At 64.9% G+C, this 47,558-nt stretch carries 37 protein-coding genes, 1 tRNA gene and 11 pseudogenes; 9 read left to right on the forward strand and 40 right to left on the reverse strand.

The genetic code is table 11. The features are described 5' to 3' along the window. Positions 1–124: 124 nt before the first annotated feature. From rplR to rpsJ, 17 genes and pseudogenes are all read right to left on the reverse strand, one after another. Positions 125–507 (reverse strand): annotated as a pseudogene (gene rplR, locus G205_RS12525) (50S ribosomal protein L18). Between the two features lie 2 nt (positions 508–509). Beyond that, the gene (gene rplF / locus G205_RS12530) at positions 510–1,046 is read right to left on the reverse strand and encodes a 50S ribosomal protein L6 (RefSeq protein WP_009358294.1); all 537 of its coding nucleotides are present in this window, start codon (positions 1,044–1,046) and stop codon (positions 510–512) included. A gap of 18 nt (positions 1,047–1,064) precedes the next feature. Continuing rightward, a pseudogene (rpsH, locus tag G205_RS12535) lies at positions 1,065–1,462 on the reverse strand (30S ribosomal protein S8). Positions 1,463–1,542: 80 nt separating this feature from the next. Further along, positions 1,543–2,124, reverse strand: coding sequence for a 50S ribosomal protein L5 (gene rplE / locus G205_RS12540; RefSeq protein WP_009358297.1), 582 nt, complete (start codon positions 2,122–2,124; stop codon positions 1,543–1,545). After that, the gene (gene rplX / locus G205_RS12545) at positions 2,124–2,486 is read right to left on the reverse strand and encodes a 50S ribosomal protein L24 (RefSeq protein ID WP_009358298.1); all 363 of its coding nucleotides are present in this window, start codon (positions 2,484–2,486) and stop codon (positions 2,124–2,126) included. Before rplX ends, rplE begins: the two co-directional genes overlap by 1 nt. A gap of 3 nt (positions 2,487–2,489) precedes the next feature. After that, positions 2,490–2,858, reverse strand: coding sequence for a 50S ribosomal protein L14 (gene rplN / locus G205_RS12550; protein WP_009358299.1), 369 nt, complete (start codon positions 2,856–2,858; stop codon positions 2,490–2,492). A 567-nt stretch (positions 2,859–3,425) separates the two neighbouring features. Next, a complete protein-coding gene (rpsQ, locus tag G205_RS12555; RefSeq protein ID WP_009358300.1) occupies positions 3,426–3,731 on the reverse strand; it encodes a 30S ribosomal protein S17 in 306 nt (101 codons plus the stop codon). After that, on the reverse strand, positions 3,728–4,057 hold the full coding sequence (gene rpmC / locus G205_RS23590; protein ID WP_009358301.1) for a 50S ribosomal protein L29: 330 nt from the start codon (positions 4,055–4,057) through the stop codon (positions 3,728–3,730). Before rpmC ends, rpsQ begins: the two co-directional genes overlap by 4 nt. Before the next feature lie 2 nt (positions 4,058–4,059). After that, complete coding sequence (gene rplP / locus G205_RS12565; RefSeq protein ID WP_009358302.1) at positions 4,060–4,476, reverse strand: 50S ribosomal protein L16; 417 nt, start codon at positions 4,474–4,476, stop codon at positions 4,060–4,062. Continuing rightward, positions 4,477–5,310 carry a 30S ribosomal protein S3 gene (rpsC, locus tag G205_RS12570; protein WP_009358303.1) on the reverse strand — a complete coding sequence of 278 codons (834 nt, stop codon included), beginning with the start codon at positions 5,308–5,310 and terminating at the stop codon, positions 4,477–4,479. Then, positions 5,311–5,676, reverse strand: coding sequence for a 50S ribosomal protein L22 (gene rplV / locus G205_RS12575; protein ID WP_009358304.1), 366 nt, complete (start codon positions 5,674–5,676; stop codon positions 5,311–5,313). Between the two features lie 38 nt (positions 5,677–5,714). After that, complete coding sequence (rpsS, locus tag G205_RS12580; protein ID WP_003803803.1) at positions 5,715–5,996, reverse strand: 30S ribosomal protein S19; 282 nt, start codon at positions 5,994–5,996, stop codon at positions 5,715–5,717. A gap of 12 nt (positions 5,997–6,008) precedes the next feature. Then, complete coding sequence (gene rplB / locus G205_RS12585; RefSeq protein ID WP_009358305.1) at positions 6,009–6,848, reverse strand: 50S ribosomal protein L2; 840 nt, start codon at positions 6,846–6,848, stop codon at positions 6,009–6,011. A 29-nt stretch (positions 6,849–6,877) separates the two neighbouring features. After that, positions 6,878–7,183 carry a 50S ribosomal protein L23 gene (gene rplW, locus G205_RS12590; RefSeq protein ID WP_009358306.1) on the reverse strand — a complete coding sequence of 102 codons (306 nt, stop codon included), beginning with the start codon at positions 7,181–7,183 and terminating at the stop codon, positions 6,878–6,880. Beyond that, positions 7,180–7,799: pseudogene (gene rplD / locus G205_RS12595) on the reverse strand (50S ribosomal protein L4). The gene rplW and the pseudogene rplD overlap by 4 nt, the downstream one beginning before the upstream one ends. Positions 7,800–7,803: 4 nt before the next feature. After that, a pseudogene (gene rplC, locus G205_RS12600) lies at positions 7,804–8,453 on the reverse strand (50S ribosomal protein L3). 17 nt (positions 8,454–8,470) lie between these two features. Next, positions 8,471–8,779, reverse strand: coding sequence for a 30S ribosomal protein S10 (gene rpsJ, locus G205_RS12605; protein ID WP_003803825.1), 309 nt, complete (start codon positions 8,777–8,779; stop codon positions 8,471–8,473). 401 nt (positions 8,780–9,180) lie between these two features. On the opposite strand from rpsJ, the gene G205_RS12610 reads away from it, so the two are divergent. After that, the gene (locus G205_RS12610) at positions 9,181–10,620 is read left to right on the forward strand and encodes a GH1 family beta-glucosidase (protein WP_009358307.1); all 1,440 of its coding nucleotides are present in this window, start codon (positions 9,181–9,183) and stop codon (positions 10,618–10,620) included. Between the two features lie 46 nt (positions 10,621–10,666). Here G205_RS12610 and G205_RS23495 read toward each other — a convergent pair whose 3' ends face one another. From G205_RS23495 to G205_RS12650, 9 genes and pseudogenes are all read right to left on the reverse strand, one after another. Next, positions 10,667–10,792, reverse strand: a complete 126-nt coding sequence (locus tag G205_RS23495; RefSeq protein ID WP_009358308.1) for a hypothetical protein — start codon at positions 10,790–10,792, stop codon at positions 10,667–10,669. A 29-nt stretch (positions 10,793–10,821) separates the two neighbouring features. Then, positions 10,822–14,865, reverse strand: coding sequence for a hypothetical protein (locus G205_RS12615; protein ID WP_009358309.1), 4,044 nt, complete (start codon positions 14,863–14,865; stop codon positions 10,822–10,824). 151 nt (positions 14,866–15,016) lie between these two features. Next, positions 15,017–16,207, reverse strand: coding sequence for an elongation factor Tu (gene tuf / locus G205_RS12620; RefSeq protein WP_009358310.1), 1,191 nt, complete (start codon positions 16,205–16,207; stop codon positions 15,017–15,019). Between the two features lie 247 nt (positions 16,208–16,454). Next, entirely contained in the window at positions 16,455–18,569 is a 2,115-nt protein-coding gene (fusA, locus tag G205_RS12625; protein ID WP_009358311.1) for an elongation factor G, read from the reverse strand. 69 nt (positions 18,570–18,638) lie between these two features. Further along, positions 18,639–19,108 (reverse strand): annotated as a pseudogene (gene rpsG, locus G205_RS12630) (30S ribosomal protein S7). Between the two features lies 1 nt (position 19,109). Beyond that, a complete protein-coding gene (rpsL, locus tag G205_RS12635) occupies positions 19,110–19,484 on the reverse strand; it encodes a 30S ribosomal protein S12 (RefSeq protein WP_009358312.1) in 375 nt (124 codons plus the stop codon). A 375-nt stretch (positions 19,485–19,859) separates the two neighbouring features. After that, a pseudogene (locus G205_RS12640) lies at positions 19,860–23,758 on the reverse strand (DNA-directed RNA polymerase subunit beta'). 159 nt (positions 23,759–23,917) lie between these two features. Then, positions 23,918–27,425 (reverse strand): annotated as a pseudogene (gene rpoB / locus G205_RS12645) (DNA-directed RNA polymerase subunit beta). Between the two features lie 308 nt (positions 27,426–27,733). Continuing rightward, positions 27,734–28,198, reverse strand: a complete 465-nt coding sequence (locus G205_RS12650; RefSeq protein WP_009358313.1) for a hypothetical protein — start codon at positions 28,196–28,198, stop codon at positions 27,734–27,736. A gap of 229 nt (positions 28,199–28,427) precedes the next feature. On the opposite strand from G205_RS12650, the gene G205_RS12655 reads away from it, so the two are divergent. Both G205_RS12655 and G205_RS12660 read left to right on the forward strand, forming a co-directional pair. Next, the gene (locus G205_RS12655) at positions 28,428–29,627 is read left to right on the forward strand and encodes an acetyl-CoA C-acetyltransferase (protein ID WP_009358314.1); all 1,200 of its coding nucleotides are present in this window, start codon (positions 28,428–28,430) and stop codon (positions 29,625–29,627) included. Further along, a complete protein-coding gene (locus G205_RS12660; protein WP_009358315.1) occupies positions 29,627–30,124 on the forward strand; it encodes an aminoacyl-tRNA deacylase in 498 nt (165 codons plus the stop codon). Before G205_RS12655 ends, G205_RS12660 begins: the two co-directional genes overlap by 1 nt. A gap of 67 nt (positions 30,125–30,191) precedes the next feature. Here G205_RS12660 and rplL read toward each other — a convergent pair whose 3' ends face one another. The 9 genes and pseudogenes from rplL to G205_RS12705 all read right to left on the reverse strand — a co-directional run bounded on the left by rplL (position 30,192) and on the right by G205_RS12705 (position 36,720). Then, entirely contained in the window at positions 30,192–30,569 is a 378-nt protein-coding gene (rplL, locus tag G205_RS12665) for a 50S ribosomal protein L7/L12 (protein ID WP_009358316.1), read from the reverse strand. A 78-nt stretch (positions 30,570–30,647) separates the two neighbouring features. Beyond that, positions 30,648–31,192: pseudogene (gene rplJ / locus G205_RS21165) on the reverse strand (50S ribosomal protein L10). 361 nt (positions 31,193–31,553) lie between these two features. After that, positions 31,554–32,672 (reverse strand): GNAT family N-acetyltransferase, encoded by a 1,119-nt coding sequence (locus G205_RS12675; RefSeq protein WP_009358318.1) that lies wholly within the window; start codon positions 32,670–32,672, stop codon positions 31,554–31,556. An 8-nt stretch (positions 32,673–32,680) separates the two neighbouring features. After that, positions 32,681–33,538, reverse strand: a complete 858-nt coding sequence (locus tag G205_RS12680; RefSeq protein ID WP_009358319.1) for a GNAT family N-acetyltransferase — start codon at positions 33,536–33,538, stop codon at positions 32,681–32,683. Between the two features lie 376 nt (positions 33,539–33,914). After that, positions 33,915–34,622: a 50S ribosomal protein L1 gene (gene rplA / locus G205_RS12685; RefSeq protein WP_009358320.1), complete on the reverse strand. Its 708-nt coding sequence runs from the start codon at positions 34,620–34,622 to the stop codon at positions 33,915–33,917. Positions 34,623–34,802: 180 nt separating this feature from the next. Then, a complete protein-coding gene (gene rplK / locus G205_RS12690; RefSeq protein ID WP_003803853.1) occupies positions 34,803–35,234 on the reverse strand; it encodes a 50S ribosomal protein L11 in 432 nt (143 codons plus the stop codon). Positions 35,235–35,362: 128 nt separating this feature from the next. Then, the gene (gene nusG, locus G205_RS12695; RefSeq protein ID WP_009358321.1) at positions 35,363–36,166 is read right to left on the reverse strand and encodes a transcription termination/antitermination protein NusG; all 804 of its coding nucleotides are present in this window, start codon (positions 36,164–36,166) and stop codon (positions 35,363–35,365) included. Between the two features lie 113 nt (positions 36,167–36,279). Beyond that, positions 36,280–36,564 (reverse strand): preprotein translocase subunit SecE, encoded by a 285-nt coding sequence (secE, locus tag G205_RS12700; protein ID WP_009358322.1) that lies wholly within the window; start codon positions 36,562–36,564, stop codon positions 36,280–36,282. 83 nt (positions 36,565–36,647) lie between these two features. After that, positions 36,648–36,720: transfer RNA gene (locus G205_RS12705), tRNA-Trp, on the reverse strand. 274 nt (positions 36,721–36,994) lie between these two features. Between G205_RS12705 and G205_RS12710 the strand changes: the two genes are divergently transcribed. Further along, a complete protein-coding gene (locus G205_RS12710; RefSeq protein WP_009358323.1) occupies positions 36,995–38,212 on the forward strand; it encodes a pyridoxal phosphate-dependent aminotransferase in 1,218 nt (405 codons plus the stop codon). 78 nt (positions 38,213–38,290) lie between these two features. On the opposite strand, the gene G205_RS12715 is transcribed toward G205_RS12710, so the two are convergent. Together G205_RS12715 and G205_RS12720 are read right to left on the reverse strand one after the other, a co-directional pair. Continuing rightward, positions 38,291–38,971: a LuxR C-terminal-related transcriptional regulator gene (locus G205_RS12715; RefSeq protein WP_009358324.1), complete on the reverse strand. Its 681-nt coding sequence runs from the start codon at positions 38,969–38,971 to the stop codon at positions 38,291–38,293. Next, positions 38,968–40,381 (reverse strand): annotated as a pseudogene (locus G205_RS12720) (ATP-binding protein). Before G205_RS12720 ends, G205_RS12715 begins: the two are co-directional and overlap by 4 nt. A gap of 125 nt (positions 40,382–40,506) precedes the next feature. Here G205_RS12720 and G205_RS12725 point away from each other — a divergent pair. The 5 genes and pseudogenes from G205_RS12725 to G205_RS12745 all read left to right on the forward strand — a co-directional run bounded on the left by G205_RS12725 (position 40,507) and on the right by G205_RS12745 (position 44,606). Next, the gene (locus G205_RS12725; RefSeq protein ID WP_009358326.1) at positions 40,507–42,081 is read left to right on the forward strand and encodes a PspC domain-containing protein; all 1,575 of its coding nucleotides are present in this window, start codon (positions 40,507–40,509) and stop codon (positions 42,079–42,081) included. A gap of 1 nt (position 42,082) precedes the next feature. Continuing rightward, positions 42,083–42,394, forward strand: coding sequence for a hypothetical protein (locus G205_RS22890; RefSeq protein WP_009358327.1), 312 nt, complete (start codon positions 42,083–42,085; stop codon positions 42,392–42,394). 3 nt (positions 42,395–42,397) lie between these two features. After that, the gene (locus G205_RS12735) at positions 42,398–42,655 is read left to right on the forward strand and encodes a PspC domain-containing protein (protein WP_009358328.1); all 258 of its coding nucleotides are present in this window, start codon (positions 42,398–42,400) and stop codon (positions 42,653–42,655) included. A gap of 167 nt (positions 42,656–42,822) precedes the next feature. Continuing rightward, on the forward strand, positions 42,823–43,848 hold the full coding sequence (locus G205_RS12740; protein WP_009358329.1) for an ATP-dependent 6-phosphofructokinase: 1,026 nt from the start codon (positions 42,823–42,825) through the stop codon (positions 43,846–43,848). 44 nt (positions 43,849–43,892) lie between these two features. Then, a pseudogene (locus G205_RS12745) lies at positions 43,893–44,606 on the forward strand (GNAT family N-acetyltransferase). Here the strand turns inward: G205_RS12745 and G205_RS12750 are convergent. The 3 genes and pseudogenes from G205_RS12750 to ygfZ all read right to left on the reverse strand — a co-directional run. Beyond that, positions 44,568–46,085 carry a DHA2 family efflux MFS transporter permease subunit gene (locus tag G205_RS12750; protein WP_009358331.1) on the reverse strand — a complete coding sequence of 506 codons (1,518 nt, stop codon included), beginning with the start codon at positions 46,083–46,085 and terminating at the stop codon, positions 44,568–44,570. The pseudogene G205_RS12745 and the gene G205_RS12750 overlap by 39 nt on opposite strands. 56 nt (positions 46,086–46,141) lie before the next feature. Beyond that, entirely contained in the window at positions 46,142–46,546 is a 405-nt protein-coding gene (locus G205_RS12755) for an ankyrin repeat domain-containing protein (RefSeq protein ID WP_009358332.1), read from the reverse strand. Then, positions 46,546–47,558, reverse strand: a pseudogene (ygfZ, locus tag G205_RS12760) (CAF17-like 4Fe-4S cluster assembly/insertion protein YgfZ); the annotation flags it as partial. The pseudogene ygfZ and the gene G205_RS12755, both read right to left, overlap by 1 nt.

The following is a 47,558-nucleotide window of genomic DNA, read 5'->3' on the forward strand; positions in this document are numbered from 1 at the left end:
CCACGCTCGCCACGACGGGCGCCACCACGGCGGTCGTCGGCAGCGGGGGCAGTGGTCTCAGCAGCTGCGGCTTCGGGAGCCTTCTGATCTGCAGACACAGTGTCCTTTTCCTTGTTTGCTTCGGTCACAGTGACAGCCCACCTTCGCGTGCACCGTCAGCGACGGCGGCAATCCGGCCGTGGTACTTGTTACCACCGCGGTCGAAGACAACTGCCTCGACACCGGCAGCCTTGCACGCTCGGCAACGAGCTCGCCAACGCGCTTGGCCTTGGCGGTCTTGTCACCGTCGAATGCACGGAGGTCGGCTTCCAGAGTGGACGCGCTTGCTACGGTCTGGCCAATGCTGTCATCGACAACCTGGACAAATACGTGGCGGGCGGACCGGTTAACCACCAGGCGGGGGCGAACGGCCGTTCCTGCAATGCGCTTGCGGATACGAAGCTGGCGGCGGCTGCGGGCAGCAGCCTTGCTCTTGTTCGTGCGCTTCTTGTTAATGGCGATGGCCATGGTTACTTACCAGCCTTTCCGACCTTGCGGCGGATAACTTCGCCGGCGTAACGGATGCCCTTGCCCTTATACGGGTCAGGCTTCCGCAGCTTGCGGATGTTGGCAGCAACTTCGCCGACCTGCTGCTTGTTGATGCCTGAGACAGAGAGCTTGGTCGGTCCCTCTACTGCAAAGGTGATGCCGGCAGGAGCCGACACGTTGACCGGGTGGCTGAAGCCCAGAGCGAACTCCAGGTCAGATCCCTTGGCCTGAACACGGTAACCGGTACCGACGATTTCAAGCTTCTTCTCGTAGCCTGCGGTGACGCCCTGGATCATGTTGGCGATCAGGGTGCGGGTCAGGCCGTGGAGCGAACGGGAGGCGCGCTCGTCGTTCGGGCGGGTGACGGTCAGGGTGTTGTCTTCCAGGGCAACCTCGATGGGGCTGGCCACAGTGTGGCTCAGTTCGCCCTTGGAACCCTTGACGCTGACGACAGAGCCGTCAACCTTGACCTCAACGCCGGCAGGAACGGTGATGGGGAGACGTCCAATACGTGACATTATTCTCTTCCTTTCCCGTTACCAGACGTACGCGAGGACTTCGCCGCCCACGCCCTTCTTGCCGGCCTGCTTGTCAGTCAGGAGGCCGGAAGAGGTGGACAGGATTGCGATACCCAGGCCACCCAGCACGTGCGGCAGGTTGGTGGACTTCGCGTAAACGCGGAGACCCGGCTTGGAGATGCGGCGAACACCGGCGATGGAACGCTCGCGGTTCGGACCGAACTTGAGCTCGAGGGTCAGCTTCTTGCCGACCTCTGCGTCCTCTTCCTTCCAGCCGGCGATGAAGCTTCGGCCTTGAGGATGTCGGCAACGCGAGCCTTGAGCTTGCTGTAAGGCATAGACACGGTGTCGTGGTATGCCGAGTTTGCGTTACGCAGGCGCGTAAGCATGTCTGCGACAGGATCTGTCATTGTCATGGTGGGCTCTTGCCCTTCCTCGTAACGGTTTCCGCCGTCTGCTTCCGATGAAGCCGGCGGCCGGACCTTTTACGTAGTAATTAAGCTTCGGTCTTGAACGGGAAACCAAGCGCCTTGAGCAGCGCGCGGCCTTCGTCGTCGGTCTTGGCAGTGGTCACAACCGTGATGTCCATACCGCGGACGCGGTCGATCTTGTCCTGGTCGATTTCGTGGAACATAACCTGCTCGGTCAGACCGAAGGTGTAGTTGCCGTTGCCATCGAACTGCTTGCCGCTGAGGCCGCGGAAGTCGCGGATACGGGGCAGGGCCAGGGTGACCAGACGGTCCACGAATTCCCACATGCGGTCGCCACGCAGGGTAGCGTGTGCGCCGATGGGCATGCCTTCGCGCAGCTTGAACTGTGCGATCGACTTGCGGGCCTTGGTAACCTGCGGCTTCTGGCCGGTGATCTGGGTGAGGTCGCGGACAGCGCCGTCGATCAGCTTGGAGTCCTTGGCGGCATCTCCAACACCCATGTTCACAACAACCTTGACGAGGCGGGGAACCTGGTTCACGTTCGCGTACTTGAATTCATCCTGGAGCTGGGCCTTGATGGATTCTGCGTACTTGGTCTTCAGACGAGGAACGATCTTCGTTGCCGGAGTCTCGAGAGTCTCAGTCATTAGATGTCCTTCCCGGTGCTCTTGGACACGCGGATGCGGACGGTCTTCTTGACGCCGTCCTTCTCTACGGTGTCGAGGCGGAAGCCCACGCGGGTCGGCTTCTTGGTCGACGGGTCAACCAGCGCCACGTTGGAGATGTGGATCGGGGCTTCAACAACCTCGATGCCACCGGTCTTGGTGCCGCGCTGCGACTGACCGACCTTGGTGTGCTTGGTGACGCGGTTGATGCCTTCAACCAACACGCGGTTGGTGTCGGTGAACACGCGCAGGACCTTGCCCTGCTTGCCGCGGTCGCCGCCGCGCTCAGCCTTGGCGCCAGTGATGACCTGGACCAGGTCACCCTTCTTGATCTTTGCAGCCATGGACTAGAGCACCTCCGGAGCCAGAGAAACGATCTTCATGAACTTCTTGTCACGGAGTTCACGACCAACCGGTCCGAAGATACGGGTACCGCGGGGGTCACCGTCGCCCTTCAGGATCACAGCTGCGTTCTCGTCAAACTTGATGTAGGAACCATCCGCACGGCGGCGTTCCTTCTTGGTACGGACGATGACTGCCTTGACAACATCGCCCTTCTTTACGTTGCCGCCCGGGATTGCGTCCTTGACGGTGGCGACAATGACGTCACCGATGCCTGCGTAGCGACGGCCGGATCCACCGAGAACGCGAATGGTAAGGATTTCCTTAGCACCCGTGTTGTCGGCGACCTTGAGTCGCGACTCCTGCTGAATCACTATTTACTCCTTGCGTCGCGCCGGTTCTCAGACCGAAAATCTTCCTACGGAATGAGCCTTGCGGAACGGTTGATCGGGGTGTCTCTTGACCTGCCTGGATTTTGCCAGACCAGGCCTAAACGCCCGTGCCAGAAGCAGTTGCTCCCATCTGTCCGGGACGGATCCCGGGCGCACAGGAGCACTATGCTGTGGCACGCTTGTTTACGAGTTTGGTGAACGGCGCACGAAAGGCGCCATACAAACTCAAAATCTTAGCACAGATCGGCCGGTTCCCCATATCACCACAGGCCGCTCCCCCGCAAGCAACACGGCGCCACCAACGCTCCCCCACTTACAGCGCGCCCTCTTCCAACGGGTTCTAGGCGCCGTTAGTCAGCGGGCGTCGGGGTACGACGGCGTCACGCCCGGCAGCCTTTCGGGCCGCCGAAGGTGCCGCTCCCCCGGAAAGCCGCGGCACCGCCGTCGTAAGCCCACCGGAAGCGTGCACCGCGTGACGCAGGGTTGAGTTAAACGAGGCAGCCCCCGCTCCCGATGGGAGCAGGGGCTACAACAGCGAAGCAGCAGGTGCTACTTGGCCTTCTCGAGGATTTCCACGAGCCGCCAGTTCTTGGTGGCGGACAGCGGACGGGTCTCGGCGATGACAACCAGGTCGCCGATGCCGGCGGTGTTGTTCTCGTCGTGGGCCTTGACCTTGGAGGTACGGCGGATGACCTTGCCGTACAGTGCGTGCTTCACGCGGTCCTCAACCTGGACAACGATGGTCTTTTCCATCTTGTCCGAGACCACGTAGCCGCGACGCGTCTTGCGGTAACCGCGCTGCTCAGCCGTGGCTGCGGTAGCAGTTTCCGTCACGTTCTGGTCCTTTTCACTCACTTGGCATCCTCCTCGGTCTCAACCGTTTCAGCCTTTTCGGCCTTCTTGGTTGCAGCCTTCTTGGACTTCTTCTCTTCCTTGGCTTCCACAACCGGTGCGGCAACCTCGGCACGGATGCCCAGCTCGCGCTCACGGAGAACGGTGTAGATGCGGGCGATGTCCTTCTTTACCGCGCGCAGGCGACCGTGGTTCTCCAGCTGACCGGTGGCGGACTGGAAACGCAGGTTGAACAGCTCTTCCTTGGCCTTGCGGAGTTCTTCAACGAGACGCTCGTTGTCGAAACCGTCCAGCTTTGCGGGAGCCAGATCCTTGGATCCTACTGCCATTTCTATTCACCACCCTCGCGACGCACGATGCGTGCCTTCAACGGCAGCTTGTGGATTGCCAGGCGCAGGGCCTCGCGAGCTACCTCTTCATTGACACCGGCGAGTTCGAAGAGAACCCGGCCCGGCTTGACGTTGGCGACCCACCATTCCGGCGAACCCTTACCGGAACCCATGCGGGTTTCGGCAGGCTTCTTGGTCAGGGGACGGTCCGGGTAGATGTTGATCCAGACCTTACCGCCACGCTTGATGTGGCGGGTCATCGCGATACGAGCGGACTCGATCTGACGGTTGGTGACGTATGCCGGGCTCAGGGCCTGGATGCCGTACTCACCGAACGAGACCTTGGTGCCGCCCGTAGCAGCGCCGGAACGACCCGGGTGGTGCTGCTTACGGTGCTTGACTCGACGTGGGATAAGCATTTAAGCCTGTCCTCCTTCTACTGCTGCAGCGGGTGCAGCCTCACCTGCCGGCGCTTCGGCAGCAGGAGCTGCGTCAGCGGCCGGACGGTCGTTGCGACGGCGGCGATCGCCACGGTCAGCGCCACCCGGGCGGCCCGGACGGTCGCCGGAGCGGCCGCGGGACGGGGCGGAAGCGGCCTGGGCGGCCAGTTCCTTGGCGGTGACGTCACCCTTGTAGATCCAGACCTTCACACCGATGCGGCCGAAGGTGGTCTTGGCTTCGTAGAAGCCGTAGTCGATGTTCGCGCGGAGGGTGTGCAGGGGCACACGGCCTTCGCGGTAGAACTCCGAGCGGGACATTTCAGCGCCACCCAGTCGACCCGAGCAGGCGATACGGATGCCCTTGGCACCGGCACGCTGCGCGGACTGCATGGCCTTCTTCATGGCGCGGCGGAATGCCACACGGGAAGTCAGCTGCTCAGCAACGCCCTGGGCAACAAGCTGGGCTTCCATCTCGGGGTTCTTGACCTCGAGGATGTTCAGCTGGACCTGCTTGCCAGTGAGCTTTTCGAGCTCGCCGCGGATGCGGTCTGCTTCTGCTCCACGGCGGCCGATGACGATGCCGGGACGGGCCGTGTGGATGTCCACGCGGACACGGTCACGGGTGCGCTCGATCTCGACCTTCGCGATACCGGCGCGCTCCATGCCCGTGGACATGAGCTGGCGGATGCGGATGTCTTCGCGAACGAAGTCCTTGTACCGCTGGCCGGCCTTGGTGCTGTCAGCGAACCAGTGCGATACGTGATCGGTGGTGATGCCGAGTCGGAACCCGTGCGGGTTTACTTTCTGTCCCACTTAGCGAGCCTCCTCTTTCTCCGGGGTAGCGACTACCACGGTGATGTGGCTGGTGCGCTTCTTGATCTGAAATGCACGACCCTGGGCGCGCGGCTGGAACCGCTTCATGGTCGGGCCTTCATCAACAAACGCTTCGCTGATGATGAGGTCACCTTCGTCAAACGCAACGCCGTCGCGGTCCGCGAGGACCCGGGCGTTGGAGATTGCCGACTGTACTACCTTGAATACCGGCTCCGAAGCTGCCTGCGGGGCAAACTTCAGAATTGCCAGAGCCTCATTCGCTTGCAATCCACGAACAAGGTTGACGACGCGCCGGGCCTTCATAGGCGTTACGCGGATGTGGCGCGCAATTGCCTTGGCTTCCATTGCTTTCCTTCTCTCGTCTATGACGTAAGCGCAGGCGCCTAGCGGCGCTTGCCCTTACGGTCGTCCTTGACATGGCCGCGGAATGTCCGCGTGGGAGCGAATTCGCCGAGCTTGTGCCCGACCATCGACTCAGTGACAAACACCGGGATGTGCTTGCGTCCGTCGTGTACGGCGATCGTGTGTCCGAGCATGTCGGGGATGATCATCGAACGGCGGGACCAGGTCTTGATGACGTTCTTGGTGCCCTTTTCGTTTTCCCTGGCTACCTTCACAAAGAGGTGCTGGTCAACGAAAGGACCTTTTTTCAGGCTGCGTGGCATGTGTCCAGGCTCCTATCGCTTGTTCTTGCCAGTACGACGGCGACGCACAATAAGCTTGTCGCTCTCTTTGTTGGGGCGCCGGGTGCGGCCTTCCCGCTGACCGTTCGGGTTGACGGGGTTACGACCACCGGAGGTCTTACCTTCACCACCACCGTGCGGGTGGTCAACCGGGTTCATGGCGACACCACGGACGGTCGGGCGGACGCCCTTCCACCGCATACGGCCGGCCTTGCCCCAGTTGATGTTCGACTGCTCGGCGTTGCCGACCTCGCCGACGGTTGCGCGGCAGCGCACGTCAACGTTGCGGATTTCGCCGGAAGGCAGGCGCAGCTGGGCGAAGCGGCCTTCCTTGGCAACGAGCTGGATGGATGCACCGGCGGAGCGGCCCATCTTGGCGCCGCCACCCGGACGCAGTTCAACTGCGTGGATAACGGTACCCACGGGGATGTTGCGCAGGGGCAGGTTGTTGCCAGGCTTGATGTCAGCGTTGGCACCTGCTTCCACGAAGTCACCCTGGGACAGCTTGTTCGGGGCGATGATGTAACGCTTGGTGCCATCAACGTAGTGCAGGAGCGCGATGCGGGCCGTACGGTTCGGATCGTACTCAATTTCGGCTACGCGGGCGTCAACGCCGTCCTTGTCGTGGCGACGGAAGTCGATCAGACGGTACTGGCGCTTGTGTCCGCCACCCTTGTGACGGGTGGTGATCTTACCGGTGTTGTTACGGCCGCCCTTCTTGGGCAGCGGACGTACCAACGACTTTTCCGGCGTCGACCGCGTGATTTCGATGAAGTCCGCTACGCTCGAGCCACGACGGCCCGGGGTAGTCGGCTTGTATTTACGGATTCCCATAATTTATTTCCTCGTTAAAGTGGTCTCCGCTACGAGAGCGGACCGCCGAAGATGTCGATGGTGCCTTCTTTGAGGGTGACAATCGCACGCTTGGTGTTCTTGCGGGTACCCCATCCGAATTTGGTGCGCTTGCGCTTACCGGCACGGTTGATGGTGTTGATCGATTCGACCTTGACGGAGAAGATCTTCTCCACGGCCAGCTTGATCTCGGTCTTGTTCGACCGGGGGTCCACCAGGAAGGTGTACTTGCCCTCGTCGATCAGGCCGTAGCTCTTTTCCGACACGACGGGTGCAAGCACGACGTCGCGGGGATCCTTGATGGTGGCTGCGCTCACTTGGCATCCTCCTCGTTCTTAGCTGCCTTGGCGGCAACGAATGCGTCGTAGGCAGCCTTGGTGAAGACAACGTCATCAGACACGAGAACGTCGTAGGTGTTCAGCTGGTCTGCGTACAGAACGTGAACACCGGCAAGGTTGCGCACGGACAGTGCAGCAACGTCGTTGGCGCGCTCGATGACAACCAGCAGGTTCTTGCGGTCGGAAACACCGCGGAGCGTTGCCAGTGCGGTCTTGGCCGAAGGCTTGTCGCCTGCAACCAGCTCGGAGACAACGTGGATGCGTCCGTTGCGGGCCCGGTCAGACAGTGCGCCGCGCAGGGCAGCAGCAATCATCTTCTTGGGGGTGCGCTGGCTGTAGTCACGCGGGGTGGGACCGTGGACAATGCCACCGCCGGTCATGTGCGGAGCACGGATCGAACCCTGGCGGGCGCGGCCGGTACCTTCTGCTTGAACGGCTTGCGTCCTGCACCGGAAACTTCAGCGCGGGTCTTGGTCTTGTGGGTACCCTGGCGAGCAGCAGCGAGCTGGGCAACGACAACCTGGTGCAGCAGCGGCACGTTGGTCTGAACGTCGAAGATCTCTGCAGGCAGGTCAACCTGGACAGTGTTAGCCATTGAACTAGGCTCCCTTCACGGCGGTGCGTACGAGTACGACCTGGCCGCGGGCGCCGGGAACGGCACCCTTGATCAGGAGCAGCGACTTCTCGACGTCAACCGCGTGAACCGTCAGGTTCAGCGTGGTGTGACGAACGGCGCCCATGCGGCCGGCCATTTTCATGCCCTTGAAGACGCGGCTCGGGGTGGATGCACCACCGATGGAACCGGGCTTACGGTGGTTCTTGTGGGCACCGTGGGAAGCTCCAACGCCGTGGAAGCCGTGACGCTTCATAACACCGGCGAAGCCCTTACCTTGGTGGTGCCAACGACGTCGATCTTCTGGCCGGCTTCGAAGAGCTCCACGGAGAGCTCCTGGCCCAGCTTGTACTCGGCAGCATCTGCGGTACGAAGTTCGACGACGTGACGGCGAGGCGTAACGCCTGCCTTTTCAAAGTGACCAGCCAGCGGCTTGGTGACCTTGCGGGGATCGATCTGGCCGTAGCCGATCTGAACGGCGACGTAGCCATCAGCTTCTGCGTTGCGCAGCTGGGTGATGACGTTCGAGTCTGCCTGGACCACAGTGACGGGGATGAGCTTGTTGTTCTCGTCCCAGACCTGGGTCATGCCGAGCTTCGTGCCCAGCAGGCCCTTTACGTTACGGGTTGCGGTCATAGTTTCTCAGCACCTCCCTACAGCTTGATTTCGATGTTCACGTCAGCCGGCAGGTCGAGACGCATGAGCGAGTCAACAGCCTTCGGCGTGGGATCGATGATGTCGATAAGACGCTTGTGCGTGCGCATTTCGAAGTGCTCGCGGCTGTCCTTGTACTTGTGCGGAGAGCGGATAACGCAGTAAACGTTCTTCTCCGTCGGCAGCGGCACGGGGCCAACTACCGTTGCGCCTGCGCGCGTGACCGTCTCAACGATCTTCCGTGCTGAAACGTCAATGACCTCGTGGTCGTATGACTTCAGCCGGATGCGGATTTTTTGTCCCGCCATGTCGCCTGACTCTCTTTCAGTCTGTGCTTCCCCGGTTTAGGGCTGCCCTGTTCACTTTCCTGTTGTATGTGGCTGCCGAAGCATTTGAAGTCGTAACTACCACCCGCCGCACAAACTGAATCCGGATGAATCCGGGTTCCTCACCTTGCCGGCGTAACCGACCCCCGCGGTCGGGCGTGTCGCGCTCAACACGCATACAAATCCGCAATTCCATTGGGGTGGGTTATGTTTGGTCTTCAACCTGGACCCTGCATCCGGCATTATCCGGATCGGGACGCGAAGAAGCGCTTGAACAACTCATCTAGTATGTCGGAAATCCCCGGCAGATGCGAATCGTCCCTCGTGGGGCCGGGCCTGGCCGGGCCATTGCCCTTGGTTGCCTCCGAATGGATGATAAGGACATGACGCTGGAAAGCACTGAATCGGTGACGGAACTGGCCGGCCGGATGCCGCCGTCGTTCACTCTTGGCGTGGCGGCCGCCGCCTTCCAGATTGAGGGCGCCCTCGGTGAAGGCGGTCGCGGCCCCTCGGGCTGGGACGCGTTCGCGGAGAAACCCGGCGCCATCATGGACGGCCACTCCCCCGCCGTTGCCTGCGACCACTACAACAGGCTGCCGGAGGATGTGGCGCTGCTGCAGGAACTGGGCGTGGATTCCTACCGGTTCTCGCTGTCGTGGCCGCGGATCCAGCCTGACGGCCGGGGCAGCTTCAACCCGGAGGGCCTGGACTTCTACGACCGGCTGATCGACCAGCTGCTGGAGGCCGGCGTCTCCCCCATGGCCACGCTGTACCACTGGGACACGCCCCTGCCCCTCGAGCACCGCGGCGGCTGGCTGAACCGCGAGACCGCCGAACGCTTTGGCGAGTACGCCGCCGCAGCCGCGGCGCGCTACGGCGACCGCGTGGCCCAGTGGGTCACGCTCAACGAGCCCCTCTCGGTAACCCTGAACGGCTATGCCCTGGGCGTCCACGCCCCCGGCCACGCGCTGATGTTCGATGCCCTCCCCTCCATCCACCACCAGTTGCTGGCGCACGGGCTGGGCGTACAGGCACTCCGGGCTGCCGGCGTGACGGGCAGCGTGGGCGTGACCAACCTCCATGCGCCCGTCCGGCCCGGCAGCCGGAGCATCGGCGACCGGATGGTGGCCCGGATGTATGACCTGCTGATGAACCGGATCTACGCCGACCCCGTCCTGCTGGGCCGGTACCCCACGCTTCCGGTGTACGCCCGGCCGTGGCTGCGCTCCATCGGCAGGATCTCCGACGCAGACCTGCGCACCATCCACCAGCCACTGGATTTCTACGGCCTGAACTACTACTTCCCGGTGAAGGTGGCCGTCGGCCGGGGCGTCACCCCCATCCCGGCCAACACTCACAAAGCTGTGGCCCGGCTGCCCTTCCACGAGGTGGGGTACCCAGAGCTCAGCAGCACCGGATTCGGCTGGCCCGTGGCCCCCGAACATTTGGCCATCCTGCTCAAGGAACTCCAGGACCGGTACGGGGACGCCCTCCCGCCCGTCTACATCACCGAAGGCGGTGCCAGTTTTCCCGAGCCCGACAAGGTTGAAGGCACCCTGCAGGATGAGGAGCGGGTGCAATACCTGGCCACGCACCTGCGCGCAGCGCTGGACGCCACATCCCCGGGCGGCATGGCGGCAGGCGTCGACCTGCGGGGCTATTACGTGTGGACGCTGATGGACAACTTCGAGTGGGCTGCCGGCTACTCCCAAAGATTCGGGTTGGTCCACGTTGACTTCGAGACGCAGGCCAGGACCCCGAAACAGTCCTTCTACTGGTACCGGGCCCTTTCGCGGGCGCGGAAGAACCGGGCGGGCCAGTAGCCGGGCCCAGGTATTCCTTATCCGCGGAAGCCGGCAGAGCGGCCAGCTACTGGTTCTTGTTGGCCCGGTTGATCCGCTTGGCGCGGTCGATCTCGTGGCGGAAGTGCTTCTTGGCCCAGAACACGCCTGCCACCACCACGGCCACGATGATCAGGAAAATAAGCCATCCCATAATGATCTCCTCTCGATGCTGCCACAGTATCAGGGGAGCTTCCGCGCGGGGCCGTCCTTCCCGCCGGCAGCTTCAGCGCCCGTGCTGCGGTTGAGGCGCCACACGGCAAAGGCAATCAGTCCGACGGCGACAATCGCCAGCAGCGCGAAGGTGTACTCCCGCATTGCCCACAGGATGCAGGCAGCAACCCCGCCGGCGCCCCAACGAACAAAGAACCGGTCCCCAAGTACCAGGCCCGCCACCAGCAGCCCGGCCAGAAGGAGCAGGAGCCACAACTGCTGGCCGCCAGTCCCGCCCGCGACAACTCCGGCGCCGGACAGCGTGAGCAGGGCAGCCGACGCCGTTGCAAGAGCCCGGCCAGGCGCGTTCTGGCCGGCAAGGTACCGCAAGGCTGCGAGCAAGGTTCCCAGCACCACGTACCACTGGACTGCCCAGAAGGGGTCCGGCAGGTCCGCTGTATCGAATCTGAAGAGGGCCGCCCGCTGGGCCGCCGCAACCACTGCCAGTGCCCCGATTTCCGCCGCTACGCGGCGCAGTGCTGCAGGGGCTTCAAGCACGGCGACTCCGGCAGCACAAGCCAGCAGTGCAGCAGCACACCACGCTGTTGAATCGACCGGAAGCCCGGCCAGCGCAGCTGTGCCGAAGCCCAGGAAGGATGCGCCCGCCAGTGACCAGCGGCGCAGCGGCTCCTGGACCAGGCGGGAGGCCCTGGCCCGGCGCAGCGCATACAGGGCTGCGGCCGCAAGTCCGGGGCCGGCCAGCCACGGAAGATAGCGGCCCCAGTCCCCACCGAGCCCGTCAAATACTGGGCCTGCGAGCATGAACGCGCCGGTGGGCAGTGCTGCCGCCGCGGGCGGGTACAGCGCCGGGATCCGTTCAACGTCTGAGGCAATGAACAGGACAGCGGCCAGGGCAAGGACGGCGGTGCCGGAAACCCAGCCCGCCGCCTGCGGTGCAACCAGCAGGGCTGTGCCTGTGAAAGATACTGCTGCAACAAGCCACAGCCAACGCTCCACCCCGGCAGGCGTAGTGTGCCGACGGTTCCCCAGCACGCCTGCCCCTGCTGCGAGGAGGCCCAGGAGCATGAGGACCGCTGAGGTTTCCGTGTATCCCAACAGCGGCCCGGCCCCGAAAGTAGCGAACGGACCGAGCACCAGCACCCCGAACAACACGGCGTAGAGGCCGAAGTACAGGGCACCGCGGGCAACAAACAGACGGCGGGCCAGCACAGCGGATACGAGCAGCAGCGCCAGCTCCAGGAACAGGACGCCGCGGCCCCCGCTTTCACCCGCCTGGCCGTAGCGGAGGGCGTATCCCAGGGGCAGCAGGGCCTGTCCGGCCAGCGTAATCCAGACGGCTGCCTGCTGGAACGGCACCGACTGCAGGCTGGACCGCAGCAACCAGCGCACCGCATGCTGGGCCGCAAGGACCAAGGCGAACGTCAGGGACACCGCGGCCGGCGAAGCAGTGATGTCGTAGCTGAGGACCACCGCCAGTGCAGCCGTCAACACACGGGCCGCGACGAAGTACCACCCTTTCTGCAGGGAGGAGGAAGCAGCCGGCACCATGACTGCGGCGAACAGTGCGAAAATGCCGAGCAGCACCTCTACGAGGAGCAGGTTGCCGGACGAGAGGTACACCAGGACAACGAACGCCCCCGGCGCAAACCATTCGGCGCCACCCTCACGCCGCAGTACGTACCCGGCCAGCACGGCCGATCCGGCCGCCACGGCCGGAACAAAGACGGCCTGCCAGCTTCCTTCACCCAGCGGGGCCGTCAGGGCGGCGATCAGCTGCACCACGAGGACCAGGCCGATATCAACTGTCACACCGCGCGGCGTGCGCTGCCGGAGATACGCACCCAGGACAAGGACCAGCTGGAGTCCCAGGGCCACGGCCAGCATGGTGGCCGGCCGGACCTGCTCCCTGGCCAGGACGGGCACGGCCCCACCCTGCACAAGCTGCCCGAACGCCGTCAGCACCAGGATTGTTCCCGTAACCCTCGCCAGCCACCAGTAGCTCCAGCGGTGGAGGCGGGCAGGCAGCGTCAATGCGACACCAGCCACATATGCCAGCAGCAGCACAAGCGCCACGTTTCCTGCGCCGGTGGAAACCAGCCGAAAGGCGAATTCCACCATGACGGCGGAAACCACAAGCGGCAGCAGTTCGCCAACGGTGGGACGCCAGGTGCCTGGATCGGCAGGACGCCGGAGCAGCATCAGGCCGGTGGACAGAGCTGCCAGCAACTGCAGCAGGATCGCGACCATTGTCAGGAGATTTCCACGGGTGGCGTCGACTGACGCCAGGACGGCGACTCCCACAACACCAAGGCCTGAAAAAGCGGCCAGTGTGGCTTGCGAAGCAAGAGCGGCGTGCCCCAGGCGCTGCAATGCTGCGGACAACAACTGCTGGCTGACTGCCACCGCAACAACGCCGAACCACACCGCGTGGTTCTGCAGAACCCCCTGCGTGAGGGCCGCTGCCGCCGCGGGAACCGCCAAGGTAGCGGCAACCCGGGCGTTCAGCACCAGCAGCCCCGGCCGTTCCTCCCCCTTCCGGAGCGCCCTCGCCAGCCAGATGAGCGACGCCAGCAGCGGCAAGGCCGCAAACGCCCACTCCCCCAGCACCGGACTGAAGAACCAGGCCAGCCCCAAGGCCGCGAACGGTGCCAGTTCAGCGCCGCCCTGGAGCCTTGCAGCCAGCACGAAGCCGGCGAGCAGCAGGATCAAGGCCGGCAGCCAGAGCGGTACCAGGCTGTCGCCCTGCAGGGAGGCAACCGCCGTTCCCGGCAGCGCGGTGACGGCGGCCAACGCCGCCGTCACCGCGAAGTGCGCCGCATGTGTCAGGAGCGCGTCAAGGCGCCACCACCCGGCACTCCGCAAAGTGCCGCCGTCGGGCGCCTGTGGTTGCCTGGCCAGCCACCCTGCCGCGGCGGCGTCACCTGGAAACCAGCCGGCCAGGACGCGACCGCCAAAGGCGGTTGCGGTGGACTGCAGCGCCAGGAACAGCCCGGCAGCGAACAACGCATCCGCCCCGTGGCCCGTGACTTCCCACACCGCTACACTGCCGGACACAGTCAGCGCCAGCCGCGCAGCATAGAAATTCAACAGCCTGAACGGGGCGCCCCGGACGGCGGTCATCACGCCGAAGTACACCCCGCAGATGCCCAGGACCAGGGCATACTCCCACCTGGCCAGCAGCAGCGGGAAGAAGGTCGATACCAAGGCAACCGCCGGCACCACCAGAGGGTGGAGGGTGGCCAAGGGCCTGGTGAAGACAGGAGGAAGCCATCCCGGCCGCAGCAGGGACACCACCGTAAACAGCACCGCCACGCCTGCGAGAGCAACGAAGTACCACACGAGGGCGCCACCCAGCACGGCAACGCCGGACCATGCTGTTGAAACGACGAACGTTAACGACAGGTACACCAGGACCCTGCTCTCGAGCCGAAGGGCGGCGGCGATGTAAGCGAAGGTTCCGGCGAGGGACGTCAGCAGCCAGACTGCTGGTCCGTGGAACAACACGAAGTTATACAGGGCAAGGCCGATCACCGGTATCAGCGCGAGGCCCGTACCGGTGAACGCCACGGCGGCAGGCCTGAGCCGGTGGACCCTCCGGTGAAGGACCAGTCCCGAGGCGTAGAACAGGGCAGCGACTGCGCAGACGCCGGCGAAGCGGAACATCGGCGCCAACCCGGTCCCCACGAACAGCGCCGCTGCCGCAACAAGGAGGAGGCTGGCAACGTACAGCGTGACGTTGATGTTCTGCCGGTCCCGGCGCTCCCGGCGGGCCTTGCGTTCTTCGTCGGATTCGGCGAGACGTGCCGGCCTGGCAGGATACGTTTGCTGCCTGGCCGGCGGGAGCACTTTCGCGGCAGGCTGCTGCCGGGCAGGGGGCCGGGCTGGGGGCTGGGGCGGCGGCGTCCTTCCAATAACAGGCGCGGCTATCCCGGGCACGGACTGCAGCGGCGGCATGGACTTCGGCTGCCGCTCCTGGGCGACCTTCGCCATCGCGTCCAGCCACCCCTGGAGGTGGCCGTCCCGGTACCCCGCCTCGTAGGATGCATCCCTCATGCCGCTTCCTCTCGCTAGGCAGTACTGTACGACTGCAATTTATCCAATGACTGGATTAACGGTAGCAAAAGAAAGCCCCGCTGCACATGGCAGCGGGGCTTTCTGTGGATTATGCGGGTCTATTCCCCCATGATCCGGTGATCAGCAAGGACTACTTGATGATCTTGGTAACGCGTCCCGAACCCACGGTGCGGCCGCCTTCGCGGATAGCGAAGCCGAGGCCCTCTTCCATAGCGATCGGCTGGATGAGCGCAACGGTCATCTCAGTGTTGTCGCCGGGCATAACCATTTCCGTGCCCTCGGGCAGGGTGATAACGCCGGTAACGTCCGTCGTGCGGAAGTAGAACTGCGGGCGGTAGTTCGAGTAGAACGGGTTGTGGCGTCCGCCTTCGTCCTTGGACAGGATGTAGACGTTGGCCTCGAAGTCGGTGTGCGGGGTGATGGAACCCGGCTTGACGACAACCTGGCCACGCTCGACGTCGTCGCGCTTCAGACCGCGGAGCAGGAGGCCACAGTTCTCGCCGGCCCATGCTTCGTCGAGCTGCTTGTGGAACATCTCGATACCGGTAACCGTGGTCTTCTGGACCGGGCGGATGCCGACGATCTCAACCTCGGAGTTGATGGCGAGGGTTCCACGCTCGGCGCGGCCCGTAACAACGGTGCCACGACCGGTGATGGTAAAGACGTCTTCGATCGGCATCAGGAACGGCTTGTCGCGGTCACGAACGGGGTCCGGAACGGACTCGTCCACAGCAGCCATCAGGTCCTCAACGGACTTGACCCACTCGGGGTCGCCTTCCAGGGCCTTCAGGCCGGAAACGCGGACAACCGGAGCGTCGTCGCCATCGAAGCCCTGCGAGCTCAGGAGCTCACGAACTTCCATTTCAACGAGGTCGAGGAGTTCCTCGTCCTCAACCATGTCAGCCTTGTTCAGCGCGACCAGCAGGTAGGGAACACCAACCTGGCGGGCGAGCAAAACGTGCTCGCGGGTCTGTGCCATGGGGCCGTCGGTAGCAGCAACCACGAGGATTGCGCCGTCCATCTGGGCAGCACCGGTGATCATGTTCTTGATGTAGTCAGCGTGACCGGGGGCGTCAACGTGTGCGTAGTGACGCTTCTCGGTCTGGTACTCCACGTGGGAGATGTTGATGGTAATACCGCGCTGACGCTCTTCGGGAGCAGAGTCGATCGACGCGAAGTCGCGCTTCTCGTTGAGATCCGGGTACTTGTCGTACAGCACCTTGGAAATGGCGGCCGTCAGCGTCGTCTTACCGTGGTCAACGTGACCGATGGTGCCGATGTTGACGTGCGGCTTAGTCCGCTCGAACTTTGCCTTTGCCACAGGTTCCTCCTAGAACGTTTTCAAATGGCTTGCCCTCTAACCGCGCTTCTCGCGGCAGAAACTCAGGCAAGTCTACTTGGGGGCTTTGGATTGGTGAAATTGCAGATTCAGGAACTAATACTAGTCCCTTGAGCCTGTTCGTACAGGTGGCCGGATCCGGCCGGGACCAGGCCCGGCCACCTGTACTGGCTGCGCTTTCCGTTTCCGGCGGGCGCACCCGAGGTGTTCGCTTTGAAAGTCCGAAGGACTACTCGCCGCGGCTCTTCTGGATGATCTCGTCGGCAACTGCCTTCGGGACCTCGGCGTAGCTGTTGAACGTCATGGAGTAGACAGCACGGCCCTGGGTCTTCGAACGCAGGTCGCCGATGTAACCGAACATGCCGGACAGCGGAACGTGTGCACGAACAACCTTGACGCCTGCTGCGTCCTCCATGGACTGCATCTGGCCACGACGGGAGTTGAGGTCACCGATAACGTCACCCATGTATTCCTCAGGGGTGCGGACCTCGACATCCATCAGCGGTTCGAGCAGAACCGGGTTTGCCTTCCGCGCAGCTTCCTTGAAAGCCATGCGGCCGGCGATCTTGAACGCCATTTCCGAGGAGTCAACATCGTGGTAGGCGCCGTCAATCAGCGTTGCCTTGATGCCGACAACCGGGTAACCGGCCAGCACACCGTCATTCAGGGCGTCCTGGATACCGGCGTCCACAGACGGGATGTACTCGCGCGGAACGCGGCCACCGGTGACCTTGTTCTCGAACTCGTACAGCTCGCCCTCGGCCGTGTCCAGCGGCTCGATCGCGATCTGGACCTTTGCGAACTGGCCGGAACCACCGGTCTGCTTCTTGTGCGTGTAGTCGTGGCGCTCCACGGCACGCTTGATGGTTTCGCGGTAAGCAACCTGCGGCTTGCCCACGTTGGCCTCGACCTTGAATTCGCGGCGCATGCGGTCCACCAGGATGTCCAGGTGGAGTTCGCCCATGCCGGCGATGATGGTCTGGCCGGTGTCTTCGTTGAGGGACACCTGGAAGGTGGGGTCCTCAGCGGAGAGCTTCTGGATGGCCGTGGAGAGCTTCTCCTGGTCACCCTTGGTGTTCGGCTCGATGGCCACGGAGATCACGGGCTCCGGGAAGCTCATGGACTCGAGGACGATCTGGTTGTTGGCATCACACAGGGTGTCGCCCGTGGTGGTGTCCTTCAGGCCGATCGCTGCGTAGATGTGGCCGGCGGTGGCTGCCTCAACGGGCATTTCCTTGTTGGCGTGCATCTGGAACAGCTTGCCGATGCGCTCCTTCTTGCCCTTGGTGGAGTTGACCACCTGGGCTCCGGATTCAACGTGGCCGGAGTACACGCGGATGAAGGTGAGCTGGCCGAAGAACGGGTGTGCCGCAATCTTGAACGCCAGGGCCGAGAACGGCTCGTCGGCGGAAGGCTTGCGGGTCAGTTCCTTCTCTTCGTCCTTCGGATCGTGACCGATCATCGGAGGAACGTCGAGCGGGTTAGGCAGGTAGTCCACCACTGCGTCGAGCATGGGCTGCACGCCGCGGTTCTTGAAGGCGGAGCCACAGAAGACCGGGTACAGCTCGGAGTTGATGGTCATCTTGCGGATGCCGGCCTTGAGCTCGTCGATGGTGAGCTCTTCGCCTTCGAGGTACTTCTCCATGAGTTCCTCGGAGGCCTCGGCAACGGTCTCAACCAGCTGCGCGCGGTACTCTTCAGCCTTCTCCTGGAGGTCAGCCGGGATCTCCTGGATCTCGTACTTCGCACCCATGGTGACGTCACCCTTGGCATCGCCGGGCCACACCAGTGCGCGCATGTAGAGCAGGTCCACGACGCCGATGAAGTCGTTCTCGGCACCGATGGGCAGCTGCATGACCAGCGGCTTGGCACCGAGGCGGCTGATGATGGTGTCTACGGTGAAGTAGAAGTCAGCACCCAGCTTGTCCATCTTGTTGACGAAGCAGATACGCGGGACGTTGTACTTGTCAGCCTGGCGCCACACGGTCTCGGACTGCGGCTCAACGCCTTCCTTGCCATCGAAGACGGCAACGGCGCCGTCGAGGACGCGCAGGGAGCGCTCTACCTCAACGGTGAAGTCAACGTGGCCGGGGGTGTCGATGATGTTGATCTGGTTGTTTTCCCAGAAGCAGGTCACGGCGGCAGACGTGATGGTGATGCCGCGTTCCTTTTCCTGTTCCATCCAGTCAGTGGTCGAAGCGCCGTCGTGCGTTTCGCCGATCTTGTGGTTCACACCCGTGTAGAACAGGATGCGCTCGGTTGTGGTGGTCTTGCCGGCATCAATGTGGGCCATGATGCCGATGTTGCGGACCTTACTAAGGTCGGTAAGCACGTCCTGTGCCACGGGGTCTCCTTTTGGGATGGACTACGCGTTCGCCGCCGGCTCTTTTGAGCCGGCGGCGTCCGGGGAGTATTACCAGCGGTAGTGTGCGAAGGCCTTGTTGGACTCGGCCATCTTGTGGGTGTCTTCGCGACGCTTCACAGCGGCACCGAGACCGTTGGAGGCATCCAGGATTTCGTTCTGGAGGCGCTCGGTCATGGTCTTCTCACGGCGGGCCTTGGAGTAGCCCACCAGCCACCGCAGGGCGAGTGCGGTGGAGCGGCCCGGCTTAACCTCAACCGGAACCTGGTACGTGGCGCCACCGACACGGCGGGAGCGGACCTCGAGGGAAGGCTTGACGTTGTCCATGGCCTTCTTCAGGCTGCTACGGGGTCGCCGCCGGACTTGGCGCGTGCGCCTTCGAGGGCACCGTAGACGATGCGCTCTGCCGTGGACTTCTTGCCGTCAACGAGCACCTTGTTGATGAGCTGGGTTACCAGCGGGGAGCCGTAAACCGGATCCGAAACGAGCGGCCGCTTGGGGGCCGGACCCTTGCGAGGCATATTACTTCTTCTCCATCTTTGCGCCGTAGCGGCTGCGGGCCTGCTTACGGTTCTTCACGCCCTGGGTATCGAGGGCGCCACGGACGATCTTGTAGCGGACACCCGGGAGGTCCTTAACACGACCACCGCGAACGAGCACAATGGAGTGCTCCTGCAGGTTGTGGCCAACACCGGGGATGTAGGCGGTTACTTCCACGCCGCCGTTGAGGCGCACACGTGCCACCTTACGCAGAGCCGAGTTCGGCTTCTTGGGGGTGGTGGTGTAGACGCGGGTGCAAACACCGCGGCGCATCGGGCTGCCCTTAAGCGCGGGAGCCTTGGTCTTTGAGACCTTAGGCGTGCGGCCCTTGCGGACCAGCTGGTTAATCGTAGGCACTCTCGTGTTCTCCGTTTTATCCGGAACAGCCGCTTCCGGCCGCTCTCTTGTTGCGTTGCCCCGCCGCCCGGGCCCTTGGAGGAATCTCCGGAGGCGGCGAAGGCGAAGCCTTAATAGTCGGATCCCATGCCCGTGACCCGACTCGCGTCAAAATGTCCCTAGGCATGCGAAAATGTGGCATACGTTGCACAAGAACCCTGCAAACCGGAAACGTCGCTCTGGCTCAGCCTTTCAGCTGGTGCCGGCGCACTCATCCACTGCCACAATAACAATTGGTAACAAGTCTAGCATGGACGGCCTCCATGCCTTAATCGGCCCTGTTAAACGGGGATGGTCCCGCACCGTACGGTGCGGGACCATCCCTTACAGGCACGTCTACCGGAAGTCGTTGCCCAGGTCGTAGTCATCCAGCGGGATGGCGTGGAACTCAGGAGCTCCGTCGCCGCCCAGGGTGTCGTACGAGAAGTCACTGAATGCGCTGGGGCCTGTGAACAGGTTGGCCTTCGCTTCCTCAGTGGGCTCGACGGTGACCTCGGTGTAGCGCGGGAGGCCCGTGCCGGCCGGGATCAGCTTACCGATGATGACGTTCTCCTTGAGGCCAAGCAGCGGATCGCTCTTGCCTTCCATGGCCGCCTGCGTCAGGACGCGGGTGGTCTCCTGGAAGGAAGCTGCCGACAGCCAGGACTCGGTGGCCAGCGATGCCTTGGTGATACCCATGAGCTCGGGACGTCCGGATGCCGGAGTCTTGCCCTCGGATACAACGCGGCGGTTGGCGTCCTCGAAGCGGCTCCGCTCGGCGAGTTCGCCGGGGAGCAGGTCCGATTCGCCGGACTCGATGACCGTGACGCGGCGCAGCATCTGGCGGACGATAACCTCGACGTGCTTGTCGTGGATACCGATGCCCTGGCTGCGGTACACGCCCTGGACTTCGTCCACCAGGAACTTCTGTGCAGCACGCGGACCCATGATGCGCAGGACCTGCTTGGGGTCCACCGGTCCGTTGATCAGCTTCTGGCCGACGGTGACGTGGTCGCCATCCTCGATCAGCAGGCGTGAACGGCGAAGGACCGGGTAGGCGATCTCTTCGGTTCCGTCATCCGGGGTGATGACCAGGCGCATCTGGCGCTCGGACTCTTCGATGGTGATGCGGCCGGCTGCTTCAGCAATCGGTGCGACACCCTTCGGAGTACGGGCTTCGAAGAGCTCCTGGATACGGGGCAGACCCTGGGTGATGTCGTCGCCACCGCTGGCGGAAACAGCACCACCGGTGTGGAACGTACGCATGGTCAGCTGGGTACCGGGCTCACCGATGGACTGTGCGGCGATAATGCCCACGGCCTCGCCGATGTCCACGGTCTTGCCGGTGGCCAGTGAACGGCCGTAGCACAGCGCACAGGTTCCGACGCTGGACTCACAGGTGAGTACGGAGCGGACCTTGACCTCGGTGATGCCTGCCTTGAACAGCTCATCGATCACCACGTCACCGCAGTCGGTGCCGGCGGCTGCGAGGACCTTGCCCTCGGAGTCCACGACGTCGACGGCGAGCGTACGTGCGTAGGCACTGTTCTCGACGTTCTCGTCCAGCACCAGCTCGCCATTGGCGTCGGCGACGGCGATGGGCGTGACCAGGCCGCGCTCGGTGCCGCAGTCCTCTTCGCGGACGATGACGTCCTGGGACACGTCCACCAGACGACGGGTCAGGTAACCCGAGTTGGCGGTACGCAGAGCAGTATCGGCGAGGCCCTTACGGGCACCGTGCGTGGCGATGAAGTATTCCAGCACCGACAGGCCCTCACGGTAGGAGGACTTGATGGGGCGCGGGATGATTTCACCCTTCGGGTTGGCCACCAGGCCACGGATACCCGCGATCTGGCGGACCTGCATCCAGTTACCACGTGCACCGGAGGACACCATGCGGTTAATGGTGTTCATCGGGGACAGGCTCTCGCGCATCACCGAAGCGATCTCGTTGGTTGCCTTGTTCCAGATCTCGATCAGTTCCTGGCGGCGCTCGTCGTCGTCGATCAGGCCCTTGTCGTACTGGCCCTGGATCTTCGCTGCACGCTCCTCGTACCCGGCAAGGATTTCCGGCTTTGCGGCCGGGACCTCGATGTCGGAGATGGCGACGGTGACGCCCGAGCGGGTGGCCCAGTAGAAACCGGCGTCCTTCAGGTTGTCCAGCGTGGCAGCCGTGACGACCTTCGGGTAGCGCTCGGCGAGGTCGTTGACGATGCGGGACAGTTCGCCCTTGTCGGCAACAGCCTCAACCCACGGGTAGTCCTCAGGCAGGGTCTCGTTGAAGAGCACCTGGCCCAGGGAGGTCTGGACGAGCGCGGGCTGGCCCGGCTCCCAGCCCTCGGGGGCTTCCCAGCCGGCGTACGGCACGAAGCCTTCGAGGCGGATCTTGACCTGCGAGTTCAGGTGCAGCTCGCGGGCGTCGAACGCCATGATGGCCTCGGAGACCGAGCCGAAGATGCGGCCCTCGCCGGCCGAACCCTTCCGCTTGGTGGTCAGGTGGTAGAGGCCGATGATCATATCCTGCGACGGCAGGGTGACCGGGCGTCCGTCCGAGGGCTTCAGGATGTTGTTCGAGGACAGCATCAGGATGCGGGCCTCAGCCTGGGCTTCAGGCTCAGCGGCAGGTGGACTGCCATCTGGTCGCCGTCGAAGTCGGCGTTGAAGGCGCCACAGACCAGCGGGTGAAGCTGGATGGCCTTGCCTTCAACGAGCTGCGGCTCGAACGCCTGGATGCCCAGGCGGTGCAGGGTAGGTGCACGGTTGAGCAGCACCGGGTGTTCGGTGATGATCTCTTCGAGCACGTCCCAGACCTGCGGACGGTAACGCTCCACCATGCGCTTGGCCGACTTGATGTTCTGGGCGTGGTTGAGGTCAACCAGGCGCTTCATCACGAACGGCTTGAAGAGCTCCAGCGCCATCTGCTTGGGCAGGCCGCACTGGTGCAGCTTCAGCTGCGGGCCGACGACGATGACCGAACGGCCGGAGTAATCGACGCGCTTGCCGAGGAGGTTCTGGCGGAAACGGCCCTGCTTGCCCTTAAGCATGTCGCTCAGGGACTTCAGCGGACGGTTGCCCGGGCCGGTGACGGGACGGCCGCGGCGGCCGTTGTCGAAGAGGCTGTCAACAGCTTCCTGAAGCATGCGCTTCTCGTTGTTGACGATGATCTCCGGCGCACCCAGGTCAAGCAGGCGCTTGAGGCGGTTGTTGCGGTTGATCACGCGGCGGTACAGGTCGTTGAGGTCGGAGGTCGCGAAGCGGCCACCGTCCAGCTGGACCATGGGGCGCAGTTCCGGCGGGATCACCGGGACGGCGTCGAGGACCATGCCAAGCGGGCTGTTGTTGGTGGTCAGGAACGCATTGACCACCTTGAGGCGCTTGAGGGCGCGGGTCTTGCGCTGGCCCTTGCCGTTGGCGATGACGTCGCGGAGCAGGTCGGATTCGGCCTGCATGTCGAAGCTTTCAAGGCGCTTCTTGATCGCTTCGGCACCCATGGAGCCTTCGAAGTACATGCCGTAGCGGTCACGCAGTTCGCGGTACAGGCCCTCGTCACCTTCGAGGTCGGCGACCTTCAGGTTCTTGAAGCGGTCCCAGACCTGCTCGAGGCGCTCGATGTCGGCGTCGGCACGCTTGCGCACGTTCGCCATCTGGCGGTCGGCGGAGTCGCGTGCCTTCTTCTTGTCGGCAGCCTTGGCGCCTTCGGCCTCCAGGCGCGCGATTTCGCCCTCGAGGTCGCGGGCAATCGCGGCGATATCGGAATCGCGGTTGTCGATCAGCTGCTTCTTCTCGATGTCGTGCTCAACCTGCAGGTTGGGCAGTTCCTCGTGGCGGGCCGCCTCGTCGACGCTGGTGATCATGTAGGCAGCGAAGTAGATGACCTTTTCGAGGTCCTTCGGTGCCAGGTCAAGGAGGTAGCCCAGGCGGGACGGAACACCCTTGAAGTACCAGATGTGCGTGACCGGTGCGGCCAGCTCGATGTGGCCCATGCGCTCGCGGCGGACCTTGGCGCGGGTGACTTCGACGCCACAGCGCTCACAGATGATGCCCTTGAAGCGCACGCGCTTGTACTTGCCGCAGTAGCATTCCCAGTCGCGGGACGGGCCGAAGATCTTCTCGCAGAAGAGGCCGTCCTTCTCGGGCTTGAGCGTGCGGTAGTTGATGGTTTCCGGCTTCTTAACCTCGCCGTAAGACCAGCCGCGGATGTCTTCCGCGGTGGCGAGGCCGATCTGCATGAGGCCGAAGGAGGATTCGCTGGACATATGGTCCCTGTTCTCTCTTGTTCTCTAAATTCTGAAGTCTTTACGGTGCCGGGGTTTCGACTCGGTTGTTGAGCCTGTCGAAACACAACCACCGGGCACCTTGGGTGCGGGAGAAGGAAGGAGGACGACGGCGGACGCGGCCCGCCGTCGTCGGACTCCTTAGACCTCTTCTACGGAGCTGGGCTCTGCACGAGACAGATCGATGCCCAGTTCCTCCGCAGCCGTGAAGACTGCGTCATCAGAGTCACGCATTTCAATTGTGGTTCCGTCCGTGGAGAGGACTTCCACGTTCAGGCACAGCGACTGCATTTCCTTGATCAACACCTTGAAGGACTCGGGAACACCCGGCTCCGGGATGTTCTCGCCCTTGACGATCGCCTCGTAGACCTTCACGCGGCCGTGGATGTCATCGGACTTGATCGTGAGGAGTTCCTGGAGCGTGTAGGCGGCGCCGTAGGCTTCGAGCGCCCACACTTCCATTTCACCGAAGCGCTGGCCACCGAACTGCGCCTTACCACCCAGCGGCTGCTGCGTGATCATGGAGTACGGGCCGGTGGAGCGGGCGTGGATCTTGTCGTCCACCAGGTGGTGGAGCTTCAGGATGTACATGTAGCCGACCGAGATCGGATCCGGGAACGGCTCGCCGGAGCGGCCGTCGAACAGGCGGGTCTTGCCGGAGGAGTTGATCAGGCGCTCACCGTCGCGGGTCACGTTGGTGGAGTCCAGCAGGCCCGTGATTTCCTCTTCGCGGGCGCCGTCGAACACCGGAGTGGCAACAGTGGTGGGGCCACTCTCGCGCGGCAGGTTGGGCAGCTGCTTGACCCACTCGGGCTCGCCTTCGATCTTCCAGCCGGTCTTGGCGACCCAGCCAAGGTGCGTCTCGAGCACCTGGCCGACGTTCATACGGCCCGGAACACCCAGCGGGTTCAGGACGATATCAACGGGGGTACCGTCCGCAAGGAAGGGCATGTCCTCGACCGGGAGGATCTTGGAGATAACGCCCTTGTTGCCGTGGCGGCCGGCGAGCTTGTCGCCGTCGGTGATCTTGCGCTTGGCAGCCACGTAGACGCGGACCAGCTGGTTGACGCCCGGGGGCAGCTCGTCATCGTTGTCGCGGTCGAAGACGCGGACGCCGATGACGGTGCCGGACTCGCCGTGGGGAACCTTCAGGGAGGTGTCGCGCACTTCGCGGGACTTCTCGCCGAAGATGGCGCGCAGCAGGCGCTCTTCCGGGGTCAGCTCGGTTTCACCCTTCGGGGTGACCTTTCCGACCAGGATGTCGCCGGCTTCGACCTCGGCACCGATGTGGATGATGCCACGCTCGTCCAGGCCTGCCAGGACTTCCTCGGACACGTTGGGGATGTCACGGGTGATTTCCTCGGCACCAAGCTTGGTGTCGCGGGCATCGATCTCGTGCTCCTCGATGTGGATGGAGGAAAGGACGTCCTCGGCAACGATGCGCTGCGAGAGGATGATGGCGTCCTCGAAGTTGTGGCCTTCCCAGGACATGAATGCCACGAGCAGGTTCTTGCCGAGGGCAAGCTCACCCTGGTCCGTTGCCGGGCCGTCGGCGATGATGCCGCCGACCTCGAGGCGCTGGCCTTCGTTCACCAGGACACGGTGGTTGTAGCAGTTGCCCTGGTTGGAGCGGGCGAACTTGTTGATGCGGTAGTTGGTTTCCGTGCCGTCGTCGTTGAGCATGATGACGAGTTCGGCGGAGACCTCGGTGACCACACCGGCCTTCTTGGCGATGACCACGTCACCGGCGTCCACGGCAGCGGCGCGCTCCATGCCGGTGCCCACGAACGGGGCCTCGGAACGGACCAGCGGCACGGCCTGGCGCTGCATGTTGGCACCCATGAGTGCGCGGTTGGCGTCGTCGTGCTCGAGGAACGGGATCAGGGCCGTAGCCACGGACACCATCTGGCGCGGGGACACGTCCATGAACTCGACGTCTTCAGCCGGAACCAGGACGGGCTCGCCTCCACCACCACGGGCACGGACCAGGACGGTCTCTTCCGCGAAGCGCTTGTTCTCGTCCAGCGGCGCGTTGGCCTGGGCGATCAGCACCTCAGCCTCGTCGTCGGCCGTCAGGTACTGGACGTCGTCGGACACGACGCCGTCCTTGACCTTGCGGTACGGGGTCTCGATGAAGCCGAACGGTTGATGCGTCCGTAGGATGCCAGCGAACCGATCAGACCAATGTTCGGGCCTTCAGGGGTTTCGATGGGGCACATACGTCCGTAGTGGGACGGGTGCACGTCACGGACTTCCATGCCGGCGCGGTCACGGGACAGACCACCGGGGCCAAGGGCCGACAGGCGGCGCTTGTGGGTCAGGCCCGAGAGCGGGTTGTTCTGGTCCATGAACTGCGACAGCTGGGAGGTTCCGAAGAACTCCTTGATGGCTGCAACCACGGGGCGGATGTTGATCAGGGTCTGCGGCGTGATGGCCTCGACGTCCTGGGTGGTCATACGCTCGCGGACAACGCGCTCCATGCGGGACAGGCCGGTGCGGACCTGGTTCTCGATGAGCTCGCCGACCGCGCGGATGCGGCGGTTGCCGAAGTGGTCGATATCGTCGATCTCGACGCGCAGGTCCACTTCCTGGCCGTCGCGGACGCCCTTAATGGTCTTCTCGCCGGCGTGCAGCGCGACGAGGAACTTGATCATGGCAACGATGTCTTCAACGTGCAGGACCGAGGCTTCCTTGTCGCCAAGGGAGCGGTCGATGCCGAGCTTGCGGTTGATCTTGTAGCGGCCGACCTTGGCCAGATCGTAGCGCTTGGAGTTGAAGTACAGGTTGTCCAGCAGGGACTGGGCAGCCTCGACGGTGGGCGGCTCGCCCGGACGCAGCTTGCGGTAGATGTCCAGCAGCGCGTCTTCGCGGGTCTCGGTAGCGTCCTTCTCCAGGGTGGCGCGCATGGAGTCGTACTGGCCGAACTCTTCGAGGATCTGGCCTTCGGTCCAGCCAAGGGCCTTCAGCAGGACGGTGACGGACTGCTTGCGCTTGCGGTCGAGGCGGACGCGACCTGGTCGCGCTTGTCGATTTCGAGCTCGAACCATGCACCGCGGGACGGGATGATCTTGGCAGTGAAGATGTCCTTGTCGCTGGTCTTGTCAGCGGCGCGCTCGAAGTAGGCGCCCGGCGAACGGACCAGCTGGGAGACGACGACACGCTCGGTGCCGTTGACCACGAAGGTGCCCTTCTCGGTCATCAGCGGGAAGTCGCCCATGAACACGGTCTGCTGCTTGATTTCGCCCGTGTTGTTGTTCATGAACTCGGCCTTGACGTACAGCGGAGCCGAGTAGGTTGCGTCCCGGTCCTTGCACTCGGCCATGGTGTACTTGGGGTCGGCGAACTCCGGATCGGAGAAGCTCAGGGACATGGTGCCCTGGAAGTCCTCGATCGGGGAGATTTCTTCGAAGATGTCCGAGAGGCCGGACGTGGTGGCGACGCTGAGATCGTTTTCTTCGACAGCCTTTGCTACGCGTGCCTGCCAGCGTTCGTTGCCGACCAGCCAGTCAAAGCTGTCCGTCTGCAGGGCAAGCAGATTCGGAACGTCAAGAGGTTCGTGAATCTTTGCGAATGAAAGCCGGCGAGTGGCACCATCAGTGCTGTCGGCGGTGTTAGCGGTTTCGTTATTAGAGGTGCTCGAGGCGACCAAGAGGGATCCTTCCACAGACCTTCAGGCGTTTTCAGATCTCCCCCGCTGTGCACCCTGCAGACAGAGTCCGCAGCGCTACCATCCGGTTCCGCTATATGACCCGGGGCCGGCACCGACTATGCTGTGACGTTGTTACGGCACGTTGATTGTCAGCTGCCAGGCAAAGCCCACCGCTATATGAAGGCTGAAGGTAAACAGGGAAGACGCAAATATCTACGATACGGCAAAATAACCTACGTGTCTACCCCACATCCGGCCGGAATGCAAGCACTTGTTTTGAGGTGCGCCGGATACCCTGCCGGAACCCTTCAGAGCCGGAGGGTGACCCCTTCCGCCGTGCAGGTTCCGGAGTTCGCGAAGACCGCATCGCGCACGGCGTCCCGCGATTCCTGGGCTGGCGCCCCGCCGGCTTCCGCCGTCGACGAATGGTCGATGGCCAGCAGGCTAAGGGCAGCGAACAGGCCCCGCAAGTCCCCCGCCACGGTGTCCTTCGCGTCCTCGGCCTGAAGGTAGATGTCCTCATAGCCGCCGGCGTCGTCCGCCCTAACGGCTGCATACTCGGCGAACAGGGAGTTGAACCGCTCGCATGCCTCCCGCGCGCCTGAGGCTGCGGCTGGGGCGCCGGACGGCGCTGACGGCGCCGGTTCGGTCCCGCCGGAAGCCGGCGCCACGGATTCCGACGGCGACGGTCCGGCAGGTGCCGGGGCAGAGACCGAGCAACCGGTCAACGCCGCCAGGCCGGCAGCGGCCACGAGGGCCAGAGTCTTCTTCACTTTTACTTCTCCGTCCGCCCGGCGTCCGGGGTCCCCACCGGCAATACTGTCCGCCGCCCACCCTACGCAGGCAGCCGCCGTCGTGCATCCCGAAACGATGGGGACCTCTCCCCTGGCGCCAGGCGCACAGGGCGGAATGCACATAGCCGCTCCGGCGTTTGAATAGTTAGGTGACCAGGGTCACGATAGCCTTGGTGGCTTACATCGGATCAGAGCGGAAGAGATAACCATGGCCAACTCTCCAGACAACAGCGACGTTGTTATCCTCGCGGCAGCACGCACTCCAACAGGCCGGATCAACGGCCAGCTGGCGAGCTTCACCGCCGTCGATTTGGGAGCCCACGCGATCAGGGCTGCGCTGGAGGCCAGCGGCGTGGACGCTGGCGACGTCGAGGCGGTGATCATGGGCCAGGTCCTGCAGGCCGGTGCCGGCCAGAACCCTGCCCGGCAGAGCTCCATCGGCGCCGGCATCGGCTGGAATGTTCCGGCGGTGACGGTCAACAAGGTGTGCCTCTCGGGCCTGACTGCGGTCATTGACGCCGCCCGGATGATCCGCGCAGGCGAGGCCGCCGTGGTGGTGGCCGGCGGCCAGGAGTCGATGACCCGGGCACCGCACCTGCTGCCCGGCTCGCGGCAGGGCTGGACCTACGGCTCCATCCAGGCTTTGGACGCCGCCGCCCACGACGGCTTGACCGACGCCTTTGACGGCCAGTCGATGGGCCTGTCCACGGAAACCCGGAACCTCACCCTGGGCATCGACCGGACGTCACAGGACAACGTGGCTGCGCAGTCGCACCAGCGCGCGGCGCTGGCGGCAAAGAACGGAACGTTCGACGACGAGATCGTCCCCCTCAGCGTGAAGCAGCGCAAGGGCGACCCCCTCGTGGTGGACACTGACGAGGGCGTCCGCCCCAACGCCTCCGTCGAGTCCCTGGCCGGGCTGCGGGCTGCCTTCGTCACTGACGGCACCATCACCGCCGGCAACTCGTCTCCCCTGTCCGACGGCGCCGCCGCCCTGGTGCTGGCCTCGCGGGCTTATGCCGAGGCCCACGGGCTGGAGTACCTGGCCGTGGTGGGCAAGCCGGGACAGGTGGCCGGACCGGACAATTCCCTGCATTCGCAGCCTTCGAACGCCATCATGAACGCGCTGGGCCGGGCCGGGTGGACCACGGCGGACCTGGACTTCATCGAGATCAACGAGGCCTTCGGATCGGTGGCCGTGCAGTCACTCAAGGACCTGGACTACCCGCTGGAGAAGTGCAATATCCACGGCGGGGCCATCGCCCTGGGGCATCCCATCGGCGCTTCCGGTGCACGTCTGGCGGTCCATGCCGCCCACGAGCTCAAGCGCCGCGGAACAGGCAAGGCCGCCGTGTCCCTGTGCGGGGGCGGCGGGCAGGGCGAGGCGCTCCTGCTGTACCGCGACTGATGGCGGGGGCAGCCTCGAACGGAGCGGACGGCGCCGGGCAGGAACGGTTCCTGGCCGACGCCGCCGCCCGCGGCCTGAAGGTCGACATCGTGGAACGCCCGGCCGCCCGGAGCCTCGAGGAAGCGGCGGGCATCCTGGGAATCAGCCCCGCCGACATCGTGAAATCGCTGGTGGTCAAGCACAAGGACGGGACTTTCCTGTTCGCGCTGGTTCCGGGCGACCGGCAAATTTCCTGGCCGAAGCTGCGCACCCTCGTGGGGGTCAACAAGCTGTCCCTGCCGCCAGCGGACATGGCGCTGGAGGCAACCGGGTACGAACGCGGCACCATCACCCCGCTGGGAAGCACCACCCCGTGGCCTGTCTATGCGGATGCCACCATTACCGGCCGGCGGATCTCCATGGGTGCCGGCGCCCACGGCTACAGCGCCTTCGTCGACGCCGACGCCCTGACGTCCGCCTTGGACGCCGTGGTGGCTGACATCTCCGATCCCGCCTAGGACCCCGTCCAGGACGCAGAAAACCCCGCCCACCGGAGTGGACGGGGTTTTCCAGGAGTATGCGCTGTTACTTGAGGGTAACGGTGGCGCCTGCAGCCTCGAGCTGCTCCTTGGCCTTCTCGGCAGCTTCCTTGTTTGCACCTTCGAGGACAGCCTTGGGGGCACCGTCAACCAGGTCCTTGGCTTCCTTGAGGCCGAGGGAGGTGATGGCGCGAACTTCCTTGATGACTGCGATCTTCTTGTCGCCAGCAGCTTCGAGGATGACGTCGAAGTCGGTCTTCTCTTCAGCCTCTTCTGCAGCACCGCCGGCAGCGGGGCCAGCAACTGCAACAGCAGCAGCGGTAACTTCGAAGGTCTCTTCGAAGAGCTTGACGAACTCGGAGAGCTCGATGATGGTCAGTTCCTTGAAAGCTTCAATGAGCTCTTCGTTGCTGAGCTTCGCCATGGTAGGCGTCCTTCCTGTTGTGGTGTCCGGCAGGCTCATCGCCCGGCCGTGCACCTGAGTCTTGTGGGGTAAAGAGAATTAGTTCTCTTCGGCTGCGGGAGCTTCGGCAGGTGCTTCGGCTTCGGCGGCGGGAGCTTCTTCAGCGGCGGGCGCCTCGGCAGCAGCCGGAGCACCGTTCTCTTCTTCAAGCTTGAGGCGCAGTGCGTCAATGATGCGTGCAGCTGCGGCGGCGGGAGCTTGAGGACGCCTGCAACCTTGGCGAGCTGCAGCTCGCGGGACTCGAGCGCTGCCAGTTCGGCAACCTCGCTGGCGTTCAGTGCCTTGCCCTCGAAGTAGCCGGTCTTGATGACCAGCTGCTTGTTGGCCTTGGCAAAATCCGTCAGGCTCTTGGCAGCGGCAACTGCGTCACCCTTGATGAACGCGATTGCAGTGGGGCCGGCAAGCTGGCCGTCGAATGCTTCGACGCCGGCTTCCTTGGCTGCAATGGCGGTCAGGGTGTTCTTGACGACCGCGAACTTGGTGTCCTGGCCGAGAGAAACACGCAGCTGCTTGAGCTGTGCAACGGTGAGCCCGCGGTATTCGGTCAGGACAGCGGCGTTCGATTCCTTGAAATCGTTAGTGATCTCAGCTACTGCTGAAACCTTGGTAGCGTTGCCATAACCCTCCTTCCGGGGATAGTGCCGGGTATTCGACGGTCCCCGCTCAAGAGAGCTAAAACTAAAAACGCCCCGCGCAGATGCACGGGGCTTGGCTCAACACGGTTCTCCATGGAGCTTTGCTTCGTTCACCTGCGCCGGCCGCCCTATGTTCAGGGGCCTTCGTAAGGAAAACCACGGCACCTCCCGCGCAGGACAGCAGAGTTGCGCCATGTCCGGGAGAGTGGATTTCCAATAACCGACGGTCTTTGGTCATCCCAGTCTACGGGAGGGCATGACGGACCGCCAAATCGTGCCCCTGCCACTCCTTCAGGGGCGCGGCAGGCCGTCAGCTGTTCCGGCTCTGCAGCTTGGGAAGTTCCTTCTGCCAGATGCCTGTGACCCCGGCGGTGCGGAAGCCCAGCTGCTGGTTGACTGTCAGCAGGTACCGGTTTTCCGGGGCATTCCAGGTGTAGATCACGCGGGCATCAGGAAACTGCTCTGTGAGCCGTTCCATGTTGGCCACCTTGATCAGCAGCCCCAGCTTGTTGCCCCGGTGTTCCTGCAGCACCAGCGTGTCGTCCTGAAACACCACGTCCGTGCGGTGCGCCAGCACCGTAATGGTGGTCAGCCCCACCAGCGAACCGCTGGCGATGTGCTCGACGGCGGTGACCACCGTCCGCCTGCCCTGCGCAATGGCGACGTCCTCCGCTTCACGGAGGATGCCGCCGTCGAACACCATGTCCTGCTCCACCGGCACGTCCAGTGCGGGGTCCACATCCGCGCCCGCCTGGTTCTCCAGGACGGCGACGGCTTCCAGCCACCGGTCGGGGCAGCGGTCAGTCCAGTGGTGCAGCCGGTACCGGCCGTTGTTCGCCTCGTCCGCCTCGGCCTGCAGGTCGGCCACGAGCTTCGAATCCAGCGGGAGTGAACACGAACTGAACTGCTCGATGTGCTGCAGCGTGTAGCCCGTCTTCTGGGCGAACTCCACTTCCCGGCTCTCCAGCGGGACGAACCCCAGCCCCGAACCCGGGACCAGCAATGCCTTCTCAAACTCGTGCAGGGAAGCACCAGGGTGGTTCGTGTCCACCAGGATCATGGTGCGACCCTCAGCGCGGGCCAGGTGTTCGGCGGCTTCGAGGAGGCGGCGGCCCACGCCCTGGCGCTGGAACTCGGGCAGGATGTCGAGGGTGAACTCCGCAAGGTCCAGGTGGTCCGTCATGGGCAGGGCGATATCCACGGTGCCCACGATTTCGCCGTCGACTTTTGCCACCAGGATGAGCTGGCGCTCGTACGGGTCCTCGAACTCGAGAAGCTTCTCCAGCGGCCCGTAGGCGAGGTCGTCACTCCCCCAGGTCTGCATCCTGACCTTGCGGCCCACTTCGACGGCGGCCAAAAAGTCCGCCGCGTCCGGAGAGTCCAGCGAGTCGGGGATCCAGAGCTGCTCGATCTTCACGTCTTTTGCCATATGGGGCATCATCCCAGCCGTTTCTGCCACTCACCCTCATAGCCTGCAGGTGTGAATCCAAGCGCAATATTAATCGCCAGCATATGCTGGTTTTCGTTGGCGTTCCATGTCAAGACCGACTTCGCTGCGGGCCATCTGTCCTGGGCCACCTGCAGGTTGCTGATCTTGATCAGCATCCCCAGGCGGTGCCCCCGGTGCTGGCCGGACACCAGGGTGTCCTGCTGCAGGATGACTCCGGGGACCTCCGGCCGCCAGTTGAGGACGGTGTAGGCCACCAGTTGGCCGGTAGGCCTGTGCATCGCTGCTGACACCACGGACTGCACGCCGCTGCGGGCAAGCATCTCCTCGTCCCGGCGAACCCTGTCCGCGTCCCAGAGTTCGCCCTCCCAGTCCATTCCGGCCGTGGGCACATCAACACTCATCCGGGCGTTCAGCTGCGCGTAGCTGTCCACGAGTTCGGCGGGGCAGGCATCAGCCCATCCCACGAGCGTGTAGTCCCCCGCATGGGCGGACGCGGCAGCCTCCAGTGCGGCCAGCCGCTCGGGCGGCACGGGCAGGACAAGGCGGCTGGACGTCTCCACCTGTTCAAGCTCGTAGCCTCCGGCCGCCGCGAAGGCGGTGGAAGGCTCCCCCGCCGGCAGCCCCCCGGCCCCGGATTTTGCGGGCAGCAGCGGACCTGCGCCTTCCATCACGTGTGCCGGCAGTTCAAAGTAGCCGTCCAGCGAGGTACGGCCGTGCTGCTGCGCCACGTCCTCGGCAAACAGCAGGAGCTGGCGGCCCAGTCCGCGCCTGCGGTACCCGGGTGATACCAGGACGTTGATGCCGGCCGTCCACAGGTTCTCCCGCAGTGCAGAGCCACCGAGCACATACCGACGGTTTTCCCGTCGATCCGGCCCACGAACAGGTGCCGGGCCTCATAGGGGGTTCCGCGCCAGTGTTCCAGTTCCTCGGCGAGGGTGTACCCGCGGTCAAGGTTGCCCCAGGTCTCCAGCTCGTGCGCCTGCCGCATTTCCTGGCAGTCAAGGAAGTCCCGTGCGTCCTGTGCTTCGTCCAGGGACCCGGGCATCACGACGGCGGTAATCGCCAGGCCGTTCGGCTGCGTCATGACCATAGCCTAGCCAGCCCGGGCCTGCTGTCGAGTGCGGCGACGGGAAAGGTGGGGCTTAACGCGGAAGGGACCGCCCGGCTGCTGCCGGGCGGTCCCTTCCTGTGTGCCGGAATGGCACGGGATGCTGCTAAAGGCTATGCCTCGATGAGCACCTTGGTGACGTTGGGGTCAACGGAGATGCCGGGACCGAACGTGGTGGCAACCGTGGCCTTCTGGATGTAGCGGCCCTTGGCAGCGGACGGCTTCAGGCGAAGCACCTCTTCCAGGGCTGCGGCGTAGTTCTCGGCCAGCTTCACGGCGTCGAACGAGACCTTGCCGATGATGAAGTGCAGGTTGGAGTGCTTGTCGACGCGGAAGTCGATCTTGCCACCCTTGATGTCGTTGACGGCCTTGGTGACGTCGGGGGTCACGGTGCCCGTCTTCGGGTTCGGCATCAGGTTACGCGGACCCAGGACCTTGCCGAGGCGGCCAACCTTGCCCATGAGGTCAGGGGTGGCGACGGCGGCGTCGAAGTCGGTCCAGCCGGCGGCGATCTTCTCGATCAGGTCGTCGGAACCAACGAAGTCGGCGCCGGCGGCGATTGCTGCCTCAGCCTTGTCACCCGTAGCGAACACGAGGACGCGGGCGGTCTTGCCGGTGCCGTGGGGCAGGTTGACCGTGCCGCGGACCATCTGGTCAGCCTTGCGGGGGTCAACGCCGAGGCGGAAGGCAACCTCAACCGTGGCGTCGAACTTGGACGGGTTGGTGTCCTTGGCGAGCGTTACTGCCTCGAACGGCGCGTAGAACTTCTCCGCGTCGATCTTGGCGGCTGCTGCCTCATATGCTTTGCTGCGCTTTGCCATGCTGCTTGTTTCTCCTTGTGCAGTTGTGGTCTGCGGACCGCGCTGGGCCCTGCCACAGTCGGTGGTCCGGTCTCGTTATTCGGCCCGGATGCCCGACATTTCAATTTTTGATGGTGCCGGTTTCCCGGCGGTGCCGCCCGTCGTCGTCAACTGCCCGAGTCCGGAAGGCTGGACGGGGTATTAGCCCTCGACCGTGATGCCCATGGAGCGGGCGGTGCCGGCGATGATCTTTGCTGCACCTTCGAGGCTGGTGGCGTTGAGGTCTTCCATCTTGGTGGAGGCGATCTCGTTGACCTGGGCCTGGGTCAGCTTGGCAACCTTGACGGTGTGCGGGGTGGCGGAACCCTTGGCAACGCCTGCAGCCTTCTTGATGAGCTCTGCAGCCGGCGGGGTCTTGGTGATGAACGTGAAGGAACGGTCTTCGTAGACCGTGATTTCCACGGGGATGACGTTTCCGCGCTGGGCTTCCGTCGCAGCGTTGTACGCCTTGCAGAATTCCATGATGTTGACACCGTGCTGGCCAAGCGCAGGACCGATCGGCGGAGCCGGGTTAGCGGCACCTGCCTGGATCTGCAGCTTGATGAGGCCGGTGACCTTCTTCTTGGGAGCCAATGTAGGGTCCTTCTCTCAATAACGTCCTGGGACACAGGAGCGTGCCTCAGGTTTTTGGCCGCCATGGCAAGGCGGCCGGCCGTTCCGGTGCCGCTAAGCGGGCAGCGCCGGGACGAATTCTTGGGTTGTCAGATCTTGGTGACCTGGTTGAACGCCAGGGTGACCGGCGTTTCGCGCTCGAAGATGGAGACCAGCACCACGAGGGTCTGGGATTCCGGCTTGATTTCGGAGATGGTGGCCGGGAGGGTCTCGAACGGGCCCTCCTTGACGATGACCGACTCGCCGACTTCGAAGTCGACAGCCACGGGAGCCTGGTTCTGCTTGTTGACCGGCTTGCCCTTCTCGGCCTGCTCTTCCTCGAAGACCGGGGCCAGCATGGAGAAGACCTCGTCCAGGCGCAGCGGCACCGGGTTGTGGGCGTTGCCCACGAAGCCGGTCACGCCGGGGGTGTGGCGGACGGCGCCCCAGGAGGCGTCGGTCAGGTCCATGCGGACCAGGACGTAGCCGGGGATGCGGACGCGGTTGATGATCTTGCGCTGGGCGTTCTTGATCTCAACGACTTCTTCCATCGGCACCTGGATTTCGAAGATGTAATCTTCCATGTCCAGTGTCTGGATGCGGGTCTCGAGGTTGGCCTTCACGCGGTTTTCGTAACCGGCGTAGGAGTGGATGACGTACCAGTCACCTTCCTGGCGGCGCAGCTTGGCCTTGAACTCCTCGGCCGGGTCGGCGGCCGCGGTGGCGGCGGCAGCGGCGAGGGCGTCGGCGGGCTCGTCGTCGCCCTCCCCGCCTTCGGTCTCGGCAACGTCGGAGCCGGCGGCGTCGGATTCGGGCGCGGCGGACTCAACCTCAGACTCGTCACCGGCTTCTGCCGTGATGTCCGCGGACTCTTCCAGCTCAGTCTCGGTTACCCCGAGCTCCTGCTCAGACACTTGGTCTCCTGCTTCCTCATTGCCTAACATGCCTATTTAAATGGCTCAATTCCGCACGCCGCTGTTTCCCTCCGGTTTTCCGGAGTAAACACGCGGCCTGCGGACCTGCAGCCTTAGCTGTCCGTGGAGCCGGAACCGCCGAAGATCCAGCCGATAGCGGATCCGAATCCGATATCCAGCAGGCTGACGATGACCATCATGATGGCCACGAACACCAGCACCACGAGCGTGTAATTGATCAGTTCCTTGCGGGTTGGTGCAACAACCTTCTTCAGTTCGCCAATGATCTGGCGGACGAAGAGCGCAATGCGGGCGAAGAAGTTTGCCTTGGCGTCCTTCTTAGCTGGGCGGCCCTTGGAGCTGCTGGCAGCTGTTTCGGTCACCTGGTCCTCGCTCATCTTTGCAATGCTGGATTACCCGGCCCTGATCAGAACCATGGTTGCTGCGCTTGCCCCGGGATTTTGCCCCGGGGCAGCTTGCGCAGGGCAGACAGGACTCGAACCTGCAACCTGCGGTTTTGGAGACCGCTGCGCTACCAATTGCGCCACTACCCTATGGAGTGAATGTCACTCCGACGACGATCCGCCAGCTTGAACTGGGGCGCACGCCATCATCCGTGTTTTCAACACCGGTGAACCAGTCTACGCAACATCTGCACGTTCGTAAAACCGGCCCGTTCGGGCCCCTCACCAGCGCGTCCTGAGATCACCTGCCGGGGCAGTCACAATTCAAAACGGGCCACCCGAAGGGTCCGGTGAACAGCATAGAGTAGAACTCGTCGAATCCCACATTCCAGCCTCACGGCTGCAAGCGAAGAACGGACCTGCCATGTCTGCCGCCCGCGTTTCCCAACGCATTTCCGCTATTGCCGAATCCGCAACCCTTGCCGTCGATGCCAAGGCGAAGGCGCTCAAGGCAGCTGGCCGGCCGGTGATTGGCTTCGGGGCGGGCGAACCCGACTTCCCCACCCCGGACTACATCGTGCAGGCAGCCATCGACGCCGCAAGCCAGCCGAAGTACCACCGGTACTCCCCCGCGGGAGGGCTGCCCGAACTGAAGAAGGCCATCGCCGAGAAGACTCTCCGCGACTCGGGCTACGCCGTCGACCCGTCCCAGGTGCTGGTCACCAACGGCGGCAAGCAGGCGGTCTACAACACGTTCGCCACCTTGGTGGATCCGGGTGACGAGGTCATCGTTCCCACCCCCTTCTGGACCACCTACCCGGAGGCCATCCGGCTGGCCGGCGGCGTTCCGGTCGAGGTTTTCGCCGGCCCGGAGCAGGATTACCTGGTGACCGTCGAGCAGCTCGAGGCTGCCGTCACGGACCGCACCAAGATCCTGCTGTTCGTCTCGCCGTCGAACCCCACGGGCTCGGTCTACTCCCCGGAACAGGTGGCCGAGATCGGCAAGTGGGCCGCGGCGAAGGGCCTCTGGGTGGTCACCGACGAGATCTACGAGCACCTGACCTACGACGGCGTCCCCTTCACCTCCATCGCCACCGCCGCTCCCGAGCTGGGCGACAAGGTGGTCATCCTCAACGGCGTGGCCAAGACCTACGCCATGACCGGCTGGCGCGTGGGCTGGATGATCGGCCCCGCAGACGTCATCAAGGCCGCCACCAACCTGCAGTCGCACGCTACCTCCAACGTCTCCAACATCATGCAGATCGCCGCGCTTGCCGCTGTCTCCGGCCCGCTGACCGCCGTGGACGAGATGAAGGTCGCGTTCGACCGCCGCCGGAAGGCCATCGTCGCGGGCCTGAACGCCATCGAGGGCGTCGAATGCCCGACGCCGAAGGGTGCGTTCTACGTCTACGCGGACGTTCGCGCGCTGCTGGGCAAGGAGTTCCCGACGGCGTCAGGCACCGCCACGCCGCAGACCTCCGCGGAACTGGCTTCGCTGATCCTGGACGAGGTTGAGGTGGCCGTGGTTCCCGGCGAGGCGTTCGGCCCCTCCGGTTACCTGCGCCTGTCCTACGCCCTGGGCGACGAGGACCTGGCCACCGGTGTGCAGCGCCTGCAGGACTTCCTCGGCAAGGCCCAGTAACTCCCCCCACACCGGTTGCTCCATCACTTTTGGTCCCTAAACCGCCCTTTTAGGGACAAGTGATGGAGCAACTTTGGTTTAGAGGAGGCGGCGTTCGGCGGCCCACTTGGTGAGCTCATGCCGGCTGGAAAGCTGGAGCTTCCGCAGCACCGCCGAGACGTGGGTTTCCACCGTCTTGATGCTGATGAACAGCTCCTTGGCGACTTCCTTGTAGCTGTAGCCGCGGGCGATCAGGCGCATGACCTCCAGTTCCCGGGCCGAGAGCTTGTCCAGTTCGTCGTCGGCGATGTCGGCCGGGGCGGTGCCGAACGCGTCCAGGACAAACCCTGCCAGGCGGGGCGAAAACACGGCGTCGCCGCCGGCCACGCGGAACACCGCGTCGGTAATCTCGGCGCCGGAGATGGTCTTGGTGACGTACCCGCGGGCGCCGGCGCGGATCACGGCCACCACGTCCTCGGCGGCGTCGGAGACACTGAGGGCCAGGAACCGGGTGGAACCCAGCAGCGGGGCGGAACCGGCGATCACCTCGCGCCCGCCGCCGCCCAGCCCGCCGGGCAGGTGCACATCCAGCAGCACCACGTCCGGGCGCTGCTCGGCGATCACTGCGATGGCCTGTTCCACGGTGGCGGCTTCTCCCACCACCTGGATGCTGGCGTCAAGGTCAGCCTTCAGCCCGGACCTGAAGATCGCATGGTCGTCCACGATGACCACGCGGACGGAGTTCACGGGACGGGAGGCCGCCCCCTGGCTGGTGTTCATGATGTCCCTTCCGAGTTGTCCGTGCCTGCCGCCTGCAACCGCAAACGCACTTCCGTGCCGGCTCCGGTGCTGAGGATGGTGGCGGTGCCGCCGTGCCGTTTCATCCTGCCGATGATCGATTCCCGCACGCCCAGCCGGTCCTCGGGCACGTCCGAGAGTTCAAAGCCGGGCCGGTCCTTGATGAAAACCTCCGCCTGCCCGTCCGAAGCCTCGAGGTAGACGGATACCGTGCCGCCGCCGTGCCGCGAAGCGTTGAGCATCGCCTCGCGGCTGGCCTGGACCAGGGCTTCGTGTGCCTCGGTCATGGCGGTGTCCCCCACGCTGACGACGTCGACGGCGTTGCCCAGCAGGTCCTCCACCTCCGCGGCGACCGCCTTGATCCGGTCCGACAACTGCCCCGCTTCACGGCCGGGGTCCTGGAACAGCCAGCCGCGAAGTTCACGCTCCTGCGCACGGGCCAGCCGGACGACGTCGTGCTCGTTGCCGGCCCGGCGCTGGATGAGGGCCAGCGTCTGCAGGACGGAATCATGGAGGTGGGCGGCGATCTCCGCCCGTTCCATTTCGCGGATCCTGCCGGCCCGCTCGGCCTCCAGGTCCCGCCAGAACTTCAGGGCCCACGGCAGCAGGACCAGCACCACGCCGCCCAGCACAGCCACCGACGCCAGCAGCGCAAGCCAGGTCTGCTCCCAGGAACCGGAGCCGGACACCATCACCAGCACCCCGGCAACCACCAGGGCAAGACCGGCGGCCAGGCGCGCCCAGCCGCCGGCCTGGTCGGCCTTCGTCTTGTCCACCAGGCCGGCGCGCCGCGTTTCATCCAGCTGCATCCAGGCGATGGAGGCGCCGCCCAGGACCGCCGCGGCCGGGATCAGCGTTCCGAGCGGAACGTCCACCCCCAGCAGCTGCGCGATCATGATGCCGGCCACCAGCAGCAGGCCGGAGCCCAGCAGGATTTCCTTGCCGTACTTCATGGTGCGGAAGCGGAACCAGGGCGGGGGCTGAACGGAGCCTGGGGCTCCGCTGGGCCGGCCGCCGTCGTCGAAAGGCGTTGCGGCCCGGGCGGCAGCACCGCCCGGTGAGGCCGCTATGCCAGCGCCCGCGCCCCGGTCGGAAAGGTCCGGAACAGGAGCCGGCACCTGACGGGGAATTTGCCGGCTGGCTCACCGCAGGCGCAATGGGCGACGCCGGGCGGCGGGCATTGCGCCGGGCGGCCTCGTCCGCGGTGGGAACCATGATCCACAGCCAGGCGTAAAAGGCCAGTCCGGCACCGCCGGCGAGGGAGGCGAGTGCCATGGCCACCCGGACATTCTTGACCGGCCAGCCCAGGTGGACCGCAAGGCCCGAACACACGCCCGCGATCACGCGGTCGCTGCTGCGGGCCAGGGGCGGCCTTGCCGGGAGGGTTGTCATGGAACAATCCAAGCACGGATCAGGGTTCCCCGGACCGGATTCCGGCGGCAACCGGGGGTGACTCAGGGGCGGTTCAGGGTATCCCCCAGTAGAGCGCCGACCTGCGCAAACGCGAGGATTTAGGTATGAACTCGCAGACCCCCTCCCCCGACGACGGCCAGCCCACCGAGCCCCTTCCGGGTCCCGGCAGCCAGCGGCCCACCGAGCCCCTGCCGTCCTCCGTGCCACCAACTCCGGCCCCGTCCGCGGGCCCTACCGCCCCGCAGGACGCGGACAGGAATAACGCCGGTCCCGCTGACGGCCGGAACGCCTCCGGCTACCAGCCCGGAGGCAGCATTCCTTCCGGCAGCCATGAGGCGGCGTCCGGCGGGCTTCCCGGCCCGCAGTACGCTTCCACTGCCCCCTCGCAGTCCACGGACTTCTTCACCTGGGTCCGGGGCCACGGCATCCACCGCGGCACCGACCGCTGGGTGGGCGGCGTCTCCAGCGGCATCGCCAACCGACTGGGCGTGGACCCGCTGATCATCCGCGGCGTCTTCATCGTCCTCACGCTCTTCGCCGGCATCGGCGTGCTGCTGTACGGCCTGGCCTGGGCGTTCCTCCCCGAACCGGACGGCCGGATCCACGTGCAGGAAGCCGGGGCGGGCCGCTGGACCACAGGGATGACCGGCGCCCTGATCGCCACCATCGTGGGCCTGACGGGCCTGGGCGGCGGCTTCTGGGGCTGGACCCATAACGGCTTCGGCGGCTTCCTCTGGACCGTCTTCTGGGTGGGCGGCGCCATCTACCTGATCTACTACCTGTCCCAGCGCAACAAGGGCGCCAGGCCGGCGATGGCCGGACAGCAGCCGGGTCCCTACAGCGGCACGTACGACGCCGGGCACTCCGGAAGTGCCACCACCTCCTCCTTCTCCGCCACCGGCACAACCTACGGCACCGCCCCCGGTTCCGGTTCCATGCCGTCCTACGGCGGCAGCCCGGGCACCGGCTCCTATGGGGATGGAACCTATGGCGGCGGCACCGGGGCGCCTGCATACGTCACCTCCACGCCACCGAGGCCGCCGAAGCCCCGGCCTGCGGGTCCGGGCGCCCCCGCTGTGGCCATCGCGACGGGTGCGGCGCTGCTGGTGGGTGGCGGGCTCAAGGCCCTGGACGTCACCAACGTGATTGACCTGGGCGATGCAGCCAATGCGATCGTCTGGGCAAGCGCAGCCGCAGTACTGGGCCTGGGCATCCTGGTGGCCGGCATCCGCGGCAGGACTGCAGGCGTCCTGAGCCTGTTCGCCGTCATCGCGTTGGTCACCGGGGGTGTGTACAACGTGGTGGGCGACGGCGACAGGGTCCGGTTCCAGCAGGTCAATTGGAGCCCGGCCACCATAGCGGAGGCCCAGGACGGGTACGACGTCACGGCCGGACGGGGAACTGTGGACCTCACCAACCTGGCTGACGACGCCCCGCTGAGCTCCGACGTCGTCATCCCGCTGGACATCACCGCCAGCAACGTGACTGTGGTCATCCCGGACAACGTGCCCGTGGACATCAAGGCGGACATGACCATGGGAAACCTCAATGAGGTGACCGGACAGCGCGGCGGCACCACCACCCGCGAAAGCAGCTACAACACCGACGAGCCCGGCAGCCGCCTGGTGGTCCAGATCGACGGCACGTTCAGCAACGTCACCATCGAGGAAGGCAACTGAAATGAGCAACAGCAACCAGGCCCCCGGGCCCCGGACCCCCGAACCCCGGACCACTGGCTCCTACTCCGCGGGCGTCCCGACGGCGGCAAGCACCGATGCAGGAACGGCACCGGCCCGGGTGGGCACGGTGGTATGGGGACTGATTGTCCTGGCACTGGCGGCCCTGATCATCGTGGCCCAGCTGGGCATCGTGACCCTCAACGGCACCTACGTCCTGATCGGGCTCATGATCGGAGCCGGCGCCGCGCTGGTGGTGGGCGGACTGCTGTCGGCCCGCAAACGTGACAATGAACCAACAACAGGGAAGTCTTGAACCATGGACAAGTTTTTCAGCATCGTCAGGGGCCTCGGCCTGAAACGCGGCCCGCAGCGCTGGCTCGGCGGCGTCCTGGGCGGCATCGCGGCCAAGCTGAACGTGGATGTGGCCTACGTCCGGATCGCCTTCCTGGTGTTTTGCCTGCTGCCGGGACCCGCCGTCGTCTTCTACCTCTTGGCGTGGGCGGTCCTGCCGGACCAGCGCAACGTGATCCCGCTCCAGACCTTCCTGGACCGGCGCTCGCTGAACCGTCCCTGACAACTCTCCCAGCAGCCCCTGCCCCCACCGGGCAGGGGCTGCTGCGTTGCCGGCGGCCGCGGCGTTTGTAACCAGTTTGTGTCGTACCCCACACCTCCCACTACACTTCTAGATGAGCTCAGCGTGGCGCTCTGCCTGTAAACCCTCTCCCAGGATTTGAGCCAAACATGAAAATTGGAATCCTCACCAGCGGTGGCGACTGCCCCGGATTGAACGCGGTGATCCGCGGCGCCGTACTGAAAGGCATCGCCATCCACGGCCACGAGTTCGTCGGATTCCTCGACGGCTGGCGCGGCGTGGTGGAGGGCGACATCATCGACATCCCCCGCACCATGGTCCGCGGCATCGCCAAGCAGGGCGGCACCATCCTCGGCACCTCCCGCACCAACCCGTTCGACAACGGCGGCGGCCCCGAGGTCATCAAGGCCCACATGGACCGGCTGGGAATCGACGCGATCATCGCCATCGGCGGTGAGGGAACGCTGGCCGCCGCCAAGCGCCTCACCGACGCCGGCCTCAAGATCGTCGGCGTCCCCAAGACCGTGGACAACGACCTTGACGCCACCGACTACACCTTCGGTTTCGACACCGCCGTGCAAATCGCCACCGAAGCCATCGACCGGCTCCGCACCACCGGCGAATCCCACCACCGCTGCATGATCGCCGAGGTCATGGGCCGGCACGTGGGCTGGATCGCGCTGCACGCCGGCATGGCCGCAGGTGCCCACGCCATCCTCATCCCGGAGCAGAAGGTCAGCATCGAGCAGATCACCGAATGGGTGAACGAAGCCCACGCCCGCGGCCGCGCGCCGCTGGTGGTGGTGGCCGAGGGCTTCGTCCCGGAGCACATGGAAACCCCGCACTCCGAACGCGGCCTGGACACCTTCGGCCGTCCCCGCCTGGGCGGCATCGCCGACCAGCTGGCACCGGAACTGGAAGCCCGTACCGGCATCGAAACCCGCGCCACCATCCTCGGCCACATCCAGCGCGGCGGCGTCCCCTCAGCCTTCGACCGGGTCCTCGCCACCCGGCTCGGCATGGCCGCCATCGACTCCGTGGTGGAAGGCTACTGGGGCACCATGGTGGCCCTGAAGGGTACGGACATCGAACACGTCGGCTTCCAGGACGCCCTGGGCCAGCTCAAGACCGTGCCGCAGAAGCGCTACGACGAAGCCGCGGTCCTCTTCGGCTGAGCGGCCTGCTCGGTTGAGCGGCCTGGCCGCCCTAGTCTGGGAACATGACACTCGACCCCGGTTCCGCCGCCATCATCCAGCTTGCGTGGGCACGGCGCCTTGGGCTGGATGACGACGCCTTCGGGGCAGCCCTTGCATCCGGTGAACGCGTGGTCCGGGCTGACGATTCAGCGGACCGTGGAGTTCCTCCGCCTCTTCGGCAGTTCCGCCTGGTGGGCCCGCAGTGGGTCATCGACGCCGCGGCGGGCATTCCGGACGAAGAGATGGCACAGCACGTGACCCTCCTGACCCTGACCCGCTCCCGTGGCGGGCATGGCCTGGGCGCCGCGGCACTGTTCTTTGCGGACGACCTGCCGCTCAAGCAGCCGGCAGGGGAAATGACCGTTTCGCACGGCAACCCCGAGGCCATCGAACTTGAGGGCCGGTGCCCGCCGGATGACGTCAACGAGGTGGGCCTTTCCGACCTGGAAAACCGCTACACCATCGTCCACGAGCTAGAGGGACGGCGGGTTCCCCTGGCCTGCGGGGCCTACGCGGAGTGGGAGGGCCTGCTGGCGCACCTCGGTGTCCTGGTGGACCCGGAATGGCGACGGCAGGGGCTCGGGACGCTGGCCGCCTCCATCGCGGCCCATGAAGCACTGGCCGCCGGGCTGACCCTCCAGTGGCGGACGGACGTCAGCAACACCGGGGCGCTGGCGCTGGCCCGCAAACTTGGCTTTTCAGCCGGCGGAATCCAGACCAGCGTCCACCTTGGCTGATGCGGGCGCTCCCGCGCCCCAGTGCTGAACCGGCTGGGGTTTGGCGAAGAACAGCGCCACCGCAGCGCCAGCCAGGACCACCGCGGCGGGCAGCAGGATGGACTGGGCCATCGCCGTCGAGAATCCGCTGTGGAGGGCTTCCGGCAAAATGCCGGTGAGGGCCATCCCTTCGCCTGTCGCACCGGCTGGCCCGCCGGCGGGCAGCTCAGCGGCGAGCCGTGCCTGGATCAGCACGGCGATGGCTGCACTTCCCAGCACCGCCCCGAACTGGCGGGTGGTGTTGTAGACGCCTGAGCCTGCCCCTGCCTGGCGGGGCGGAAGGTTGCGGGTTGCGGTGGTGCTGAGCGGCGCCCAGATCCCGGCGTTTGCGAACCCCAGGACGGCGCTGGGCAGCAGGAACAGCAGGATGGGCGTTCCGGGCTGCATGAGCAAGGCGTTCCAGGCCAGGGCAACAGCCATCAGGGTCAGGCCGCCGGCGGCCAGGTACTTGGGGTTGATCCGGTCCACCAGCTTCCCCACCACGGGCGCCAGTCCGCCTGAAATCAGGGCCATGGGCACCATCAGCAGGGCTGACTGTGTGGGAGTCAGGCCGCGGACCATCTGGTAGTAGAAAATCAGCGGCAGGCCGAAGGCCGTCACGGTGAAGCCCACCATGGTGATGCCAAGGTTGGCGAGCGAGAAGTTCCGGTCCCGGAACAGCCCCAGCGGCAGCAACGGCTCACCCTTGTTGTACCGCTGCCACACCACAAAGCCCGCCAGCACAACCAGGCCGGCAATGATCAGGCTCCACACGCTGACGGGTCCGATGATGGTGCCCCAGTTGTACGTCTCGCCTTCCTGGATGCCAAAGACCAGCAGGAAGAGCCCGACGGCGCTGAGCACCACGCCGGGGATGTCGAACCTGTGCCGGTGGGTGCTGAGGGCGGGAACGTTCCGCAGCGCCAGGATGAAGCCGACGACACCGACGGGCAGGTTGATGAAGAAGATCCACTGCCAGCCCAGTCCGTCCACCAGGACGCCGCCCAGAATGGGTCCCACCAGGGTGGCCATCCCGGCAGTGGCTCCCCACACCGACATGGCCGCCCCGCGCCGGTCTGGCGGGAAGATCCGGGTGATCACGGCCATGGTCTGCGGCGTCATGATCGCGGCGCCGAGGCCCTGCAGCACGCGTGCGGCAATCAGGGTCTCCACGTTCCCGGCCAGTCCGCACCACAGCGAGGCGAGGGTGAACACCACCAGGCCCAGGAGGTAGAGCTTCTTGGGTCCGAACCGGTCGCCGAGCCTGCCGGTGATCAGCAGCGGCACCGCGTACGCCAGCAGGTAGGCGCTGGTCACCCAGATCACCGAGTTGATGTCCGCGCCCAGGCCCTCCATGATCACGGGGTTGGCCACGGAGACGATGGTGCTGTCGATCAGGATCATGAAGAACCCGATCACCAGGGACCACAGGGCCGGCCACGGTTTTGCTACGTTTTCCACTCGCTCATCTTTCTCAGGGCCGGTGGTTGAGCCTGTCAACCACCGGGAAGCAGTGGCTAGCCGAGGAGGTCCAGGATCTCCTGGCGCGCGAACATCTGTGCCGCTGCGCGGGCAGACGGGGAACCGGCGTCAGGATCCGCGCCGGCATCCAGCAGCACGCGGGCCACGTCCGCGTAACCCTTGAAGGCCGCCCCGGCCAGGGGTGTCTGGCCGCGGTCATTGGGCGTGTTGGCGTCCGCGCCGTGCTGGAGGACCAGCCGCACCGCATCCGCGTGGCCGTGGTACGCCGCCAGCATCAGGAGGGAGTCCCCGGCGGAATTGGTCAGGTTGGCCGGGGCGCCTGCCTCAAGATAGGCCCGCAACAGGTCGGTGTTGCCCTCCCTGGCCGCCTCGAAAAGCGTGTGGGCGAGGGCGACGGCGTCGTCGTCGGTCCCGGCCGTTGGTGCGGCGTTGTCAGTCATCAGCGTGGCCCCCTGAGGAATCCGGTCTGGCGCCCCACCACCTGGCCGGCATCGGGGGCCACGATGAGTTCTTGGCTGGCGGGGTACGGCTCATCCCCGTCCAGAACCGTCAGTATCTCATCCGGAGCCACCGAACGTTTTATGACTGCCAGCGCAACCGGCCCATTTCGTAGTGCTGGGCCACCGAGGTCACCGTCCCCACCTTCCGGTCGCCCACCAGCACCGGGCTGCCGGCGGCGGGCAGGGTGTGCTGCGATCCGTCCAGCTGCAGGAACACGAGGCGCCGCGGCGGATGGCCCAGGTTGTGTACGCGGGCAATGGTCTCCTGTCCCTTGTAGCAGCCCTTGGCCAGGTGCACTGCGGTCCGGAGGAGGTCAAGCTCGTGCGGGATGGTCTTGTCATCCGTTTCGGCGCCGATCCGGGGCCGCCAGGCGGCCACGCGCAGGGCTTCGGCCGCGAGGGTGCCGGCGAGGGGGCGGCCTGCAACCGTCTCCTCCAGGGCTGCCGCGGGGACAAGGTATTCAAACCAGGGACGTTCCAGTCCGGGATGGTTGGCTTCGGTCACCGTGGCATAGGAAAAGCCGCCGGCGCTGACATGCGGCCACGGGTCCTGCCAGGCCAGCAGGCCGGACCATTCTGGAATGGCTTTGGTGCTGCCCACAACTGCCCAGTCGGTGGAGACGTCGGCCACCTCGACCCGGAGCATGAACTTCATCCTGTTGAGGAACTCCGCCAGCGGCGCTGCCTCGGCGCCCTCGACAATCAGCCAGGTGGTCCCGCCGTCGTCAACCACCCGCGCATCAAACTCAATCCGCCCCTGCACGCTGAGGAGCAGCAGCTCGCTGGACTCGCCCGGAGCCAGGCCGGTGACCTGCTGGGAGGAGAGGGTGTTGAGCCAGCTCAGCCGGTCCGGACCGGTGACGGTCACTACGCCGCGGTGGGAGAGGTCGACGACGGCGGCTCCGGCGGCCAGGGCGCGCTGCTCGCGCAGCGGCTCGCCGTAGTGGGCCGC

Source organism: Arthrobacter nitrophenolicus, from assembly GCF_000332815.1.
In the GTDB taxonomy this organism is placed as follows: Bacteria; Actinomycetota; Actinomycetes; order Actinomycetales; family Micrococcaceae; genus Arthrobacter; species Arthrobacter nitrophenolicus.

Excerpts from the sequence above, each read along its gene's own strand:
- rpmC (WP_009358301.1), bottom strand. The coding sequence starts at position 4,057 with ATGGCAGTAGGATCCAAGGATCTGGCTCCCGCAAAGCTGGACGGTTTC.
- G205_RS12740 (WP_009358329.1), top strand. The coding sequence starts at position 42,823 with ATGAAAATTGGAATCCTCACCAGCGGTGGCGACTGCCCCGGATTGAAC.
- rpsJ (WP_003803825.1), bottom strand. The coding sequence starts at position 8,779 with ATGGCGGGACAAAAAATCCGCATCCGGCTGAAGTCATACGACCACGAG.
- G205_RS12735 (WP_009358328.1), top strand. The coding sequence starts at position 42,398 with ATGGACAAGTTTTTCAGCATCGTCAGGGGCCTCGGCCTGAAACGCGGC.
- rplV (WP_009358304.1), bottom strand. The coding sequence starts at position 5,676 with ATGGAAGCCAAGGCAATTGCGCGCCACATCCGCGTAACGCCTATGAAG.
- rplE (WP_009358297.1), bottom strand. The coding sequence starts at position 2,124 with ATGACTGAGACTCTCGAGACTCCGGCAACGAAGATCGTTCCTCGTCTG.
- rplP (WP_009358302.1), bottom strand. The coding sequence starts at position 4,476 with ATGCTTATCCCACGTCGAGTCAAGCACCGTAAGCAGCACCACCCGGGT.
- G205_RS12615 (WP_009358309.1), bottom strand. The coding sequence starts at position 14,865 with ATGAGGGATGCATCCTACGAGGCGGGGTACCGGGACGGCCACCTCCAG.
- rplX (WP_009358298.1), bottom strand. The coding sequence starts at position 2,486 with ATGGCTGCAAAGATCAAGAAGGGTGACCTGGTCCAGGTCATCACTGGC.
- rplL (WP_009358316.1), bottom strand. The coding sequence starts at position 30,569 with ATGGCGAAGCTCAGCAACGAAGAGCTCATTGAAGCTTTCAAGGAACTG.
- G205_RS12710 (WP_009358323.1), top strand. The coding sequence starts at position 36,995 with ATGTCTGCCGCCCGCGTTTCCCAACGCATTTCCGCTATTGCCGAATCC.
- rplA (WP_009358320.1), bottom strand. The coding sequence starts at position 34,622 with ATGGCAAAGCGCAGCAAAGCATATGAGGCAGCAGCCGCCAAGATCGAC.
- rplB (WP_009358305.1), bottom strand. The coding sequence starts at position 6,848 with ATGGGAATCCGTAAATACAAGCCGACTACCCCGGGCCGTCGTGGCTCG.
- rplF (WP_009358294.1), bottom strand. The coding sequence starts at position 1,046 with ATGTCACGTATTGGACGTCTCCCCATCACCGTTCCTGCCGGCGTTGAG.
- rpsS (WP_003803803.1), bottom strand. The coding sequence starts at position 5,996 with ATGCCACGCAGCCTGAAAAAAGGTCCTTTCGTTGACCAGCACCTCTTT.
- G205_RS12755 (WP_009358332.1), bottom strand. The coding sequence starts at position 46,546 with ATGACTGACAACGCCGCACCAACGGCCGGGACCGACGACGACGCCGTC.
- G205_RS12715 (WP_009358324.1), bottom strand. The coding sequence starts at position 38,971 with ATGAACACCAGCCAGGGGGCGGCCTCCCGTCCCGTGAACTCCGTCCGC.
- G205_RS12660 (WP_009358315.1), top strand. The coding sequence starts at position 29,627 with ATGGCGGGGGCAGCCTCGAACGGAGCGGACGGCGCCGGGCAGGAACGG.
- G205_RS12610 (WP_009358307.1), top strand. The coding sequence starts at position 9,181 with ATGACGCTGGAAAGCACTGAATCGGTGACGGAACTGGCCGGCCGGATG.
- G205_RS22890 (WP_009358327.1), top strand. The coding sequence starts at position 42,083 with ATGAGCAACAGCAACCAGGCCCCCGGGCCCCGGACCCCCGAACCCCGG.
- G205_RS12725 (WP_009358326.1), top strand. The coding sequence starts at position 40,507 with ATGAACTCGCAGACCCCCTCCCCCGACGACGGCCAGCCCACCGAGCCC.
- G205_RS23495 (WP_009358308.1), bottom strand. The coding sequence starts at position 10,792 with ATGGGATGGCTTATTTTCCTGATCATCGTGGCCGTGGTGGTGGCAGGC.
- G205_RS12655 (WP_009358314.1), top strand. The coding sequence starts at position 28,428 with ATGGCCAACTCTCCAGACAACAGCGACGTTGTTATCCTCGCGGCAGCA.
- secE (WP_009358322.1), bottom strand. The coding sequence starts at position 36,564 with ATGAGCGAGGACCAGGTGACCGAAACAGCTGCCAGCAGCTCCAAGGGC.
- G205_RS12675 (WP_009358318.1), bottom strand. The coding sequence starts at position 32,672 with ATGGCAAAAGACGTGAAGATCGAGCAGCTCTGGATCCCCGACTCGCTG.